General features: G+C 49.0%; 58 protein-coding genes and 2 tRNA genes (1 of these 60 running past the window's edge). 22 read left to right on the forward strand and 38 right to left on the reverse strand.

The features are described from left to right. The first annotated feature begins 137 nt into the window (after positions 1-137). A complete protein-coding gene (locus FYJ45_RS17310; RefSeq protein WP_154466123.1) occupies positions 138-656 on the forward strand; it encodes an HD domain-containing protein in 519 nt (172 codons plus the stop codon). Here FYJ45_RS17310 and FYJ45_RS17315 read toward each other — a convergent pair. Continuing rightward, the gene (locus FYJ45_RS17315) at positions 643-1,011 is read right to left on the reverse strand and encodes a VOC family protein (protein WP_154466125.1); all 369 of its coding nucleotides are present in this window, start codon (positions 1,009-1,011) and stop codon (positions 643-645) included. The genes FYJ45_RS17310 and FYJ45_RS17315 overlap by 14 nt on opposite strands. Before the next feature lie 181 nt (positions 1,012-1,192). Here FYJ45_RS17315 and FYJ45_RS17320 point away from each other — a divergent pair, with 181 nt between their 5' ends. Both FYJ45_RS17320 and FYJ45_RS17325 read left to right on the forward strand, forming a co-directional pair. Further along, positions 1,193-2,020 (forward strand): glycerophosphodiester phosphodiesterase family protein, encoded by an 828-nt coding sequence (locus tag FYJ45_RS17320; RefSeq protein WP_154466127.1) that lies wholly within the window; start codon positions 1,193-1,195, stop codon positions 2,018-2,020. Further along, entirely contained in the window at positions 2,020-2,643 is a 624-nt protein-coding gene (locus FYJ45_RS17325; protein WP_154466129.1) for an HAD family hydrolase, read from the forward strand. The genes FYJ45_RS17320 and FYJ45_RS17325 overlap by 1 nt, the downstream gene beginning before the upstream one ends. 274 nt (positions 2,644-2,917) lie before the next feature. Here FYJ45_RS17325 and FYJ45_RS17330 read toward each other — a convergent pair whose 3' ends face one another. After that, the gene (locus FYJ45_RS17330; protein ID WP_025487853.1) at positions 2,918-3,346 is read right to left on the reverse strand and encodes an Hsp20/alpha crystallin family protein; all 429 of its coding nucleotides are present in this window, start codon (positions 3,344-3,346) and stop codon (positions 2,918-2,920) included. A gap of 333 nt (positions 3,347-3,679) precedes the next feature. On the opposite strand from FYJ45_RS17330, the gene trpS reads away from it, so the two are divergent. Next, positions 3,680-4,771, forward strand: coding sequence for a tryptophan--tRNA ligase (gene trpS / locus FYJ45_RS17335; protein WP_021636230.1), 1,092 nt, complete (start codon positions 3,680-3,682; stop codon positions 4,769-4,771). Between the two features lie 114 nt (positions 4,772-4,885). Here the strand turns inward: trpS and FYJ45_RS17340 are convergent, their stop codons facing one another. The 7 genes from FYJ45_RS17340 to FYJ45_RS17370 all read right to left on the reverse strand — a co-directional run bounded on the left by FYJ45_RS17340 (position 4,886) and on the right by FYJ45_RS17370 (position 10,463). Then, on the reverse strand, positions 4,886-5,992 hold the full coding sequence (locus FYJ45_RS17340; protein WP_021636229.1) for a DUF362 domain-containing protein: 1,107 nt from the start codon (positions 5,990-5,992) through the stop codon (positions 4,886-4,888). 138 nt (positions 5,993-6,130) lie between these two features. Next, positions 6,131-6,925: a ZIP family metal transporter gene (locus FYJ45_RS17345; protein ID WP_025487854.1), complete on the reverse strand. Its 795-nt coding sequence runs from the start codon at positions 6,923-6,925 to the stop codon at positions 6,131-6,133. 100 nt (positions 6,926-7,025) lie between these two features. Then, positions 7,026-7,541 (reverse strand): hypothetical protein, encoded by a 516-nt coding sequence (locus FYJ45_RS17350; RefSeq protein WP_147331934.1) that lies wholly within the window; start codon positions 7,539-7,541, stop codon positions 7,026-7,028. Further along, complete coding sequence (locus FYJ45_RS17355; RefSeq protein ID WP_154466131.1) at positions 7,538-8,191, reverse strand: HAD family hydrolase; 654 nt, start codon at positions 8,189-8,191, stop codon at positions 7,538-7,540. Before FYJ45_RS17355 ends, FYJ45_RS17350 begins: the two co-directional genes overlap by 4 nt. 53 nt (positions 8,192-8,244) lie before the next feature. Continuing rightward, entirely contained in the window at positions 8,245-8,727 is a 483-nt protein-coding gene (locus FYJ45_RS17360) for a GNAT family N-acetyltransferase (RefSeq protein ID WP_021636224.1), read from the reverse strand. Positions 8,728-8,747: 20 nt separating this feature from the next. Next, positions 8,748-9,614, reverse strand: coding sequence for a 16S rRNA (adenine(1518)-N(6)/adenine(1519)-N(6))-dimethyltransferase RsmA (gene rsmA / locus FYJ45_RS17365; RefSeq protein WP_154466133.1), 867 nt, complete (start codon positions 9,612-9,614; stop codon positions 8,748-8,750). A gap of 81 nt (positions 9,615-9,695) precedes the next feature. After that, positions 9,696-10,463 (reverse strand): TatD family hydrolase, encoded by a 768-nt coding sequence (locus FYJ45_RS17370; RefSeq protein WP_154466135.1) that lies wholly within the window; start codon positions 10,461-10,463, stop codon positions 9,696-9,698. A 325-nt stretch (positions 10,464-10,788) separates the two neighbouring features. Between FYJ45_RS17370 and FYJ45_RS17375 the strand changes: the two genes are divergently transcribed. Then, a tRNA-Lys gene (locus FYJ45_RS17375) sits at positions 10,789-10,861 on the forward strand. A 175-nt stretch (positions 10,862-11,036) separates the two neighbouring features. Here the strand turns inward: FYJ45_RS17375 and FYJ45_RS17380 are convergent. Together FYJ45_RS17380 and FYJ45_RS17385 are read right to left on the reverse strand one after the other, a co-directional pair. Further along, entirely contained in the window at positions 11,037-11,693 is a 657-nt protein-coding gene (locus FYJ45_RS17380; RefSeq protein ID WP_154466137.1) for a GyrI-like domain-containing protein, read from the reverse strand. After that, positions 11,683-12,507, reverse strand: a complete 825-nt coding sequence (locus FYJ45_RS17385) for a MerR family transcriptional regulator (protein WP_117546063.1) — start codon at positions 12,505-12,507, stop codon at positions 11,683-11,685. The genes FYJ45_RS17380 and FYJ45_RS17385 overlap by 11 nt, the downstream gene beginning before the upstream one ends. 523 nt (positions 12,508-13,030) lie before the next feature. On the opposite strand from FYJ45_RS17385, the gene FYJ45_RS17390 reads away from it, so the two are divergent. The 5 genes from FYJ45_RS17390 (at position 13,031) to FYJ45_RS17410 (ending at position 17,864) form a co-directional block, all read left to right on the forward strand. Beyond that, positions 13,031-13,597, forward strand: a complete 567-nt coding sequence (locus FYJ45_RS17390) for a glycerol-3-phosphate responsive antiterminator (RefSeq protein WP_035321864.1) — start codon at positions 13,031-13,033, stop codon at positions 13,595-13,597. A gap of 178 nt (positions 13,598-13,775) precedes the next feature. Next, positions 13,776-15,212, forward strand: coding sequence for an NAD(P)/FAD-dependent oxidoreductase (locus FYJ45_RS17395; protein ID WP_154466209.1), 1,437 nt, complete (start codon positions 13,776-13,778; stop codon positions 15,210-15,212). An 86-nt stretch (positions 15,213-15,298) separates the two neighbouring features. Then, positions 15,299-16,600 (forward strand): NAD(P)/FAD-dependent oxidoreductase, encoded by a 1,302-nt coding sequence (locus FYJ45_RS17400; RefSeq protein WP_235930869.1) that lies wholly within the window; start codon positions 15,299-15,301, stop codon positions 16,598-16,600. Continuing rightward, a complete protein-coding gene (locus FYJ45_RS17405; RefSeq protein WP_154466141.1) occupies positions 16,587-16,946 on the forward strand; it encodes a DUF1667 domain-containing protein in 360 nt (119 codons plus the stop codon). Before FYJ45_RS17400 ends, FYJ45_RS17405 begins: the two co-directional genes overlap by 14 nt. Before the next feature lie 99 nt (positions 16,947-17,045). Continuing rightward, entirely contained in the window at positions 17,046-17,864 is an 819-nt protein-coding gene (locus FYJ45_RS17410; protein ID WP_154466143.1) for an HAD-IIA family hydrolase, read from the forward strand. A gap of 78 nt (positions 17,865-17,942) precedes the next feature. On the opposite strand, the gene FYJ45_RS17415 is transcribed toward FYJ45_RS17410, so the two are convergent. From FYJ45_RS17415 to FYJ45_RS31465, 7 genes are all read right to left on the reverse strand, one after another. Further along, the gene (locus FYJ45_RS17415) at positions 17,943-18,683 is read right to left on the reverse strand and encodes a LytR/AlgR family response regulator transcription factor (RefSeq protein ID WP_154466145.1); all 741 of its coding nucleotides are present in this window, start codon (positions 18,681-18,683) and stop codon (positions 17,943-17,945) included. Continuing rightward, complete coding sequence (locus FYJ45_RS17420) at positions 18,652-19,041, reverse strand: hypothetical protein (protein ID WP_154466147.1); 390 nt, start codon at positions 19,039-19,041, stop codon at positions 18,652-18,654. The genes FYJ45_RS17415 and FYJ45_RS17420 overlap by 32 nt, the downstream gene beginning before the upstream one ends. Position 19,042: 1 nt before the next feature. Next, entirely contained in the window at positions 19,043-20,020 is a 978-nt protein-coding gene (gene floA, locus FYJ45_RS17425; RefSeq protein WP_154466149.1) for a flotillin-like protein FloA, read from the reverse strand. Between the two features lie 234 nt (positions 20,021-20,254). Further along, positions 20,255-20,734, reverse strand: a complete 480-nt coding sequence (locus FYJ45_RS17430) for an NfeD family protein (protein WP_025487865.1) — start codon at positions 20,732-20,734, stop codon at positions 20,255-20,257. Positions 20,735-20,932: 198 nt separating this feature from the next. Further along, positions 20,933-21,751 carry a sensor histidine kinase gene (locus FYJ45_RS17435; protein ID WP_021636208.1) on the reverse strand — a complete coding sequence of 273 codons (819 nt, stop codon included), beginning with the start codon at positions 21,749-21,751 and terminating at the stop codon, positions 20,933-20,935. Between the two features lie 37 nt (positions 21,752-21,788). After that, positions 21,789-22,904, reverse strand: a complete 1,116-nt coding sequence (locus FYJ45_RS17440; RefSeq protein ID WP_268890948.1) for an MATE family efflux transporter — start codon at positions 22,902-22,904, stop codon at positions 21,789-21,791. Then, complete coding sequence (locus FYJ45_RS31465) at positions 22,823-23,161, reverse strand: MATE family efflux transporter (protein ID WP_268890949.1); 339 nt, start codon at positions 23,159-23,161, stop codon at positions 22,823-22,825. The genes FYJ45_RS17440 and FYJ45_RS31465 overlap by 82 nt, the downstream gene beginning before the upstream one ends. A gap of 213 nt (positions 23,162-23,374) precedes the next feature. Here FYJ45_RS31465 and FYJ45_RS17445 point away from each other — a divergent pair, with 213 nt between their 5' ends. Together FYJ45_RS17445 and FYJ45_RS17450 are read left to right on the forward strand one after the other, a co-directional pair. Continuing rightward, positions 23,375-24,451, forward strand: a complete 1,077-nt coding sequence (locus FYJ45_RS17445) for a M42 family metallopeptidase (RefSeq protein ID WP_154466151.1) — start codon at positions 23,375-23,377, stop codon at positions 24,449-24,451. 27 nt (positions 24,452-24,478) lie between these two features. Next, a complete protein-coding gene (locus FYJ45_RS17450; protein WP_154466153.1) occupies positions 24,479-24,835 on the forward strand; it encodes a hypothetical protein in 357 nt (118 codons plus the stop codon). A 243-nt stretch (positions 24,836-25,078) separates the two neighbouring features. Here the strand turns inward: FYJ45_RS17450 and FYJ45_RS17455 are convergent, their stop codons facing one another. Continuing rightward, complete coding sequence (locus tag FYJ45_RS17455; protein WP_154466155.1) at positions 25,079-28,039, reverse strand: glycoside hydrolase family 2 TIM barrel-domain containing protein; 2,961 nt, start codon at positions 28,037-28,039, stop codon at positions 25,079-25,081. A gap of 229 nt (positions 28,040-28,268) precedes the next feature. Between FYJ45_RS17455 and FYJ45_RS17460 the strand changes: the two genes are divergently transcribed. From FYJ45_RS17460 to FYJ45_RS17470, 3 genes are all read left to right on the forward strand, one after another. Next, positions 28,269-29,471, forward strand: a complete 1,203-nt coding sequence (locus FYJ45_RS17460) for a class I SAM-dependent rRNA methyltransferase (protein ID WP_154466157.1) — start codon at positions 28,269-28,271, stop codon at positions 29,469-29,471. Positions 29,472-29,547: 76 nt separating this feature from the next. Beyond that, positions 29,548-30,486 (forward strand): DNA glycosylase, encoded by a 939-nt coding sequence (locus FYJ45_RS17465; protein ID WP_154466159.1) that lies wholly within the window; start codon positions 29,548-29,550, stop codon positions 30,484-30,486. A gap of 126 nt (positions 30,487-30,612) precedes the next feature. Next, a complete protein-coding gene (locus FYJ45_RS17470) occupies positions 30,613-31,053 on the forward strand; it encodes an Lrp/AsnC family transcriptional regulator (RefSeq protein ID WP_154466161.1) in 441 nt (146 codons plus the stop codon). Positions 31,054-31,181: 128 nt separating this feature from the next. On the opposite strand, the gene FYJ45_RS17475 is transcribed toward FYJ45_RS17470, so the two are convergent. The 3 genes from FYJ45_RS17475 to FYJ45_RS30800 form a co-directional block, all read right to left on the reverse strand. Then, complete coding sequence (locus FYJ45_RS17475; RefSeq protein ID WP_154466163.1) at positions 31,182-31,910, reverse strand: DNA alkylation repair protein; 729 nt, start codon at positions 31,908-31,910, stop codon at positions 31,182-31,184. After that, on the reverse strand, positions 31,882-32,385 hold the full coding sequence (locus FYJ45_RS17480) for a gamma carbonic anhydrase family protein (protein ID WP_154466165.1): 504 nt from the start codon (positions 32,383-32,385) through the stop codon (positions 31,882-31,884). Before FYJ45_RS17480 ends, FYJ45_RS17475 begins: the two co-directional genes overlap by 29 nt. Positions 32,386-32,549: 164 nt before the next feature. Next, entirely contained in the window at positions 32,550-32,963 is a 414-nt protein-coding gene (locus FYJ45_RS30800) for a hypothetical protein (protein WP_235930870.1), read from the reverse strand. 104 nt (positions 32,964-33,067) lie between these two features. Here FYJ45_RS30800 and FYJ45_RS29680 point away from each other — a divergent pair, with 104 nt between their 5' ends. From FYJ45_RS29680 to FYJ45_RS17495, 3 genes are all read left to right on the forward strand, one after another. Beyond that, positions 33,068-33,316 carry a hypothetical protein gene (locus FYJ45_RS29680; protein ID WP_195841869.1) on the forward strand — a complete coding sequence of 83 codons (249 nt, stop codon included), beginning with the start codon at positions 33,068-33,070 and terminating at the stop codon, positions 33,314-33,316. 2 nt (positions 33,317-33,318) lie between these two features. Next, positions 33,319-33,392, forward strand: a tRNA-Pro gene (locus FYJ45_RS17490). Between the two features lie 264 nt (positions 33,393-33,656). After that, complete coding sequence (locus FYJ45_RS17495) at positions 33,657-35,855, forward strand: glycogen debranching protein (protein WP_235930871.1); 2,199 nt, start codon at positions 33,657-33,659, stop codon at positions 35,853-35,855. A 116-nt stretch (positions 35,856-35,971) separates the two neighbouring features. Here the strand turns inward: FYJ45_RS17495 and FYJ45_RS17500 are convergent, their stop codons facing one another. The 4 genes from FYJ45_RS17500 to FYJ45_RS17515 form a co-directional block, all read right to left on the reverse strand. Continuing rightward, complete coding sequence (locus FYJ45_RS17500) at positions 35,972-36,970, reverse strand: type 2 periplasmic-binding domain-containing protein (RefSeq protein WP_154466167.1); 999 nt, start codon at positions 36,968-36,970, stop codon at positions 35,972-35,974. Next, positions 36,967-37,578, reverse strand: coding sequence for a type 2 periplasmic-binding domain-containing protein (locus FYJ45_RS17505; RefSeq protein ID WP_154466169.1), 612 nt, complete (start codon positions 37,576-37,578; stop codon positions 36,967-36,969). The genes FYJ45_RS17500 and FYJ45_RS17505 overlap by 4 nt, the downstream gene beginning before the upstream one ends. A gap of 117 nt (positions 37,579-37,695) precedes the next feature. Then, entirely contained in the window at positions 37,696-38,580 is an 885-nt protein-coding gene (locus FYJ45_RS17510; protein WP_154466171.1) for a carbohydrate ABC transporter permease, read from the reverse strand. A gap of 9 nt (positions 38,581-38,589) precedes the next feature. Beyond that, positions 38,590-39,531: an ABC transporter permease gene (locus FYJ45_RS17515; RefSeq protein ID WP_154466173.1), complete on the reverse strand. Its 942-nt coding sequence runs from the start codon at positions 39,529-39,531 to the stop codon at positions 38,590-38,592. A 228-nt stretch (positions 39,532-39,759) separates the two neighbouring features. On the opposite strand from FYJ45_RS17515, the gene FYJ45_RS17520 reads away from it, so the two are divergent. The 3 genes from FYJ45_RS17520 to FYJ45_RS17530 are packed head-to-tail and all read left to right on the forward strand — an operon-like array spanning position 39,760 to position 43,063. Beyond that, positions 39,760-39,942, forward strand: coding sequence for a response regulator (locus tag FYJ45_RS17520; RefSeq protein ID WP_154466175.1), 183 nt, complete (start codon positions 39,760-39,762; stop codon positions 39,940-39,942). Next, entirely contained in the window at positions 39,930-41,270 is a 1,341-nt protein-coding gene (locus FYJ45_RS17525) for a response regulator transcription factor (RefSeq protein ID WP_154466177.1), read from the forward strand. Before FYJ45_RS17520 ends, FYJ45_RS17525 begins: the two co-directional genes overlap by 13 nt. Continuing rightward, entirely contained in the window at positions 41,267-43,063 is a 1,797-nt protein-coding gene (locus tag FYJ45_RS17530; RefSeq protein WP_154466179.1) for a sensor histidine kinase, read from the forward strand. Before FYJ45_RS17525 ends, FYJ45_RS17530 begins: the two co-directional genes overlap by 4 nt. A gap of 68 nt (positions 43,064-43,131) precedes the next feature. Here FYJ45_RS17530 and FYJ45_RS17535 read toward each other — a convergent pair whose 3' ends face one another. From FYJ45_RS17535 to trmB, 12 genes are all read right to left on the reverse strand, one after another. Then, positions 43,132-45,408 (reverse strand): complex I subunit 5 family protein, encoded by a 2,277-nt coding sequence (locus FYJ45_RS17535; RefSeq protein ID WP_154466181.1) that lies wholly within the window; start codon positions 45,406-45,408, stop codon positions 43,132-43,134. 18 nt (positions 45,409-45,426) lie between these two features. Beyond that, entirely contained in the window at positions 45,427-46,905 is a 1,479-nt protein-coding gene (locus tag FYJ45_RS17540) for a complex I subunit 5 family protein (protein WP_154466183.1), read from the reverse strand. Positions 46,906-47,011: 106 nt separating this feature from the next. After that, the gene (locus FYJ45_RS17545) at positions 47,012-48,496 is read right to left on the reverse strand and encodes a complex I subunit 5 family protein (RefSeq protein ID WP_154466185.1); all 1,485 of its coding nucleotides are present in this window, start codon (positions 48,494-48,496) and stop codon (positions 47,012-47,014) included. Positions 48,497-48,533: 37 nt separating this feature from the next. Then, positions 48,534-50,027, reverse strand: coding sequence for a complex I subunit 5 family protein (locus FYJ45_RS17550; RefSeq protein ID WP_021633587.1), 1,494 nt, complete (start codon positions 50,025-50,027; stop codon positions 48,534-48,536). Then, positions 50,028-50,402: a sodium:proton antiporter gene (locus FYJ45_RS17555; protein ID WP_021633586.1), complete on the reverse strand. Its 375-nt coding sequence runs from the start codon at positions 50,400-50,402 to the stop codon at positions 50,028-50,030. Between the two features lies 1 nt (position 50,403). Then, positions 50,404-51,372, reverse strand: a complete 969-nt coding sequence (mbhE, locus tag FYJ45_RS17560) for a hydrogen gas-evolving membrane-bound hydrogenase subunit E (RefSeq protein ID WP_154466187.1) — start codon at positions 51,370-51,372, stop codon at positions 50,404-50,406. Then, complete coding sequence (locus FYJ45_RS17565; protein WP_021633584.1) at positions 51,356-51,622, reverse strand: Na(+)/H(+) antiporter subunit B; 267 nt, start codon at positions 51,620-51,622, stop codon at positions 51,356-51,358. The genes mbhE and FYJ45_RS17565 overlap by 17 nt, the downstream gene beginning before the upstream one ends. Before the next feature lie 21 nt (positions 51,623-51,643). After that, positions 51,644-51,994 carry a cation:proton antiporter gene (locus FYJ45_RS17570; protein WP_021633583.1) on the reverse strand — a complete coding sequence of 117 codons (351 nt, stop codon included), beginning with the start codon at positions 51,992-51,994 and terminating at the stop codon, positions 51,644-51,646. Then, entirely contained in the window at positions 51,984-52,319 is a 336-nt protein-coding gene (locus FYJ45_RS17575; protein ID WP_021633582.1) for a monovalent cation/H+ antiporter complex subunit F, read from the reverse strand. Before FYJ45_RS17575 ends, FYJ45_RS17570 begins: the two co-directional genes overlap by 11 nt. Then, positions 52,316-52,816, reverse strand: a complete 501-nt coding sequence (locus FYJ45_RS17580; protein WP_021633581.1) for a Na+/H+ antiporter subunit E — start codon at positions 52,814-52,816, stop codon at positions 52,316-52,318. The genes FYJ45_RS17575 and FYJ45_RS17580 overlap by 4 nt, the downstream gene beginning before the upstream one ends. A gap of 76 nt (positions 52,817-52,892) precedes the next feature. Further along, positions 52,893-53,213, reverse strand: coding sequence for a thioredoxin (gene trxA / locus FYJ45_RS17585; RefSeq protein ID WP_154466189.1), 321 nt, complete (start codon positions 53,211-53,213; stop codon positions 52,893-52,895). Positions 53,214-53,463: 250 nt separating this feature from the next. Then, positions 53,464-54,102 (reverse strand): tRNA (guanosine(46)-N7)-methyltransferase TrmB, encoded by a 639-nt coding sequence (gene trmB / locus FYJ45_RS17590; protein ID WP_154466191.1) that lies wholly within the window; start codon positions 54,100-54,102, stop codon positions 53,464-53,466. A gap of 471 nt (positions 54,103-54,573) precedes the next feature. Between trmB and FYJ45_RS17595 the strand changes: the two genes are divergently transcribed. Next, positions 54,574-56,030 carry the 5' portion of a D-alanyl-D-alanine carboxypeptidase family protein gene (locus FYJ45_RS17595; protein ID WP_154466193.1) on the forward strand. 34 nt of this gene lie beyond the right edge of the window, so only the first 1,457 of its 1,491 coding nucleotides appear in the window; the start codon lies at positions 54,574-54,576; the stop codon falls past the right edge of the window.

Consider the following 56,030-nt stretch of genomic DNA (forward strand, 5'->3'; position numbering starts at 1 on the left):
AAAGTTGTCCTATAACTTCTGATGGAGGGGGAACTCCTCCTTCCGTTATATCTATATAGATTTATTAGATTGGACTTTGTAACTGTTAACCAGTAGTCGTTCTTGACTACACCATTATTATACTAGGTGGAATTACGATGGATAAGAAGGCGCTTCTAATTAAGACAATGATCAGTTATTATGCAAATGATCCCTGCCGGATACAGCATTTCATAAAGGTGCATGATTTTGCGGGCGTCATAGGAAAATTGGAGAAGCTTGGGGATGAGGAACAGAATATTCTTGAGATTGCCTCGATTGTACATGATATCGGAATTAAGGTAAGCGAAGAAAAGTACGGGGACGCGGATGGAAAGCATCAGGAGCTGGAGGGGCCTGTCATTGCCAGGGCAATGCTGGAAACGCTGGATTTTGAGGATTCGGTGATTGACAGGGTGTGTTATCTGATCGCACATCATCATACTTACACGGACATCAACGGTTTGGATTATCAGATTCTGGTGGAGGCCGATTTTCTGGTAAACCTATACGAAGGAAATAAGTCAAGGGAAACGGCCGGACAGGTCCTGCGGCGCATCTTTCGTACTGAAAGCGGCAGACAGATATGCGCCGACATGTTCGGCCTTTCCCTGGATCCGGAGGCTACGCGGGAATAATTTCTATCCAATAGCCGTCAGGATCGGCTATAAAATAGATTCCCATAGCCTCATTTTCAAAGCAGATGCAGCCCATTTCCCTGTGCTTCGCATGGGCAGCCTCCATGTCATCAACAGCAAAGGCCAGGTGGAATTCGTTGTCTCCCAGGTCATAGGAATCCTTTTCCCAGTCCCTCAGCCAGGTCAGCTCCAGCTGATGAGGAGTAACACCGTCGGTCAGGAATGCAAGGATGAAGCTCCCGTCGGAGGATTCTTTGGTGCGGGCGGCCTTCAGGCCAAGAGCCTCTTCATAAAAACGGAGTGATTTATCCAGATCCGTTACGTTTAAATTGTTATGGGCAAAACTGAATTTCATATTGGCTCCTCTCTGCGCAATGCTGCGCGTACAGTTTCTGATATGTGCATTTTATACGGAGCAGGTGTGTATTGCAACCTGTTTTTTTGGAATGACATTTCAGGAAAAGAGCTTTATACTATTGTAGTGATGGGGTTATGCAGACTTATTTTCAGACTTAAGATAAAGGAGAGTTTTTTTCATGCACACGTTAGTAGTTCTTATTGTTGTTATTTTGCTTTTGTTTCTGCTTTATATGATCTTGATTATGCCAAGGCTGCATAAGCCGGACTGCGGTGCACTGCTTCATCAATATTATGCGCACCGCGGGCTTCACGATTTGGAAGCCGGAGTTCCGGAGAATTCCATGAAAGCATTCAGGCTGGCCATTGAGAAGGGGTTTGGCATGGAAATGGATGTGCAGCTTTCAAAGGACGGCATTCCGGTGGTTTTTCATGATGCTACCCTGACACGTATGTGCGGTGTGGAGAAACGGGTGAATGAATTGACCCTGGCGGAGCTTAAGCAGCTTTCCCTGGCAGGGACGCAGGAGCGGATTCCTACTTTTCAGGAATTCCTTACTCTGGTAAACGGGCAGGTTCCTCTTATCATTGAAATCAAAATGGATAAGAAGGATGACAGGATTCCTGAGGCAGTCAATGAACAGCTGAGGGGATACCAGGGTGTTTACTGTATTGAATCTTTTCATCCTTCCGCGCTTATCTGGTACAGGAAGCACCGGCCTGATGTGTTCCGGGGGCAGCTTTGCACGAATTTCAATAAGGAGAACAAAAATTGCAGCCTTCCTTTTTTCCTGTTGAGCAAAATGCTTTCCAACATTGCGGCCAGGCCGGATTTTATTGCTTACAACTGGCTTTACCGGGATGATTTGTCAAGAAGGATTTGCTGCGGCTTCTATCATGCGCTTTCGGTGGGATGGACAATCCGTTCCCAGAAAGAAATGGATGAATGCCGGAAGGACTTTACATTGTTCATTTTTGAAGGTTTTATACCGGAAGGGGATGCCTGATGCAGGAGCGTCATTTTATTTTTGATATCGACGGAACGTTGATTAATACGGAAAGGGCTATTATAAAAGGGCTTCAGGAGCTGCTGTTGGAAGAAAAGGGGATCCAATATGCGCCGGAGCAGTTATATTTCTGTCTGGGGATCCCGGGAAGCCAGGCTCTGGCACAGCTGGGGATTGAGGATGGAATTCCTGAGAAGCTGAAAAAATGGGATGCCTTCTATAATTCGCATGCCAATGATGTTTCCATTTATCCTGATATTCCGGAGATTCTGGAGCATTTGAGGGATAAGGGAATTATTCTGGGGACAATAACATCGAAAAATCAGGAAGAGTATGATCATGATATGATACCGTTGGGATTGGAGAAATATTTTACCATCTCTGTTACTTCCTCGGATACCCCGGAGCATAAACCCAGTCCAGGACCTATGCTTTATTATCTGAAGAAAGCGGGAATTTCTCCGGAACAGGCTGTTTATATCGGCGACAGCATTTATGATATGCAGTGTGCCGGGAGCGCAGGGGTAAAACGCGCGCTGGCTCTGTGGGGGTGTAAAAATCCGGAGGCCATAGCCGCAGATGTACGGCTGGCGGAGCCCTGGGATATTTTGAAGCTTGTGTAGGCCGCGGGCGGACTTCATCGGTTTTACAGTGATATGCTGCTGTTTTATTGATGAAAATTAAGATGATTTTGTGGGATTACAGGATTATCTGCAAAAAGGAACCTGCTTCCGTGGGCTGTCTGCCATCGGAAGCAGGTTCCTTTTAACATGATAACAAAGGATTAAAAGGGGAGGGTATTTTAACAGTCTGGGACTGGTATTGTCCTTTATCTATATAAAACCGGTTACCGCCGGCAGTATCGGAGGGCAATCACTGAACCCTGAAGGAAGTCCGTCAGCCCTCAATAGGGATGATTGTCTTCTCTTCTTCAATCTTCTTGGGCTGAGGCTTATCAATCATAATCTTCAGAATTCCGTCCTTGAAGGCTGCATGGATTTCGTTCTCCGTAATCTCCTCGCCGATATAGAAGGTTCTCTTCATGGTTCCGTAATATCTTTCTTTCCTTACATACTTGGTTCTCTCATCCGCTCTTTCCACAGGCTCTTTCCTGTCTGCGGTAATGGTGAGGTAGCCTTCCTTTAATTCGGCCTTTACATCATCTTTGGTAAAGCCGGGAACTTCAATTTCCAGAAGGTACTGTCCGTCCTTCTCGCGGATATCTGTTTTCATCAGCTGGGTCTGAGGAGCGTATCCTCTGTTAAAAAACGGGTCATCAAACATATCACCGAAAAAGTCATTGAAAAAGTTGTTTCTGATTAACATAGTTCATTCCTCCTGATTTCTTATTATTTATAAAGAGGTCTCCGGCTTGTCTGCCGTTCCCCTTTGTTGTTCTATAACATTTATAACATGCATTGTTAGCACTGTCAAGAGGTGAGTGCTAATTTAATTATAAAAAAAATATAAAGCTTATGTTATGCATTTATTCTGTATCTTATGCTGAAGGCAGGCGCAATTTTGAAAAGGCAGCGGAAAGGATTTGTCCGTTATGGCTGTTTTTATAAAAAATAAGCGGATTCACTGGACATATCCCCCGGAGAACGAGTAAAATAGAACGCAGTAAAATATATTTTCTTATGTGACAGGAGAATTATCATGAGCAAAGTTATCTTAACGGGCGACCGCCCTACCGGTCCGCTTCATGTTGGGCACTATGTAGGCTCCCTGAAGCGGAGAGTGGAGCTTCAGAATTCCGGAGAATATGATAAGATTTTTATTATGATCGCAGATGCGCAGGCGCTGACCGATAATGCAGACAATCCGGAGAAGGTGCGTCAGAATATTATTGAAGTGGCGCTGGATTATCTGTCCTGCGGGCTTGATCCGGCAAAGTCCACTCTTTTTATTCAGTCCCAGATTCCTGAACTGTGCGAGCTTTCTTTTTATTATATGAATCTGGTTACTGTTTCCAGGCTGCAGAGGAATCCTACCGTGAAGTCTGAAATTCAGATGCGTAATTTTGAGACAAGCATTCCTGTGGGCTTTTTTACCTACCCTATCAGCCAGGCGGCGGATATTACCGCGTTCCATGCCACTACGGTTCCAGTAGGCGAGGATCAGGCGCCCATGATTGAGCAGACGAAGGAAATCGTCCACAAGTTCAATTCCGTATATGGGGAGACACTTACAGACCCTAATATCCTGCTGCCTGACAACAAGGTATGTCTGCGCCTGCCGGGTATTGACGGGAAGGCAAAGATGAGCAAATCTCTGAATAACTGTATTTATCTGTCCGACAGCGAAGCGGATGTAAAGCAGAAAATCATGTCCATGTTCACCGATCCCGGTCACCTGCGTGTACAGGATCCCGGAAAGGTGGAAGGAAATCCGGTATTTATTTATCTGGAAGCATTCTGCCGGGATGAACATTTTGAACGCTACTGCCCTGATTATCAGAATCTTCAGGAAATGGAGGATCATTACGCGCGCGGCGGCCTGGGAGATGTTAAGGTAAAGAAGTTCCTGAATAATGTAATGCAGGAGGAGCTGGAACCCATTCGGAAACGGAGAAAGGAATTTGAAAAGGATATTCCTGAAATTTACCGGATCCTGAAGGAGGGCAGCGAGGCTGCCGAGGCAGAGGCCGCCAGGACGTTGTCCGAGGTGAAGAATGCGATGAAGATCAACTATTTTGAGGATCAGGCGCTGATTCAGGAGCAGGCGGAAAGATTTGCTTCGGATAAATAAAAGCCGATTTGTGCTTTTGGAGAGCATATAAAAGCCCGGACAGGCGGTTTAATAAACTGCCAGTCCGGGCTTTTCTGATTCTTTTTTATGTATTTTGTCAGATTATGTACTATATCAGATTTCAATCAACTCATACTGGTCGCTGCCAAGGCCGATTTTCACCGCATGTTCAATGCAGGAGTGCCAGTTGGTCTCCGGAGCGGAATCAATGAAGTGGTCATGGTGTACATGGGGCATCCGGTCAAGCTGGCTGCCGCTGATAACGGGCTGTTTATTTACCGCATCTGCACAGGCTACGTCCAGTGCTACCGGATCGAAAGAGGCAAACATTCCCACATCAGGAACGATGGGAATATCGTTTTCGGAATGGCAGTCGCAGTTGGGGGAAACATCCACTACAAGGCTGATATGGAAGTGGGGGCGTCCGGTTACCACAGCTTTGCTGTATTCCGCTATTTTACGGTTGAGGATATCATTGCTTTCATCTCCGGGAGTGCAGACGGCATCCATGGGGCAGACTCCGATGCAGCGGCCGCAGCCAACACATTTGTCGTGGTCAATGGAGGCCTTGCCGTCTGTAATGGAGGGAGCATCATGGGCGCAGATTTTGATACAGCGGCCGCAGCCGATGCAGTTTTCCTGCTCCACATAGGGCTTGCCTGCGTTGTGCATTTCCATCTTGCCGGCGCGGGATCCGCAGCCCATGCCGATATTCTTCAGCGCGCCGCCGAAACCGGTGGCTTCGTGTCCCTTGAAATGGCTGAGAGTGATAAAAACATCCGCATCCATAATGGCGCGGCCGATTTTGGCTTCCTTTACATATTCCCCGCCTTCTACGGGAACCAATTCTTCATCGGTTCCCTTCAGTCCATCGGCAATGATGACATGGCAGCCGGTGGAAAATGGGGAAAAACCATTCTGGTAGGCTGCATCTATGTGATCCAGGGCATTCTTTCTACCGCCCACATACAGTGTGTTGCAGTCCGTGAGGAAGGCCTTGCCGCCGAGTTCTTTGATTACCTTTACCACCACTGCGGCGTAGTTGGGACGCAGATATGCCAGGTTGCCTGGCTCGCCGAAGTGCATTTTTATAGCGGCGTACTTGTTGCTGAAATCAATGTTTCCGATTCCTGCCGTTTTAATCAGACGTTCCAGCTTCTGAGGCAGATTCTCAGAAAAAGAAGTTTTCATTGTTGTAAAATAAACCTTTGATTTTTCCATTTGTAATTCCTCCCAATTTATTTTTTATGTACAGCGGGCCTGACAGATACGCGTGCATTAACACCGGCATGCCAGCTTAATGGCTGGCGGGAGACCGGATGTGTCCCGCAGCCCGCGGCAGGACATCCGGCCATTAATTCATCCCAGTGCCACATCCAGTATCATCATAATGAGGAAACCGACCATAACCCCCAGGGTTCCCACATTGGAATGCTCTCCCAGATGTGCTTCCGGAATCAGCTCTTCCACCACCACATACATCATGGCACCGGCTGCAAAGCTGAGAAGCCAGGGCATCAGCGGCTGGATTCCGCCGGCCACAAGCACAACAAGAATTCCGAAAACCGGCTCCACAATACCTGAAAGGCTGCCATACAGAAAGGCTTTCCATGTAGGGATTCCTTCCTGGCGCAGAGGCAGTGATATTGCCGCGCCTTCGGGGAAGTTCTGGATACCGATACCCAGGGCAAGCGCAAATGCGGCGGCGGCTCCCGCCTCCATCCCCATGTTCTGCGCCGCCATGGCGAATGCAAGGCCTACCGCCATTCCCTCAGGGATATTGTGCAGGGTGACGGCCATGACAAGAAGCGTGGTACGCTTCCAGGAAGAAGTCATTCCCTCCGGTTCCGAAGAACCGGCATGCAGATGGGGAAGCAGCTGATCCATCAGGAGCAGAAAGAGAATGCCCAGCACAAAACCGCCCGCTGCCGGAATCCATCCGATGCCTCCTGCCTTTTCCGCCTCATTAATCGCAGGGATCAGCAGGGACCATACGGACGCAGCAATCATGACTCCCGCCGCAAATCCCAGAAAGACCCTCTGTATTTTCATATTGATCTCGCCGCGGAACAGAAATACCATAGCGGCGCCCAGCGTTGTCATCAGGAACGTAAAGCCGGTTCCGCCGGCCGCCCAAATCAATGCCTGACTCATAAATTACCTCCTTTTTCAGTAGCTGTGTCAGAGTAACCGTGTCAGCTTAAAGCGCAGGCCCCGGCAGCAAGGGCACTGACCTGACTGAATAGCTGCCCTTTTATTCATTATTCTGCAGAAGGCTGCTTCCTTGCTTTATCCCTTCCGGAGTTATCAATATCAGCTTTCTGTACAGGAAGGGATTCAGGTTCTCCCGCAGCAGGGCCTGATCCTCTATAATCAAGTCCCCGTCTGTGATAAGAAGCAGCAGCCGGGAACGGGCCTGAAACATTTTCAGCTGTCCGCAGAGCAGCTCCAGCCTTTTCCGGGAAGCAAAAGGTTCATAATCCTGAAAGGCGCTTCCTGTCTGCAAATAGGCAAGGGCGGATATTTCATGATTAATGTCGTCATCCGCTTTCCATCTGACCAGGTTCAGACGCACATTACGGAAGGTATCTCCCATGGACTTGAGTACGGCCACAATTTCCTTGCCGCATTCGGCCAAAGCTTCCCCGTCTGCGGAGTAATCGGCCACAACCGCCATTTCTATCGGGCCGCCGCGATAATTTCCGGGCACATGAAGCACCCGCTGCACCGCATTTTTCAACTGCAGCTTTTGCACCTGAGTCAGCATCACAGCATATCCTCCAGAAAATCCCTGACAGCAAAAAGACTGTCGCATTTGTGATAGAGCAATTCTTCTATTTCGGGCGTAGGTTCCACCATATCAGGCACCATAACAGGAAGCATGCCTGCTGCCGCTGCGGAACGAATGCCGTTGGGCGAGTCCTCTATGGCAATGGCGTTCTCCGGCTTCACCCCCAGCAGCTCGCATGCCTTCAAATAAATATCAGGAAGAGGCTTGCTGTGCTCCACCATATCCCCGCCGATTACCACCTGGAAAAAGTCCGTAAAATCCGCTCTGCGCAGATGGCTGAGCACCTTTTCCTGTCCGGTGGAGGAGGCCAGGGCGATCTTTACGCCTTTTTCCTGCAGCCAGGTCAGGAGCTCCCCGGCTCCCTTCATCACAGGAAGTCCTTCTTTTTCCACTCTTTCCTGGAAAAGGGCGGAGGTCTGTTCCCTGAAATAATCATAGGGGAAGTCCTCTCCGTAAACCTCCTTCAGGAAAATGCGGCAGTCCGTACGGTTCAGTCCGATGCAGCCGTATACTCCTTTTTCAATGTTTCCCAGTCCTAATTTTTCGGCAACGGCAATCCAGCTTTCCACGCTCAGTCTTTCCGTGTCGAATAGTATGCCGTCCATATCAAAACAGATTGCTTCAATCATATTTTCTCCATACTGTTGGTTTATTAAGCTTTCCTCTGCGGATCCTTCTGTCGTTAAAATATCGTCAGCGTACGGTAAATGGTATTTTCCGCCTGGGAATCAGGTATTTCAAACACTTTTTTCAGGCTTTTGCGGTAAAAGCCTTCCGCGTGCTCCGCCCAGCCGATGACCGCATAGCCATAGCCCGCCTCCCGCATGCCAAGCAGCGCTGCGCGCAGGAGAGCCTGGCCGGTGCCGTGCCCTTTTTCATCCGGTCTGATACCGATTGGGCCGAAATAGCCTTTTGCCGTGGCATCAAAGCAGGAAAAGCCGATGATTTCCCCTTTCTGCACCGCGATATAGCAGGTGATGGGATCGTGGGAAAAGGCGTGTTCACATTCGCTTTCCCAGCCGCCCTCGTAATATTTACGGACGAACTCCATTACCTTTCCTTTATCCGGGCTGAGGACGCGGCGGATGGTGATTCCTGCCTCCTCCAGCTTTTCCGGAGACCAGGACGGATCCATATCATACAAATTCACCAGATAATCAGCCATATTCCCTCTCCTTTTTTCTTCTATTTTTTCCGGTACAAAAGCTCAGACAGGCGGGCGAACTGCTCCAGTGTGAAGGTTTCGCCACGTACATTGGCGGGCAATCCCATCTGCTCCAGCGCCTCCGTAATCTGTGCTTTGGGAAGATTCAGGCCGGATGCATTGCTCAGGCCGTTTACCAGCGTCTTTCTGCGTTGGTTAAAGGACGCCCGGATCAGGCTGAATAAAAAGCTTTCGTCCGCAGCCTCAACCGGCGGCTTTTCATACCTGGTCAGCCGGATTACGGTGCTTCCCACGTTAGGTCTGGGAATAAAGCAGGTGGGAGGCACATGGGTGATAATTTCCGGGCGGGAATAATACTGGACCGCCAGGGAAAGCGCTCCGTAGTCTTTTGTTCCCGGCCCCACCTTCATCCGCTGGGCCACCTCGGTCTGCACCATGATGGTTATGCTGTGAAGCGGCACATGGCTTTCAAACAGCTGCATGATGATGGGGGTGGTTATATAATAGGGAAGGTTTGCCACTACCTTTACAGGGCGGCCGTCATTTTTCTCTTTTACCAGTTTTTCCAGATCTACCTTGAGAATATCCTCATTGATTATGGTAACATTGGGATACTCGGAAAGGGTATCCTGCAGGATGGGGATCAGGGCCTTATCTATCTCCACCGCCACGACTTCCCTGGCCTGTTCCGCCAGATACTGGGTCATGGTTCCAATACCGGGCCCTATTTCCAGCACACAGTCATCCGTTTGTATGTGTGCCGCGTCCACGATTGTTTCCAGCACCTGGGGTTCTATCAGGAAGTTCTGGCCGTATTTTTTCTGAAAGTTAAACTGATATTTCTGAAGTACCTCAACTGTTCTGCCGGGCGTACCTATTTTGGGCATAAAATCTCCTCCGTACCATATGCTGATGAAGCCTGTATCACTGCCGCAGATAATGGGCCGGTATAAGGCCTGCTGCGTTTTTTAATTGATTCCATAAAATTTTCTGGCGTTTAAATCCGTGATTTCCACCACCTCTTCCGCCGTCATGCCCTTCAGCTTCGCTATCTGCTTCGCAACATAAGGAAGGTTCAGGGAAGAATTTCTTTTTCCCCGGTTCGGCTCCGGCGTTAAATACGGGCAGTCCGTTTCCAGAAGGATCCTGTCTATGGGGATGTACTCCACCGCTTCTTTAGCCTTCCTGGCATTTTTAAAGGTTACCACGCCGCCGATTCCGATCATGCATCCCAGATTCAGGAAGTCTCTGGCCGCCTCCCTGGAATAAGAAAAACAGTGAATAACCGCAGGTTCTCCTTTTCCGTATTCTTCCCTCATAATATCCAGGGTATCCAGACAGGCGTCCCTGGAATGAATTACCACGGGACGCTTTACCTCCCGGGCAAGAGCCAGCTGGCTGATAAAGGCTTTCTTCTGAATTTCACGGGCCGGCTCATCCCAGTAGTAGTCAAGGCCGATCTCTCCCACCGCCACCACCTTGGGATTGGAAAACTGTTCCCGGAGCCATTCCAGGCCTTTATCATCCAGGGCATCCGCATGTTCGGGATGGATTCCCACCGCTGCATACAGAAACGGATACCGGGAAATCAGCTCCATTGTTTTTTTATTTGAAGCAAAGCTTGCGCCGGCATTTACCACACAGCCGATGCCATTTGCGGGAAAGCTGTCAAGGAGCGCCTCCCTGTCCGCATCAAAGGCTTCATCATCATAGTGTGCATGACTGTCAAAAATCATTATAGCACCTCTTATCGTTTCTATCATTATTTCTTTCAATTCTCCAGAATAATAAGTAACAGTTCAGCTTTCGGCCGAACTGTTACTGCATCCGCCCATTATAAGTCGCCTTCGGCGAGGGGCGGATACTTGCTGCCACCACGTTTTCTCACGGTTTGCGCAGTGAATGCGCAAACCTGCCTGAATGGTTACAATAATAACATACTTTATAGTATTCTTAAAGCAGGTGAAAAAATTTCTTAATTTTTTTAAAAAAGGTATTGCAAAAATGAAATTTATATAATATAATAAATCCTGCACTGCGGAAGATAAAACAAAGAAATAAGCGCCTTTAGCTCAGTTGGTAGAGCACCTGACTCTTAATCAGGGTGTCCAGGGTTCGAGCCCCTGAAGGCGCACTTTGAAAGTACCGATTTTGAAGACTTAAGAGCTTCGGGGTTGGTGCTTTTTTTTGTGTTTAAAAGCAATGCAGGCAATTCGCATCAGGGCGGAAACAATGCCGGCCCGGGAAGCCGTGACAGAGTGTCAGGCCTTCCGGGCCGTTTTTTTGATGTTTTGGCGGCAATTGTTCAGTTATTCCACAGGTACTGCTTTGCGTTTTATGGGGTGGCGGATTATGGTTTTTCTTTTTTCCGGCGCCTGTTTCCTCGGATCCCCCAGGTAGATCTCGTGGTGCCTCCTCTGTGGAGTGATGTCCGTTTCATAGCCTTCCTGCTCCAGGAACTCATTCATCCGCCGGATGGTTTCCGGTTCACTGTCATAGGTTCCCACATGCATGCACTGCACGCACAGTCCTTCCTCAAAAATCTCAAGGCGCACTGCCGACGGATTTAACCCCGGCTTTTTGGTACGCAGCTTTTTTGCAGCCCATTTCAGCACCTGAGGGGTGACATAATCGGGCACCGCCATAAAGGATGTCCAGGCAAAGCGTTCCTTATCCGTAATCCGGTGTCCGTCAAAGCCTTTCCCATCAATATCCCAGAAGCCCTCCAGCGGAGGCGCCACATAGTCAAAATAGCCCTGCGCAGGCGCTTCTGTCCTGCTCATTTTTATTGTATAAGTGATACCATACAGGAGCGCAACCGCATCCTGATATTCCCGGCTGGTATTCGGATCCCCGAAGCCGTCCACACACAGATATTTTCTGGGGGGAACCTGTATCACCACCGGATCCGTCTTCGTCTGGTACAGCTGTCTGTATTCTTTTTTGAAATCATATTTATCCGACATAATTATCCTTTCCCGGTTCTTCCGCCACCGGCAGCATCAGTTCTGTCCTGTAGTGCGCCGGGTTTCCCCGGAAAATGGCGCCAGGACCTTTCAGGTATATCTCGCGTGAGGGGCCTTGCGGTATCAGCTTTCTCTCCGCCGCGCCATCCAGCAGTGCCTTATAGGCCGCGCCAAGCTCCTCATAGCTGCCCTCATGCATCGTACACAGCGCCGTGATTCCAGGCAGTCTCCTGCAGGTAATCTCCGGGACCGCTATCCGGCTGCTTACAGGAAGGCAAAGCTCAATATCCGCTTCCTCCCTGTATTCTTCATCATAATACAGACTGAAGGGCGCTCCGCAGGCCTTGCTTCCTGCCGCCTTAAACAGTCTGCCGGCGTATTTGCCCACCTCCGGATATTTTCCCCTGAAACGGATGGAAATAACAAGAAGCTCTTCCGCCGTTTTACGCTCCAGCGTATAGCTGCGGTTCACAGCGGAGGCTTCCGTTCCGGAGGGAAGGGCTTCCTCCAGCTTTTTTAACAATGCCTTTTCCTTAGAGATACGCTGCCGGACCTGCGCCTGCTTTTCTTTGAGAAAGAAAGCCAGATCCTCTTCTCCCACACAGGCGGAAAGCACATCCTTAATCTCCATAATGGAAAAATCCAGCTCCCGAAGCAAAACGATCTGTCTTGCCTTCTCGTAATCCGTTTCATTATACAGACGATATCCGTTCTTATCCCGCTCCGAGGGGCTGAGGATTCCTTCTTCATCATAATAGCGCAGCGCTTTTACCGTCAGACTTGTAATCCTGGAAAATTCACCGATACGATACATATTTTTCCTCCTCTCCGCTTTTCCCCAGAAGGCCCCCGCCTTCCGAACAGCTTCCGATATACATAATATACACCCTCCCCCGCAGGGAAAAGTCAAGTCTTTCTTAATTGCGGGATGTAAGCAGAAATTAATTGGTTACTGTTCACTCAGTACTGTGCATTTACTGCACAGTACATAAGAAAGTGATTCAAGAGTGCATAAATCCCATCGCCGCAGGCGATTTTTAATGGATTTATGCAGTTACTGGTCACGGAGTGAACAGTAACACTAATTGCGTCTGATAGTGTCAATAATTCAGACTATTTTCTTGCGTTTGCCACTCTGCTGTGCTAAAATGGATTCAGAGACAGGAGACAAAACAATGGGCTTTTACAAAGAGCCTGTTTTCGTTTGTCTTTTTTTATTCCCACAGGCAGCGGGGCAGGCGCTTTTTCATGCTGTACTGCAGTAAAGGCTGTCAGCCAGCAGCCTTCAGGACTGAGGCGGCCGAGGGATATTTTACATGGACTTCAGAGGTATATGCATGAATAAGCTATTGATGGAACAGTTTGAGGATTGTCCCGTAATCGCCGCCGTAAAAGACGAAGAGGGGCTGCGGGCCTGCCTTGACTCCGAAATCCGGATTGTATTTGTCCTGTATGGGGATATCTGCAGTATTTCCGGAATCGTGGGGCGGCTGAAGGATGCCGGTAAAACAGTGATTGTCCACCTGGATCTGATTTCAGGGCTTTCCGGAAAGGAAATTGCGGTGAGCTTTATCCACAGCACCACCGCCGCTGACGGTATCATATCCACAAAACCGGCGCTGATACGGCAGGCAAAGGAGCTGGGGATGTTCACCGTCATGCGTTTCTTCGCCATTGATTCCATGGCCTTCGAAAATATCCGGAGGCAATCCGAATCGGTACATCCTGATTTTATTGAAGTTCTTCCCGGCCTGATGCCCAAGGTGATACGGCGCATCTGTGCGGAAGGAAGAATCCCGGTCATTGCCGGCGGCCTGATCACGGATCGGGAGGACATTATGGCGGCGCTGAATGCGGGGGCGATTTCCATATCCACCACCAACCGGAAGGTCTGGTTTATGTAAAAAGCAACTGTGAGGGTACTGAACACTTACAAAAAAGATTTGCGGAACTGAATATTGTATTTGCAGGAGAAAAAGAGACAGCAAAAAAGGCATACCCTGTGGGTATGTGTTTTTGGGCTGTTTTTTTCTTATGGTTTTGCAGCCGAGGGGCCGCGCAGGCGGCAGAATGGAGGAAAATATGTATGATGTAATCGTAATAGGCGCGGGTGTTACAGGCTGCGCCATTGCCAGGGAGCTGTCACGTTACCAGCTGAAGCTGGCTGTCCTGGAGCGGGAGGAGGATGTGTGCTGCGGTACCTCCAAGGCCAACAGCGCCATTATCCATGCGGGGTATGATGCGGTTCCCGGCACGCTGAAGGCCAGAATGAACGTGGCGGGAAACCGCATGATGGATGCGCTTTCCAAAGAACTGGATTTTCCATTTAAAAGAAATGGATCCCTGGTTCTCTGTTTTGATGAAAAGGATCTGCCCGGGCTTGAAGTACTCAGGGAGCGCGCCGAAGCCAACGGCGTTGCCGATGTGCGTATCGTTTCCGGAGAGGAAATACATGAGCTGGAGCCGAATCTGTCGCCTGAGGTGACAGCCGTGCTGGATGCCCCCACAGGCGGGATTGTCTGTCCCTTTAAGATGACAATCGCTTTTGCGGAAAATGCCTTTGAGAACGGCGTGGAGTTCCATTTTAATACGGAAGCAGAGAACATTGAAAAAACGGCGGACGGTTATCGCATTACCACCCCCGCAGGAATTTATGAAACACGCTGCATTGTGAATGCCGCAGGCGTTTATGCGGATCGGTTCAACAATATGGTGAGCGGAAGGAAGCTTCATATCACTCCCAGGAAAGGGGAGTATATCCTTCTGGATAAAAAGGCGGGAAATTTTGTTTCCCATACGATTTTCCAGCAGCCCACAAAGCTGGGCAAGGGAATCCTCATCACGCCTACCGTGCATGGCAATCTGCTTACCGGGCCTACCGCAGAAGACATTACCGACAAGGAAGCGGTGAACACCACCGCGGAGGGCCTTGCCCAGGTAATGGAAAAAGCGCGGCTGAGCGCGGAAAAGATACCGCTTAACATGGCTATTACTTCCTTTGCCGGACTGCGCGCCACCGAGGATGACGGGGATTTTGTTCTCGGGGAAGCGGAGGACGCGGAAGGCTTTTTCAACGCGGCAGGCATTGATTCCCCCGGCCTTTCCAGCGCGCCGGCCATCGGCTGCTTCCTGGCGGAGCAGATTGCGGAAAAGCTGGAAGCCAAAAAGAAGGTGAATTTCCATTCCAGCCGGAAGGATATCCCCTGCGTGGCGGAAAGCACGCCCGAGGAAATCGCCCGGCTTGTGGCCAAGGATCCTGCCTACGGGAATGTCATCTGCCGCTGTGAAATGGTCACGGAGGGAGAAATTATCAACGCTATCAAAAGGCCTTTGGGAGCGCGTTCCCTGGATGGCGTCAAACGCCGTACCCGCGCGGGCATGGGACGCTGTCAGTCGGGCTTCTGCTCTCCCAGGGTAATGGAGATACTTACCAGGGAACTGCAGATTTCCTCCCTGGAGCTGACAAAATCCGGCAAAGATTCCTATCTGCTCACCGGCTCCACCAAGGAAAATCTGTAACCCCTGTATAAAGAACGTGACAGTTCTGTTGTCCGGACTGCTGTCAAAAAGCGACAATGCATGTATCCATGCAGAAAGGTATTAATATGGCTGAATATGATTTGATTATAATCGGAGGCGGCCCGGCCGGCCTGGCTGCGGCGGTTTCCGCCCGGAAAAACGGGATTGATAAAATACTTATCCTGGAACGGGATAATGAGCTGGGGGGTATCCTGAACCAGTGCATTCACAATGGTTTTGGTCTGCATACCTTCCATGAGGAGCTGACAGGCCCTGAGTATTCCGCCCGCTTCATTTCCCAGGTGAAGGAGCTGGAAATTCCTTATAAGCTGCATACCATGGTGCTTGATATCTCTACTTCGGGGAAGGGCTCCGAAAAAACGGTGACGGCAATGAACCGTGAGGACGGCCTGATGAGGCTTACCGCCGCCGCAGTCATCCTGGCCATGGGCTGCAGGGAACGGCCCAGAGGCGCGCTGAATATTCCCGGCTACCGCCCCGCCGGCATTTATTCCGCAGGAACCGCACAGCGGCTGGTGAATATGGAAGGCTTTATGCCCGGAAAGGAAATCGTCATCCTCGGTTCCGGAGATATCGGCCTGATCATGGCGCGGCGCATGACGCTGGAGGGCGCTAAAGTTAAGGTAGTCGCGGAGCTTATGCCCTATTCCGGCGGCTTGCAGAGAAATATCGTGCAGTGTCTGGACGACTTCGGCATTCCTTTAAAACTCAGTACCACTGTCGTTGATATCGACGGCAGGGAACGGGTGCGCGGCGTAACGCTGGCGAAGGTGGATGAGAACAGAAAGCCTGTCCCCGGCACGGAGGAATACATTCCCTGCGACACCCTCCTGCTCTCCGTGGGACTGATCCCCGAAAATGAGCTGTCCGGGAAGCTGGGCGTGGCTATGGCTCCCGTCACCTCCGGCCCCAGCGTCAATGAGAGCCTGGAAACAAGCACTCCCGGCGTCTTTGCCTGCGGCAATGTGCTCCATGTACATGATCTGGTTGACTATGTTTCGGAGGAAGCGGAAAAAGCCGGAAAATATGCGGCGCAGTACATACGCGGCGGACAAACGACTGCCAATGACGGCAGACCGGTATCCCTGCTGGCCAGAAACGGCGTCCGCTATACGGTTCCGCAGGAAATCCGCCCTTCCCATATGGAGGATACCCTCACCGTCCGCTTCCGCGTGGGCGATGTTTATAAAAACTGTTATATCGGCGTATATGTAAATGACAGGCAGATCGCCAGACTGAAGAAAAACAAGCTGGCTCCTGGTGAAATGGAGCAGGTAATTATAAAAAAATCCGATCTCCTGTCCGTCCAGGCACCGGAAACCATCACCATCCAGGTAGAAAGGGGTGAAGCGAATGGAAACGCGTGAACTCATCTGTATTAACTGCCCTTTAGGCTGCGCACTTACCGTAACCCTTGAAAACGGGGAGGTTACCCGGGTAACAGGCAATACCTGCCCCAGAGGCGAGGCCTATGCAAGAAAGGAATGCACCAATCCCACCCGTATCGTCACCACCACCGTTCGCGTGGAGGGCGGACGGCTGCCTGTTGTTTCCGTGAAAACAGCTTCCGACATCCCCAAAGGAAAAATTGCCGATTGTGTCAGGGCGCTTAAGAATGTAAAGGTGAAGGCCCCTGTCCATATCGGGGATGTGATTTTGGAAAATGCCGCCGGGACCGGCGTAAATATCATTGCCACCAAGGACGTGCTTTGATATATTAGGTATGACTGTATTGTTTCCCCGCAGTTAATGCCAATTATACAAACAGGCAGCCGAAATGCTGCCATACTCTGATTAAAGGAAGGTTCACACATGATAACAGATTTCTACGGCCGCTGTGCAGATATATTAAAGCGGAAAAAACTATGGCTGCTGGACATGGACGGCACAATTTACAACGAAAATGAGATCTTCGACGGCACGCTCGATTTTCTGCAGCAGATTAAGGATCACGGAGGCCGTTATATTTTCATTACCAACAATTCCTCCAAGTCCGTAAACGATTATGTGGAAAAAGTGACCCGCATGGGCATACAGGCGGGCTTTGAGGACTTCTATACCTCCAGCCAGGCTACCGCCATGTACATCCGTGAAAATTATCCCGGGCAGACCGTATACTGCATGGGGACCCGTTCCCTGGTAACGGAACTGCGGGAAAGCGGCCTTACGGTGGTAACGGAGCCGGATGAGAACGCCTCCATTGTCCTCATCGGTTTTGATACGGAAAACACCTCCGAAAAAATCCGTAATACCTGCATCATGCTGGGCCGTGATGTGGTGTATCTGGCTACCAATCCGGATCTGGTGTGCCCGGTAAGCTTCGGCTTTATCCCGGACTGCGGCTCCATGAGTATTATGCTGAAAAACGCCACAGGGAAGGAACCGTTCTTTATCGGCAAGCCAGAGCCCATCATGGTGGACTGTGTGCTGAAAAATACCGGCTGCCTGCCGGAGGATGCCGTCATCGTGGGCGACCGTCTGTATACGGACATTGCCACCGGTAAAAATGCTGTTGTGGACGCTGTCTGTGTGCTCTCCGGCGAAGCCACCCTGTCGGATATAGAGGAAGGGGATATCAAGCCGGATTTCCTGTTCCGTGATGTAAAGGAAATCTGGGAGAAGCTCCGGTAAGTTTCCTTCTGTAACAGATCAAACAGGTCTGCGCAGTAAATGCGCAGACCTGTTTGATCTGTTGCGTTCTTCTTGCTATCAGGAAAAACGCTTCTTGATTTCCTCATATTTATCCGCCGTAATCAGCGCATCCTTATCAATATCCTTGAAGGCCACAATATAGGTCCAGCGGCCGTAGGGTTCTATTTTTTTGATTTTGGAAACGTTAATAATGTAGGATTTGTGGCTTCTTAAGAACACATCCGGATCCAGCTTCGCTTCGATATCTCCCAGACCGGCCGACGTGGTGAAGGAATCCTGCTTTGTGTAGATGACGGTGCTGTTATTTTCCCGCTGCACCAGGATGATATCCTGGATATCCACAAAGCTCATGCTTTCCCTGCCCTTTACCAACAGGCGGTCCAGGCCTCTTTCGTAGCGTACTATTTTATCCAGATGATCCAGAGGCTCCGGCTCCTGCAGGGAAAGAATCCGATCCAGCGTGCGTTCCACTCTCTCAATGTCGAAGGGCTTTATGAGGTAATCAAAAGCATATACCTCAAAGGCCTCGGACATATACTCTGAATGAGCCGTGGCGAATACGATTTTCGTTTTAGGCTCCATGTCGGCAATAATCTTGGCACAGTCTATACCGCTTGCCCCGTTGATTTCAATATCAAGGAAAACAACCTCCGGCTTCAGCCTGGCAAAGAGGCTCACCGCATCCGCCAGATTATCGCATTCGCCCGCCACCTGGAATTCTTCCTTCTTTTCTATGATTTTTTTCAGCAGCATCCGTATGCCGCTTTCATCTTCGACCAATATTACTTTGATTGCCATAAGCTTTCCTTTTTCTTTTCCTGCACACCGGTTCCCCGATAATTTCACTAAAAACGACCGCCTGCCTCAGCGCCGCCCGGCCTTCCGGCATACGGGAAGTTTCTTGCTGCCGCGGCCTTTGCGCCGCCCGGCCGGCTGACGGGGACACCTGCTGCATCAACGCTTCCGGCGCCTCGTCCATGTCTGCCTCTTCCTCCCATTTTGGAAAGGACTCCGGGGCGGCAGCCTTTGCCGTTTTCTTCTTTTTTTTGAACGTACTGCCTGCAAAAGGGAGCTGTGCACCCAAATAGCCCTGCAGCTGCATTTTTTCCGATATTAATGTCCTTGAAAGCTCTTCCGTCAGTCCTTTAAAGGTCATATTAATCATTCCTTCCGTCACTGGTCAGATCCACGTCAATGCTGCCCGCTCCTGAAATGGAGGAACGCATATCGGTATCCGCCTTCAGATTCTGAAGCTCATAATAGTCCATAACTCCCATTTTGCCTTCACGCAGGGCATAAGCAAGCGCCTTGGGCACCTCGGCTTCCGCTTCCACCACGTAAGCGCGCATTTCCTGTTCCTTCGCAACAGCCATGGCACGTCTTTCCTCCGCCTTGGCCTGGGCGATATTCTTGTCTGCCTCCGCCTGCAGGGACTGCAGCTGGGCGCCGATGTTTCTTCCCACGTCGATATCCGCAATATCTATGGAAAGGATTTCAAAAGCCGTTCCGGAATCCAGCCCCTTGCTCAGGACACGTTTTGAAATGTCATCCGGGTTCTCCAGCACTTCCTTATGGGACTGTGCGGAACCAACGGTAGTTACGATGCCTTCACCGATTCTTGCCAGAATTGTCGCTTCGCCGGCGCCGCCCACCAGGCGTTCCAAATCCGCTCTTACGGTTACTCTTGCTTTTACAAGAAGTTCAATACCATCCTTTGCCACAGCCGATACATTGGTGGTTTCGATGACCTTGGGATTTACGCTCATTTTTACAGCTTCCAGGACGTCACGGCCTGCCAGGTCGATAGCCGCCGCCTTTTCAAAAGGAAGCTCTATGCCCGCCCTTTCCGATGCAATCAATGCATTAACCACATTGTCCACGTTGCCGCCTGCCAGATAATGGGCTTCCAGCTGGTTTACTCCCAGATTCATACCTGCCTTTCTGGCCTTAATCAGAGGAAGCACGATACGGGACGGAACCACACGCCGCAGCTTCATACCGATGAGGTTGAAAATGCTGATTTTTACGTTAGCAGCCAGTGAAGAAATCCACAGGCCTATGGGAACAAAGATGAAAAATAAAACGATAAGTAGTCCAAGTATGCCAATTAATGTGATAACTACTATATTACTCATTATGATACCCCCTGACTATGGTTGTTTTTAGTTTTTTAGTTCCTTCAGTTACAGTTGTTCTGCGATTCCTCCGAAACCGTTGCTTCTAAGAGTTCAGATCCATGGAACAGGCATGGTCTTCATAAAAAACAGAACCAGAAGAAGGCCAAGTACGCCGACTAATGTTATAACTATTGTATTGCTCATTATAATATCTCCTGCCTATTTTTATGCAGCCGTTCACTGCCTTCACAGTTACTGTTGTTTTACGATCAGTTTGGAGCCGTTTACTTTTATGATTTCCAGGGAAGCGCCCTTTGATATATATTTTCCTTCGGAAATTACATCAAAATTGACACCTTCAAAGTTACCCACGCCGGTAGGCCTCAGATCCGTTTCCGCAATCCCTTTTTTACCCAGCAGGTAATCCAGGTCCACGGAGCTGATATAGCCTTCATCCTTCTTCTGCTCTTCCTCCAGGATGATGGGCGAGTGTATCTTCCCCTTTGACAGCATCCACAGGATAATGGCCATCATGATGGCCAGCAGCGCCAGCACTATGACTGTGATGAACGCGCCCTCCTCAATGGTATCCGCCGTCAGGAAAAGTCCGATTACCAGACAGGCTATGCCGCTGATTCCCGGCGCCCCGAAACCCGGAACCACCATTTCAACAGCGATGAGGATAAATCCCGCAATAAACAGGATAATTCCCACTATCATCAATGTATCCATTCCTGTATCCTCCTTTCCCGGTACACGTCTTTTTCGTCTGCCTTAACTGTAAGCTCATGCACCAGCTTTATGAATCTGATTATAAACTGCATTTAGTTTAAAAAAAGCCATAATCCGCAACTTATACATAATCAAAGCTGTAATGTCATAAAAATCAATCCAATTGCGTTTATCCTGCTGTCCCGGACGACCCGGCGGCTACCGGGGGAGCCGCACCTCAAAGCAGGTCTCCTTTTCATCGGAGGTCAGGCTGATGGTGCCCCTGATATCCTTTACGATTTCCGAAACAATGGTGAGGCCGGTGCCATGCCCTTCCTCTCTTTTCGTGGAAAAGCCCTGATGGAAAATGAGCGGCTGCCTGTCCGCAGGGATGGCCGGCCCATTGTTGCATATGCGGAAAATATACATCTCCTTTTCCTGACGGATTTCCACGGTCAGCTTTCTGTCCTTCTCCCTTTCTCCCAGCGCAGTAATCGCATTATCGATGAGGTTTGCAAGGATTTTACACAGCTCCCACGGCTCCAGGGGGATTTCCTTAAGAGGAGTGCCCACCTCCACCACCATATCGATCCCGTTCTTTTCCGCGGACTCCATTTTCGCCTGAAGAAGGGCATTGACAGCGGGCTGGGAGGTTTTCATGGCCTTAGTCACCCTGCTGATATCCCTGAATACCGGCTCCATATACTCCCTGGCATCCTCATACTCTCCCAGCTGGAGCAGGCCGTAAATCACCTGCAGATGGTTCAGATAATCGTGCCGCTGGGCGCGCAGCTTCAGATTGAGATTCTCTAGATTTTTCATGCTTTCCCGATAGCTGTCGTCCTGGTAACGGCTGGCCGCATACAGACCGAGCAGGGTAAGCAGGCTGCTTAACAGCAGGATTCCTATGGTCAGGTAAACTGCCGGGTTCACCCTGCCCAGCACATGGGTGCCTATGACAAGCCAGAGCAAAATGGCGGCGATAAACTGCAGGCCGTTGATGATTAAAAGCGCTTTTACCGTTTTCTTAATATTCATAGCCTTCCGGCTCCTGTCTGTTTGGATTTTACAAAAATCAGTGGATTCTGGCCAGATATTCCTTTGACAGAATCTTCTTAATATTCAGTGCAAAAAGAATGCAAGCGGTGGCTGCGGAAATAATGTCGGATATAGGCTCCGCATAATAAATTCCCATAACGCCGAAAAACCGGGGCAAAACCAGGGCCAGCGGCACCAGCAGGATCACCTTCCGGAACATGGCGATAAACAGGGATATTTTGGCCTGTCCAAGTGCCAGGAAGGTGGGCTGGATCCCGTTCTGCAGCCCGAAAAACAGCATTCCGAAAAGAAATACGGGCATCACCCGGCTTACCAGGACGATCAGCTCCTCATCATTGGTAAAAAGAGAGGCATAAAGAGCCGGAAAGCACATGGCCGTCATATTAGCCACAAAGGATATGGTGAAGCTGACCGCAATCATGCTGCGGTACAGTTTTTTTACCCGATCGAACTTACCCGCGCCGTAATTGTAGCTGATAATGGGCTGCACACCCTGGGTGAAGCCGGTAAGAGGCGCCGAGAACAGCTGAAGGACACTCTGCATGATGGTGAGGGAACCCACATACAAATCCCCTCCATACATCTGCAGCCCCCTGTTAAGCACGATACTGATCAGGCTCTCCGTGGCACGCATGATAAAAGGTGAAATCCCCAGAGAGCAAATCTGTCCCATAATTCGGAAATCCGGCCTGATATTACAAAAAGACAGACGCAGGGAGGATTTTTTCCCCATAAGAAAGTTCACATTCCAGGCGGCGCTGACCGCCTGGGAAAGCACCGTAGCAATCGCCGCGCCCTTTACGCCCCAGCCGAAAACAAAAATAAACAGCGGATCCAGGGCAATATTGACCACCGCCCCGATAACAATAGAAATCATGGCAATCCGGGAACGCCCCTGGGATATGATAAAAGGATTCAGCCCCAACGCCAGCTCTACAAACAGTGTGCCCAGAAGATAAATGGACATATAATCCAGAGAATACCCGATAGTGGCGTCAGACGCGCCGAACATATAAAGGAACGGCTTCTGGAACAGATAGAAAACAGCCATCAAAACAATTGTAAAAATAACCAGAAGACAGGTGCCGCTCCCCAGTATTTTTTCCGCATGCTTCCTGTCCCCCTTTCCCATCCAGATAGCCGCCAGCGGCGCTCCCCCATACCAACAAAGGCGGAAAAAGCCGAAATCAGCGTAATAATAGGAAAGGTGATACCCACCCCTGTAAGCGCCGCAGCACCCACGCCGGGAATATGCCCTATGTAAATCCGATCCACGATATTATAAAGAATATTGATTATCTGCGCAATAATAGACGGAACCGCCATACTCACCATAAGCCTGCCAATCCGTTCCGTTCCCATCCGCGACTCATTTACACCTGCACTCATACATATCCTCCTGAAGCAAAAATTCTTTTCTGGATATTAGTATAACACGAAGTGGAGGGGGTGGAGAGAAAAAAGTGATGCGGGGGGCGGGGGGTGTTTTGGGGCGGGGGCTTTTATCCCGCTATCCCAAAGATTTTTACCTCCCAGGGCTGGTTTTGGAGGAGTAAACGTGGTAATCTGGTAACAGAAATTATAGATGGAGGTCATTTTAATATGAGAGATTATTCGGAATATACGGAGTATATTGTGGAGAGGACGAAGGAGCTGCTGGGGATTGATAGTCCTTCGGGGTATACACGGGAGGTTTCTGGATATTTGATGCATTTGTACCGGGGGCTGGGGTATGAGCCGGAGCTGACGGTAAAGGGCGGCGTGGTTGTTAAGATCGCGGACGGTGAACGTAGCGGAGCGGATGGCTGCGGGAAAGCCGATCCGGCGGCGGGAGCCATTATGCTGGAGGCGCATGTGGATACGCTGGGGGCTATGGTGGCTGAGGTATCTTCAACGGGAAGGCTGCATCTTACTCCTGTCGGGGGAATGAATGCGAATAATGCGGAGGCTGAAAACTGCCGGGTGATTACGCGCGGCGGAAAGGTTTATACAGGGACGTTTCAGCTGAAGAATGCTTCAATTCATGTGAATGATAATTATAATGAGGTTAAGAGAAGCTATGGGGAGATGGAGGTGCTTCTGGATGAAATCGTCCGCAGCAAGGAGGATGTGCTGGCTTTGGGGATTATGCCGGGGGATTTCGTTTGTTTTGAGCCGAGGACAGTGGTGACGGAATCCGGGTTCATTAAGAGCCGTTTTCTGGATGACAAGCTGAGTACGGGAATTCTTCTTGGGTTTGCAAAATATCTGAAGGATGAGGGTATCAGGCCTGCACGGACGATTTATCAGCATATTACAGTGTTTGAAGAGGTGGGTCACGGCGGCTGCGCTTCTATCCCGGCGGATGTGACTGAGGTTCTTTCTGTGGATATGGGCTGCGTGGGCGATGGCCTTGGGTGTGATGAATGCCAGGTTTCTATCTGTGCGAAGGACAGCAGGGGGCCTTATCATTATGATGTGGTAAGCGGTTTAATCGATGCTGCAAAAAGGGCGGAGGCTGATTTCGCGGTGGATGTGTATCCTCATTATGGGTCGGATGCGGATGCGGCGCTGACTGCGGGTTATGATGTGCGTCATGGGCTGATCGGGCCTGGTGTCTATGCTTCTCATGGCTATGAGCGCAGCCATAAGAAGGGCGTGGAGAATACATTTAAGCTGCTGAAGGCTTATCTGGCCTGATAGTCCGGGCTGTGAGGGAGGATTTTTATGGATTACCTGCAAAAGATAATACCTGTTACCGCTTTGTTTCTGATTATTTTGTTTATTCTGATCCTGATTGTGCGCAGGCTGTCCTACAGGCGTACTTCCCATTGTAAGTGCCCGGCCTGCGGGCAGGAATTTAAGCCTTCACTGATGCAGCTGATTTTTTCAGTAGGCGGAAAGGGCGGGCAGATATTGTATTGTCCTAACTGCGGGGAGAAGAATTATCTGGAGAGGATTCCGGATGAGGAGGATTCCAGCGGGGATAATAAGGATTCCCCAAAAAATAATAGCGATTCCAGTGGAGATGATAAGGATTCTGGAAAAACTGAAAGCGATTCTGGCAGGGATGCGGAGACGTAAGAAAAAGAGCTTTGGATAGAAATAAAAACCATATTATACATTGCATCCGGTTTCCTGTCAGAAGTACAGAAATCGGATGTTTGCATATTCTTTTGAATTAGTTTTAGTATGAGGTTTGCATTGGCATTATAAGGATTTCTACGGAACATGCGCCTGTTTATTTTCGTATTAAAAAGAACACCCGTCAGCCGGTATAAGCCGGCTGACGGGTGTTCTAATTCCAAAATTACAAGCATTTCTTCCTTATTCAAAGCAGTACAGCATCTCCCAGACAAACTCTTCCTCGTCAAAACGGTACTGGGGAAGGAGCTGGGGGCCACAGGAGTTGGATCCTACGCCGCTCTGCTTATAGTCTGTACATACCACAACGCAGCCTGCTTTTTCCAGCTCATAGTTGTGCTTCTTCGTGGCAAGCTCTTCTATAGTGTACTCGGACGCGTTGAAGGAAAAGGGCTTTCTGCCCCTGGCGGTGAGATTTCCCACCTTCACGGTAAAGCAGTTGTAGTGGCTGCCGTTTTCCTGGGGACGCACATAGTCACGGTGAAGCTCAGGCACGGTGATATGGAAAACGTCTATATAGCTTGCCTGATGCTTGTCGCAGTAGCTTTCATGAGGGCCGTATCCGAAGTAGGCCACCTCCTGCTGCTTTTCGGGAATACAAAATTTCAGGCCGAATCTGGGAAGGAACGGGAAGGCGGTATCCCTCTTTCCATCCACCGTAACCCTGATTTCCCCGTCGCCGTTTACGGTCCATACGGCATGCAGTCTCAGGAAGGGCTGGATGAACACCGCTGCTATGGAGAAATCACAGGTAATGGTAACAATACCCTGTCTCAGCTTCGCTTCACAGCCATATACCTTGACCACGCTTCTGTCATAGCCGGCTTCCTTCCATACATTTACAATATTTCTGTCATTGTCCGTGGGAGCCCGGTAAACATTCCATTCCACAGGCGCTGTGACAAGGGCTTCCCCGTGGCGCTCCAGTTTAATGAAATTCCCTTCTTTTTTCCCGAATTCGTAGTGAAGGAATTCGTTGCCAAGGCAGAAAGCTTCCGGCGTTTCCGTCAGGGTAAGCGGTTCTCCCTTATTTTCAAAAGCCGGCTCTTTTTCCTTCTCCTCGGAAAGTGCGAACTGGTCAAAGCCCATTTCATGGCCCACCTGGGTCAGCTTATCCTTGGCCTTCTGGTAGTAAGTGAGCTTCAGATAGCAGCGCTCCTCTGTCTTTGCAGGAAGCTTCAGGGTAATGTCCATAAAGCCGTGAGGCTCCGCTTCCAGTTCATCCAGAATGCCTTCTTCCATCAGGACGCCGTTTTTCTTGATTTCATAGCGCAGATAGATATAATCCTTCAGGTTCCTGAAATCCAGCATGTTGTGCAAGCGGATAATGCCTTTCTTCCTGTCTGTAAGCTCGGCGCGGATGGGGCGGATGGCATTTTTCCACTCGTAAAGCCCTTCATGAGGCCGTCTGTCCGGATATACCAGGCCGTCCATGCAGAAGTTGCCGTCATGGGGGAATTCTCCCGCATCTCCGCCGTAGTGGAACATTTCCTTTCCGTTCTCCGCCCTGCCCTCATAGGTGGCGTGGTCGCACCACTCCCAGACAAAGCCGCCGCAGAAGCCATCATATTTATAAATCTGCTGCATATAGTCTTCGATATCTCCGGGGCCGTTGCCCATGGCGTGAATGAACTCGCACTGAACAAAGGGCTTCTTTTCTCCCGGCTGTGCAAAATATTCGTCAATCATCTGGGTGAAGGCGTACATATGGCTCTCCACATCCAGCATGGATTCATCCTTTTTGTGTCCTGCAGGTTCAAAATGGACGCTTTCATAGTGAAGCAGCCTGGTGGGATCATAATTTTTCACCCAGCGTCCTGCTTCTTCAAAATTGGTTCCGTAGCCCGACTCATTGCCAAGCGACCAGAAAATCACGCTGCTGCAGTTCTTGTCCCGGATCACATTGCGCTGCACCCTGTCCATAACGGAAGCCTTAAACCGAGGATCTTCAGCAAAATAGCTGAACGTACCCTCCGTGCTTCCGCCGTACACCGTTGCGCCGCCATGGGATTCCATATCCGCTTCCGCTATCAGATAAAAACCGTATTCGCTGCACAGCTGGGGAAACCAGGGAGCGTTGGGATAATGGCTGGTACGGATGGCGTTGATATTGGCCTCCTTCATGATACGCAGGTCAAACATGGCGTCCACGCGGGATACCACTGCGCCGGTATAAGGGCTGCTGTCATGGCGGTTGACGCCTTTGAACTTCACCGGGCGTTCATTAATGAGCACCACGCCGTCTTTTATGGAAATGGTACGGATGCCTACCTTCTGAACCAGGATTTCTTCCGGGGTCCTGAGCTTGAGCGTATATTGATAAGGCTCCTCCGCATTCCACAGAACCGGATCCTTCACGGAAAAAGCGGCGCTGCCGTCCTTTGCTTCGCATTCTCCAAGAAGCGTATCCTTATCCCACAGCTCGCAGATTACCTGAGGCTCTCCCACGACACTGTCCAGCTTCACTTCCACCCGGGCCGTATTCTCCGCAAAGTCCACAGGCGTTGTCACCGTGAAGTCCCTTACGTATTCCTTCGGGCGGAAAATCAGGTGCACATCCCGGAATATTCCGGACATACGGAACTTATCCTGATCCTCAAGATAGCTGCCGTCACACCATTTCAGCACAAGGACCGCCAGCTTGTTCATGCCGGTTTTGGTTTTACCGGTGATGTTGAATTCGCTGGGGCTGTGGGAAACCTGGCTGTAGCCCACAAATTTCCCGTTAATCCATACGTAAAAGCAGGAATCCACGCCTTCAAAATAAAGGAACTGTTCCTCCTTCGCCTCACTGCGGCTGATGTCAAAATATTTGATATAAGCGCCGCAGGGATTATTGTCGGGAACATAGGGCGGATCAAAAGGGAAGGGATACCGGACGTTGGTATACTGCTTCTGATCGAAGCCCAGCATCTGCCAGCAGGAAGGCACTTCTATCCTGTCGAACTGTTCTTCGTCGAAATCCTTCCTTTGGAACTCTGGTACGGCCTCCACACAGGGAAAGTAACCGAATTTCCAGTCAATGCCGCTTAAATTGCGGGCATTTTCCTTTTCCTGCAGGTCCAGGGGTATGTAGAAGCATCTGTTCTCCTCCGTCCCCACATGCAGTGTTTCAGGGTTCTCATAGAATTTTTCCAGAATCATAAGCTCTCCTCCGAAACCAGGCTTCTGCCGGTCATTGAATGCTTGGCTTTCCTGCGTTCCGTTTCCTCTATTTGGACTTTTCATTGCTACTGTAAATTATAAAGAAAATATGTTACACTTACAATACAAAACGGAAGAAATAGTGAAATAATTGTTACAGTTGGGCAGGTCTGCGCATTTACTGCGCAAACCATGAGAAAACGCGGCGGCAACAGGAATGTGAGGTAATATGTACGATACTCTGGTTACATTGAAAAAAGGGGCCGGCAGGACTTTAAAGGCCGGCAGCATGTGGGTTTATAACAATGAAATAGAAAGTATTGCAGGGGATTTTGAAAACGGCGATATCGTAACCGTACACGATTCCGACGGTTTTTTTCTGGGGATTGGCTTTATTAATACCAGGTCAAAGCTTACGGTAAGGCTTCTTTCCCGGAAAAAGGGAACGGTCATTGATGATGCGTTTCTGGAAAAAAGAGTGCAGAATGCCTGGGATTACCGGAAACAGACGGTGGATACCGGCTGCTGCAGACTGATTTTCGGGGAGGCGGACTGGCTTCCGGGCCTGGTGGTGGACAAGTTTTCGGACTGCCTGGTGGTGGAATCCCTGGCTCTTGGCATCGACCGGCTCAAGCCCGCAATCCTGGACGCGCTCTGCCGGGTGCTGAAAAAGGACGGCATCGTAATACGCGGCATTTTTGAGCGCAGCGACGCCAAGGTACGGCTTCAGGAGGGAATGGAGCGTTATAAGGGCTTTATCAGCGAACCCTTTGATACGAAGGTGGAAATTGAGGAAAACGGCGTTAAATATATTGTGGATATGGAGGATGGCCAGAAGACCGGCTTTTTCCTGGATCAGAAATACAACCGGGCCGCTGTCCAGCGTCTCTGTAAAGGGAAAAAGGTTCTGGACTGCTTTACGCACACCGGTTCCTTTGCATTGAACGCAGGAATCGCCGGCGCGGACAGCGTGCTTGGCGTGGACGCCTCTCAGACCGGAGTGCTGCAGGCGGAGGAAAATGCCCGCCTGAACCATCTGGAGGATCGGGTGAAATTCCAGTGTGCGGACGTGTTTGAGCTGCTGCCACAGCTGGAGGAAAAGGGCGAGAAGTTCGATGTGGTGATTCTGGATCCTCCCGCTTTTACCAAATCCAGAAATTCGATCAAGAATGCGGTAAAAGGATACCGCGAAATTAACCTGCGGGGAATGAAGCTGGTGGAGGACGGTGGCTTTCTTGTAACCTGTTCCTGTTCTCATTTCATGGAACCGGAGCTTTTTGCCAAGACCATCCGGGAGGCGGCTCATGGGGCGCACAAGAGGCTGCGGCAGGTAGAGTTTCGTACCCAGTGCTGTGATCATCCAATTTTGTGGGCGGCGGACGAATCCTATTATCTGAAATTTTATATTTTCCAGGTGTGTGAGGAGCAGTAAAGGCGCTGCCGGGGCGGTAAATTATGCCAGCTCAATATGCAGGCGGCAGGCCTGCTGACGGAGGAATTTACTTAAGATGTATCAGACGATTCTGAAGGACTTTGATATACGGATGCTGATGGGTTCCGGGCAGGTATTCCGGATCGCCCCGTGCGGGGAGGACTGTTATACGGTGACTGCTGGAGATCATTTCGTATGCCTGCGCTGTGCCGGGCATCAGGATGCGGGCTGTGGGAAAGATGAGGCTTTTGTGGAATTTTCCTGCACTGAGGAGGAATTTCTGTCCTTCTGGCATAATTATTTTGATTTGTCCCTGGATTACGGCGCCATAAAGGAAACGGTTGATCCGGAGGATGCATTTTTACAGGCGGCTGTTGCTTATGGAAGCGGTATCCGTATTCTGCGGCAGGATCTCTGGGAAACGATAATCAGCTTTCTGATATCACAGAATAATAATATAACACGGATACGAAGGAGCATTGAAGCGCTCTGCGCCAAATTCGGGGAGAAGCTGGATACGGACGGGCATTCCATGTCATTTCCGGAGGACAGGCCTTTTACCGGGGCTTCCTTTTATTCCTTTCCCACGCCTGAGGCCATTATCGCCGGCGGATTGGATGGGCTGCAGGATCTGGGGCTGGGTTACCGGGATAAATATATCCTGGCCATGGCAAAACGCTGCAGCGGCGCGCCCGGACAGGAATTCCTGGCTTCCCTGGAGCAGGCGGATTATGATGGGGCGCAGGCAATCCTGATGGGAGAATTCGGCATCGGACGTAAGGTGGCTGACTGTATCTGTCTGTACGGCCTCCACCATATCGGCGCTTTTCCTGTGGATACCCATGTGAAACAGATTCTGGCTTCTTTTTATCCGGACGGATTTCCCTTCCGCCGTTACGAGGGATTTGCCGGGATAATACAGCAGTATATGTTCTATTACAAGCTCTCCCTTTCTGCTTCCGGCACCGTTAAGAAAACGGGAAAACAAAGAACTGCAAAGAAAAAAGCCGGATGAAAAGCGGCCTGGAAATACAGAGTCCGGTCATTCCGGACAATCCCTGACATCATAACAGTCCTGACGGGGCTGAACCGTTACCTGACATCAGTCATATGCCCGGCGTGGCGGGCAGATAGGAGCCTAATGGATAACACCGATAACATCATACTTTCCATATTAAAGGAGAACAGCCGGGCAAGCGCCTCCGAAATCAGCAAGCAGGTAAATCTTTCCGTTCCCGCTGTTACGGAACGTATCCGTAAGCTGGAGCTGTCCGGCGTCATCGAAAAATATACTGTCCGCGCCAATCCCTATGCACTGGGGTATAATCTGCTGGCCTTTGTTATTGTTAAGGTGGACTGCTCGGTGAATCTGGAAGCCTTTCAGGATGCCATTGCCGGCCTTCCTCAGGTACTGGAATGCCACCATACCGCAGGGCCGGGTGACTATCTTCTGAAGGTGCTTTTCCGGGATATGCAGGATATGGAGAATTTTCTTTCACGCACGCTGAAGGATATCAGGGGCGTAGCTGATACCAACACAATCATCTGTCTTTCCACCTTGAAGGAGGAAATCACAGTATAGCAGAATATGGCTGAGAAAGGTACGCTGCGGAGTACGCTTTCAGGCTCCAGGCAGGCTTTTCTTTCATGCTTTCGGGCTTTTCTGTGGACTTTTCTGCAGCCTTTTCTATCGGCTTTTCTATGGTATTTTTACAGCCTTTTCATGGCGCGGATTCTTTTTTTCGTCTCTTTGTCCACGCTGAGGGATTCTGTGATTTTCTGAAGGGACTTATTATAAGTGAAATCATCCAGCCGACAGCGGCCCAGATAGCTTTCCGTTTTTTCGGGGAACTTAACATAGCACATGGAAACGGCCCAGGCAACCGCCATTTTTACGTAATAGCCCTCATGGCTGATACCGTCGAAAATGGGGAACAGCCTGTCGATATAATCCGGCGTAATATAGTAGTCCAGGAGCATCACTATGGCAAAGCGCACGGTGAACTCTTCACCGGATAGGATGCAGGGCTGCAGGAAGTCCCAGAACTCTGCGGGGTTCTCCCCGGCCGCCTTGAGGGTGATGCAGAAGCTGTCGCATACAGACCAGTTGTTTATTTTGGGAAGAAAGGCGGCGATCTGTTCCAGAATATCGGGAAGCGGCGCTTTGGCATAGCCGATGATGAAGCCCTGAAGCATGATTTCCTCAAAGCTGTCCTGGGTGCACCGGGCGAGATTTTCCAGCCAGTTTTCTTTTGCCAGCTTCCGGGCTATCTTACGCAGGGCAGGAAAGCGGACGCCGAGTATATGCTCCGTTCCCGGAAGGAGGGAGGATGAAAAGTCCCTGTAGGCAGGTTCTGCCAGCAGGGACAACTGTTCCTTTATATCTGTGGTATCGTTGCTGTGGGCGGTATTATTCTTTTTCCCTGAAGATGGCGGCATATTCTTTTCCCTCGCTGCTGTAGATTTCCGCATTGCGGCGGTTGTTTTCCACTTCCCGGTCCATGACCTGCCTTTTTACGGCGGCCGGGCTTCCCATTGCCATTGAGTTATCCGGAATTATGGTGTTCTGGGTTACCAGCGCTCCTGCGCCGATGATACAGTTCTTTCCGATGGATGCGCCGTTTAAGATAATGGCTCCCATGCCGATCAGGGTATTATCTCCGATACTGCAGCCATGAATTATAGCTCCGTGGCCTATTGTGACACCGGTCCCGATCCGTACCGGATGTCCGGCATCCACATGTATGACGGCATTATCCTGTATGTTACTGCCGCGGCCGATACGGATGCTCTCCGCCTCCGCACGCACAACGGCGTGAAACCATATGCTGCATTCCTCTTCTATATGTACGTCGCCCAATATTACGGCATCCGGCGCTGTAAATACATTTTCTGCTATTTCCGGGGTTTTCATGGCATAATTTCCTTTGTGGTGGGTGGGTTATTGTTATTATGTAACATAATGTTTTGTTGCCTTTACAGCTACATTATGCCATTCCACGTCAGGAGCGTCAATTGGTATTTCGTGTCTGTTTGTGTTCATCTTATGACGGGGTTACTATATGCCATGTAACCGTCTTACCGGATATCATATACGCTGCGTACCTGCAGATTTTCCGGTTTTCCTTCCAATATTCTGATGGAACGGCATCCGGGATTCATATCAAAATATTTATCCCCCAGAAGCAGCGTATCATCCCCATTCTTTATTTCCACGCTTTTGGCAAAGGATGAGGCATAAATCTTTAAAACCCCTTCCTCTGCCTTCTCCACACACAAATGAGGATCCGCAAAGTGGAAATGCTTGGGCGCACAGAACAAAACACTTCCGGCTGAAACGATCAGGATCGGAGCTGTAAAACCAAATAACAGGTTCAGGCCGCTCAGGACCAGGGTATTTCTTATCAGGCGTGAAAAATAGTGGCCGGATATAAATTTCTGAAACCATTTCAGCCCTACCCATTTCACCTCCGGGAATGCGGAACCCGGCACATAATCCTGAAATGCAATTATCAGGCCGTACGTCTGATTGTTGGGCTCAATATATATGAAGTACGCATTTTTTTCAACTGCCAGAAATTTCTGGAGGGAACAGAATGTGCGGGAAGGGAAATTTTCCAGGAATTTATGCGGCTTCAAAGAATTTATGGAGAGGAAAAATTTGTTCACCGCGGAAAATTTTGTTCTTTGAGGGTAAGAAAACTTTATTTTACTGTTTACTCCCATACCCAACAGCAACCCATGGCTTGTCTATTATCCATATCAGCCATTTAAAAGATATTTCAAAAAAACCATTGACATTTTCCTCTATATTTTGTATTATTGAAGGGCTTGATAAAGTCTAGTTCGAAGCGTGGCTCAGTTTGGTAGAGCGCTGCGTTCGGGACGCAGAGGTCGCGTGTTCGAATCACGTCGCTTCGACTACAGTAAACCCTTGGAAACTTATTGTTTTCAAGGGTTTTTGTTATTCATTACCTTTTTAATCATTTTATAAAAATTTCGTTTTATATTTATCGTTGTAGAACATCCCTGTAAAGGATATAATACTAATATCCCAATAGTTACCGCATTTCGGCCGGCGCGTCATCCTTATTGCCGCCGGTAGCTTTTTAACCCTGAAACAGCGGCATATATTTACACCCGATAATAAATTCCCCAACACCCCACCACCGGGAGGTACCGTCTATGAAAAACATGTCCCAATCCACAGATCCGCAGTTCCCGCCGCATGAAAATACACCGCTTATCACTACCGCCCAGCCCGGTTCCGCTTATTTGCTGGAAAGCATCACTGGCGAAGAAATATCGTCCAATCTGAAGCCTTTGGATAAAATCAACGGCTATGATGTGCGGCCCGGCTTTTATGAGGTGAATGGAGCTTCAGCGCTGCCCGGAGGGGTAAACTTTACGCTGGCTTCCCACGGCGCCACCTCCTGTGAGCTTCTTTTATTCCACCGGAAATCCTCAGAGCCATTCGCAAGTATTCCTTTTCCGGAACACTACCGGATCGGCAATGTTTTTTCCATGATCGTCTTTGGACTGAGAATTGATGAGTTTGAGTATGCTTACCGTCTGGACGGCCCCTATCAGCCGGAGAAAGGCCTGATTTACGATAAGACAAAATATATTCTTGACCCTTATGCAAAGGCTGTTACCGGGCAGAGCGAATGGGGCATCCACCTTCCCTGTACGCAGAACTGCCAGTATAAATCCCGTGTCGTGAGAAATAACTTTGACTGGGGAAACAGCAAACAGCCTCTGATTCCCATGAAGGATAATATTATTTATGAACTGCATGTGAGGGGCTTTACCAGGCATTCCTCCTCCGGAGTGCACAATCCCGGAACCTTTGCAGGTCTTATGGAAAAAATTCCCTATATGAAAGAATTGGGAATCAATGCGGTTGAGCTGATGCCGATTTTTGAATTTGATGAAATGAATGGCTGCAGAGAGGTAAACGGCCGGAAGCTGCTGGATTACTGGGGCTATAACCCGGTATGCTTTTTTGCGCCGAATACCAGCTATACTGCCCAAATCGAATACAATCAGGAAGGACTGGAACTGAAAAAGCTCATAAAGGCCCTGAATGAAAATGGAATTGAAGTCATTCTTGATGTAGTATTCAACCATACGGCGGAAGGAAATGAATTGGGTCCCTACTTTTCATTTAAAGGCCTGGATAATAATATTTATTACATGCTCACACCGGATGGCCATTATTATAACTTCAGCGGCTGCGGCAATACGCTTAACTGCAATCATCCCATTGTCCGGCAGATGATTCTGGACTGCCTGCGGTACTGGGTCATTAATTACCGGGTGGATGGTTTCCGTTTTGATCTGGCGTCTATTCTGGGAAGGAGCGAGGACGCGGCACCAATGAGCAGGCCGCCGCTTCTGGAAAGCCTGGCCTATGATCCCATCCTGGGAAATGTGGATCTGATTGCGGAGGCCTGGGATGCGGGCGGGCTTTATCAGGTTGGCTCCTTCCCATCCTGGAACCGCTGGGCGGAATGGAATGGAAAATACAGGGATGATATCAGAAGCTTTCTGAAAGGGGACGACGGCTACGCTGCTGCCGCCGCACAGCGCATTATGGGTTCCCCGGACCTATATCCCCCGGATAAGCGGAGCTATAATGCTTCCGTCAATTTCCTGACCTGCCACGATGGATTTACATTGTATGATCTCTATTCCTATAGTACCAAGCATAATGAGGCAAACGGCTGGAACAATACGGACGGCGCCGATGATAACCGGAGCTGGAACTGCGGTTATGAAGGCCCGACAAACAATGGAGAAATCATGGATCTGCGTTTCCGTATGATAAAAAATGCCTGCGCCGTTCTTATGTGCAGCCGGGGGACCCCCATGTTCCTTGCCGGTGATGAATTCGGAAACACGCAGTTTGGAAACAATAATTCCTACTGCCAGGATAATGAAATATCCTGGCTGGACTGGTCTTTGCTGGAAAAAAACAAAGAAATTTTTGAATTTTTCCGGTATATGATAGCCTTCCGCCAGCAGCACTCCGTCATCCGGGGAAATACCGCGCCCTGCAGCTGCGGTTTTCCTCCCATGAGCCTGCACTGCATAAAGGCCTGGGACAGCAGCTATGTACGGGATACCAGATTTTTGGGTGTCATGTTTTCAGGAATCGATTCCACGGGACGGGATGATATTGTTTACCTGGGGATCAATACCTTCTGGAAGCCTCTGCAGATAGAACTGCCTGCGCTGCCTTCTTCAAAATACTGGATTCCCGCTGTCGATACCGGACGTGGGGATATGTCGGTGATTACCGAGGAAGAGATTCTGGATAAAAGTGTGTATGTTATGAATCCCAGATCGGTACTTGTGTGTGTAGTGAGGGACAGTGGCTGAAAAAAAGTATCCATTACTAAATTCACAATAAGAAAAACCGCACCGAAAAGCTGTCAGACTTTTCAGTGCGGTTTTTTGATACAGGAACTTAATAATATTCTTACTAATTAATCAAATTAGAATCCATATAACTCTTTAATTTCAGGGACTCTTTCTGTCATATAAGAATTCAGCTCATTGACGCCTATTTTTTCCAGAAGATTCATGTAGTCCTGATAAACCTTCTCAAACTCTTCATCGCTGGCTGCAGTATATAGCTTTACGTACTCCGCCTCTCTTGCTTCTTTGATTTTATTATAAATGATACCAGGATCGGAATCCGATGTAGGCACTGCCACTGACAATTCGGGATAGTTTGTGTATTTATCCATGTTTTTCTCAAAGCTGGCCACTACTTCCGGATCAACATCCGCATAGTAAAGATATAATTCATCCAGTTCCGTAGTACACAGGAAATAACCATTGTTATATTTTTCTGTCATAACTTTAGAATCCTTGTATGCTTCCTGCCATTCTTCGGAAAAAGAAGGGGCTCCATTTTCGGTCAGCGTATAATCAATACCTTCTCGTCCCCAAAGTGCAAGGTGCCTTCCCTCTTCACTGTTCAGGTAAGAAATTACCTTAATAGCAGCCTCCGGATTCTTACAGTTCTTTGATATAAATACACCTGACCAGCCTGCATTTGCACGTGTCATGGCAGCTGCGTCGTCAGGTACCTCCAGACATGCCCATTCGGCATCAGGAATATTTTTCTGTGTTTCCGTATTCAGCTGGGTCAGCTGGTTGGGACGTGCATTCCACTCATAGATAAAGCAATTACCGTTAAGCGCCTGTTGTTTGGCATCATCTTCATTAATAATGGCAAGATTTTCTTCTGAGAATAAACCGTTTCTATACATCTCATTGATATATTTAACTCCATCATAAAAAGAGTCTGCGGTATCACAGTAAATTACATTCCCATTCTCATCATACAGAAAATCGTTGGAATTTCCCATCCATTCTTTAAAGGGGCGAAGCCTCCAGGTGGGGTTTCCTGCATTTACCACCTGCATATCCGGATATGCCTCCTTCACCTGAAGCATTACCTTCATAATATCGTCCATTGTTGTCATGGCAGGACTGCCGATGCTTCCCAGATGTCTTTTCTATAGTAAAGAGTTGATACGGACGGAACTACTCCTTCTGCTTTATTCCATTCTTCTGTACTATTGTAATTCTGCATGATTGTATAATAATGCTCATCCGCCGGATCTGTATTATGTGACTTCGCTATGGCAATACGGTCTCTGCTTGGTTCCCAGTCAATTCCATATTGTTCTATCAGTTCATCATAGCTGTAACAAATATCACTGTTGCACAGACGGCTCAGTTCATTTGACGTAAATACGAGATCCGGCAGGTCTCCGGAAGCTATCATCAGGCCAAGCTGGCTGTCGTCCGCCGATCTGTTTATATTAAAACGCACTCCGGTATTCTTCGTAATCTCTTCCGGGATAATCCCTGTCCAGCTGTCCGAACCAAACCAGGTATAGTCAATATAAAGATCTAAAACTGCTTCTTCGTCCCCCGATTGGGCTGCCTGTGTGCCCTCATCTGCCTGCACCGCTCCTGCGGAAGCCGCTGTTTCTCCTGATTTTTGCTCTGTACCTCCGCCGCAGCCGGTCAGCATTCCGGTCAGCATTGCCATACACAAAAAAGCTGAAATCAATTTCTTTTTCATTCCTATACTCCTTCTCTTTCTTGTTTTTTATATCACCTGTTCCCTTTATTGCGCGGAGGGAACAGGAAACTGCCATATTTTTATTTTAAGCAGGCATTTTTACTTTTCCATGCGTGCCTACTCCTTTACTGCACCAACCATCATTCCGGTCACAAAATACCTCTGAAGAAATGGATAAATAAATATGATTGGCACCACGGAAACCACCATAGCTGATAACTGTATGGACAGGCTTGTAGTGCTGCTCTGGTGTACCGCGGCATTCAGGTCGCTTGGGGCCTGTGACTGGTTAATAACCTCCATCAGAAGGTACGGCATTGTCCTAAGCGTTTTCGTTTTTATAAAGAAGGTGGAATCATACCAGTTATTCCAGTGCCCCACCCCGACAAAAAGCGCCAGAGTAGCCATAAAAGGCTTGGAAATCGGCATGATAATACTGCGGAAAATTCTGAATTCCCCGGCGCCGTCAATTTTAGCGGATTCCCTCAGAGATTCCGGTATTCCTTCAAAAAACGTCCTTCCAATCGTAATATAAAACAGATTCAACATTCCGGGTATCACATATACCCAAAAGGTATCTATCAGATGCAGGCTGCGCAGAACTGTATAGTACGGAATAATTCCTCCTGAAAAGTACATGCATATAATTACAAATGTCATATACCATTTTCTTCCCAGCAAATCCTTAAAGGAAAGTCCATAAGCAACCAATGTCGTAAATAATACGCCCAGCAATGTCCCCAGCAGTGTCTTCAACACCGTAAGCAGTAAAGCAGTCAGCCACTTCATATCATTAAAGAACTGCGTATAATTTTCCAGGGTGAACTCTCTCGGGAGCCAGTATATTCCTCCCAGGCTGGCATCCAGCCCATCATTGAAGGAAAGAACAAAAACATAATAGAACGGATAAATTGTTATGAACAAAACTATGATTGAAAAGACATAGATAACGGAATCCATAATCCAGTCTTCCCTGGTGCGTTTCCTTTTCTTAGCTTTCATAATTTCCTCCTAGAACAAGCTCGTATCGCTGATTTTTTTTGCTGCAAAATTACTGCAGAAAATCAATACAAGAGAGATTACCGACTGTATCATTCCCACCGCTGTAGCATAGGCGTACCGGCCCTGCGCCAGACCTACGTCAAATACATAAGTCTGTATGATTTCAGAAGTGTCCGCATTGACACTGTTTCCCAGAAGATAGCACTGCTCAAAGTTGGAACCGCTCAGTCCTCCTCCGAAAAGATTTCCCATGGTCATAATCAGCACCACCACTATGGTTCCTTTGATGCATGGCAGCGTTATATAGCGAATCCGCTGCATCCGGCTGGCCCCGTCAATCTGTGCGGCTTCATAATAATCCTGGTTGATCCCTACTATAGCTGCCAAAAAAATAATGGTCCACCACCCCATTTCTTTCCAGATATCCAGTACTACCGCCAATCCCCAAAACAGGTTACTGTCGGTCATAAAACCTATTGGGCCGGAAGTCAGGTGGAACTTCAGAAGCAATGTATTAATTACCCCCGTTTTGGATAAAAACTGAAAAGCCAGGCTTGAAATGATAACCCAGGAAATAAAATGCGGAAGATAGCTGCAGGTCTGAAGTACCTTCTTGAACTTCAGGTTCTTAATCTCGTTTACCATGACTGCGAAAACAATTGGTATCGGGAAAGTAAACACCAGCTTCAGTACACTCAAGACAACCGTGTTACGCACCAGCCTGCCAAACTTATAGTCCGTGACAAATTCCTTAAAATACTTCAGGCCAACCCAGTCACTTGTAAAAATTCCTTTAACTCCGCTGGTAATATTATAATTTTTAAATCCCATAATCAATCCGAACATGGGAATCAAATTAAAAACTACCAGATATAACATTCCTGAAAGGACAAAGAGCTGAAGCATTCCCTGCTTTCTGAATGTTTTAAGCCATGTGCTTTTCTGTTTCATAGCCGCCTCCTGTTTTCAATTTTCGTGGAGTTTTTTTATCTGAAATTATTTTATCAATGTATTCTTTCTTATTCACCTATCCATTTTTCAGAATAATTAACATTAATTCACATCTTTTACAATTTCTCAGATCCGAGGGCGGAGAGCGGACGTTTTCTTGACAAAAAAGCCTGATAAGAATACGATTTAGACACAGTAAAACAGTTTTATCTGAAAGAAGGGGAAGCCATGTTTAAAATCATGATTGTAGATGATGAGCTCATCATTCTGAATGGTATAAAAATGATGATCGAAAACTGCCGGGAAATCTCGTTTCCCATTGATATTGTTACCGCATCCAATGTGCCGGCGGCTATAGAAATCCTTTCCAGCCTGATCTTCTGCTGGTGGATATTACCATGCCTGTTATGAATGGATTTGATCTGATTCGGCATATTCGTGCGAATTCCTATTCTATGGATATCGTCATCCTTACCAGTCATGCTAATTTTGATTATGCAAAGGAGGCTATTACCCTTCAGATTAATGATTATCTGCTCAAGCCGGTGAATATCCAGTCCCTGATTAAGGCGATCCAAACCTCCAGGGATAAAAAAATGGCGGAATCGGACAGTGCAAGAAAGCAGACCCTGGTTTCTCTGCGGGCCATGATGCTGTACGACATTCCCTTCTCCGATCTTCTTCTTGACACTGCACTTCTCCGGGATCTCTTTCCGTATGCCTACATTTCTGTAGTTGTGCTGGAACCTGGAGCGGGTCTGAAGCTTCCCGATCCGGAGGTGTATAAGGATATTTTCCTTGATTTCTATGACGTTTGTTACCCTATGATTTTTGTGGATCGCAGAGAAGTTGTTTTTATCTGCAACCATGCAATTTTTTCTGTTAAGACAAAGGCGCTGAAGGAACGTCTTATTGAAAGGCTTCATTCCTCGGATTTTGCTCTGGGCACCAGTATCAGCAGTAGTTCCTGTGAAACGCTGCACCAGTTGTATATGAACAGCGTACAGAGAATTTTTTATCAGAAAGCATTCCCTGATACCCCCGCGCTGGCGGGCGCCGCTCTGTTCACCTATAACGATTGCGTGGATATTTTCCTGAACACAGCTCCGGATCAAATAAAAAATGCCCTGAATACCTATGTACTTAAATTAAACAGTCTTACTGCAGCGTTTTCAGACAGAATCTTTCTGGAGCAGATCTGTCACAGCTTCTTTTATAATATTTATTTTTATCTGGACAGCCTTTCCATCAGTCTGCCACAGTTTAGGCCCGATGAACGCCTGCCCGAAGCAGTTACCGATTTACCTTCCGCAATTGATGCGATTGCAGACAGAATACTGTGGATTAAGCAGGAGCTGAAAAAACAGGATGATAACACAGACAACCATGAGGTTATCCCGCATTTAGTCCAGTACATTAAAGCCAATTACCAGAAGGACCTGTCTTTGAATGATTTGGCGCAGGAGGTAAATATGAATCCCAATTACCTGTCCGGCCTGTTCAAGAAAACCATTTCCTGTTCCTATCTGGAATGTCTCCATCACGAACGGCTGGCTATTGCAAAACAGCTTCTTCTCCAGACCGATTTGAGCATGGAGCAGATTGCAGGCAAGGTAGGCTATAACAGTTCCATACAGCTGCTGCGCATTTTTAAAAAATATGAACATATGCTGCCCTCCGAGTTCCGCGCAAGAAAGCGTCAGGTTAATACCGGAATCATGTCACAGGAGAACCAATGATGAATAAACAGAAAAATCCTGAAGCCGCAGTTTCCGCCGAATCGGTCACCGGACGAAAAAAACAGTCTTTTTTCCAGCAGTCCTCCCGGCTTTTTATAGGACTTATTGTATTTCCCACACTGCTCTGCTGGATTTGCTATATTCTTTTTCTGAATGTACACTTTACCCTGCGGAGCCTGGAAACCCAGCAGCTGGGCCTTCAGAATCAGCTGGAACAGACCGAAAACACAATGAAGGGAATTAATGACGGAATTGTCCATATGCTGGAAAGCAATTCGGAAATGACTTACTACCTTAACGGCCTCTATGACGGGCCGGATATGGTATATACTATTATGAAAAATATCCGCCCTCTTTGGGACAGTATCGGTTCCTGCTACCCGGCTGTTTCCGAATTTCATATTTATACGGATGCGGACGTTATGCTTTTTGAAACCTTCCGGGATGTGGATTCCCTCCCTCTTTCAGATACAGAGCGTGAAAATCTTTATGGTTCGCTGTTTCGTGAAATCCTGTGGAAAGTAGACACCTCGGCCGACGGTTATCCCATATTTTCTTCATACCAGAAGGTATATAACCAATCCTATTCCCAATGCATCGGTTATCTGGAAATCTGTTATAACAGCGGATTCTTTCAGAATATGTCGGAAGTGCTGAGGGATATGCTGTACGATTCTCATGCAGGATATTTTTGTGTTTATGACGGAAAAGAAATTTACCGCTCTTCAGATACTGCGCAGGAGGCTGTAAAGATACCGGAGGAAGACGGTGTCAGGCTTTTCTGGCAGTCGGATACCTACTGTAATGCGCTCACGCTTAATGGCTGCAATCTGCGCATAATTTTTACCGGCAAACTGTTCCCCACTATTTTTCATTCTTCGGACACCTTTCCTATTTTAATGATATCCCTGCTCATTCTCCTGCTGCTGTTTTGTTTTTTCTGTTTTTTCAAGGTAATCCGCAGGCTTTCCGAAAAAATCTATGCATTTTCATCCTTTCTGGATAAGTCGGCAGAAGGGAATCTGAAGGAATACCAGCTGTCTTCCGAAGAAAAATTTGCGGAAATCGATACACTTGTCAGAAGCTACAATGATCTGGTACATAAAAACCGTATTCTGAACGAAAGGATGATGCATATGGAGGCTCTGACCCAGGAAGCGCGCTACCAGGCCCTTCAAAGCCAAATTCATCCCCATTTTATTTATGGGACACTGGAAACAATACGTATGCTTGCCATGGCCAACCAGGATATGGACACAGCTTCCATGATTTATTCCCTCTCCTCCTTAATGCGTCAGTCCGTGGAGATTACCTCTCATGCATCCACGCTGGAAAAAGAGCTTTCCATTGTCCAGGATTACATGGATATTCAGCAAATCCGCTTTTCCGGCGCCCTTCGGTATGATGTAAACGCTGACTCTTCGTTACTTGATTTAAAGCTTCCGCCATTTACTTTGCAGCCTATTGTGGAAAATGCAATTGTTTACGGAATTTCACAGACGCTTGATCCGGGTGAAATACTTATCCGGATCAGCAGACAGGTCAAAGGAAATACTGTCTGTATTTCTATCAGTAATACCGGAAATCCAATGGAGCCAGAACGCCTCCGGGAAGTAAATTCTCTTCTTGCAGGTCTTACCGTCCCGGAAGCGATTCGCACACAGGGTAATGGGATCGCTCTGAACAATATTTTGAAGCGTCTGCAGTTTTTATATCCGGATCGCATAGATATGAAAATAGAAGCAGAGGATATATGGACAAGGGTAATTATCATGATTCAGGAAACGGCCTGAATGCAGAAATGACAAAAAGCGAAACGGTTTTCCCATTTCGCTTTTTTGTTACAATAAATCCTATACCTTCAGTCAATCAACATATACAACAACGTCAGCAGCAACCCAAAGCACGCCAGAAACAGCCCAAAGGAAAGACTCCTCCTGATAATCGTCCCGTTCTCCTGCAGATCATCATGTACCATAGCCAGCTTATGCTCATACTTACCATCCATATGCTGCCGGATATACTCCTCCTCCGCCAGCTCCTCTTCCGTGGCATCCGGGTGGTTGAAGTAATCCGTCACACCGTCAAGCACACTTCCCACAATATGGGTAAGCGCTGTTCCCTCCTTTAATTCATGGGGTATTTTACTGTCTCTGTATATAGTCTTTCTCAACAGTACCACTAAAGAGTCCACCAGCCTGTCTGCGATGCGGCAAATACTTCCGAACAACAGGGGAAGGAGCCTTCGCAGCACCGGACGGTAAATCCTGTCCTCCAGATCCAGCCAGGAAGGCCAGCGTTCAACGTAAACCGACTGTCCTTCTCTCACACACAGCATCCACATACGCACCACTGTCAGGTACAGCAGGATCCCGATGATAAGGGAGATGCCCGCGCCCTTCAGGTTTACGAGAGAGAAATAGGCCACCACAGCCTCCGGCTGCTGCGCATTCAGAAATGCGGAGGACATATCCGCCAGTCGGTCGGTAATCAGATGAGGCAGAAGTCCCAGCAGGGGAAGCAGCACGGCGCTGCCTGCCAGGGCGAAGCTGCTGATTCCATTCATATAGCGCCCCATACCCTCGAATTCCTTCTGCCTGTCTTTATCAGCATTCTTCTCCAGAAACAGGCAAATATACAGCTTCAGCATATAAGCCACAGTCAGCCCGCCGCTAATTAAAAAGACCCATTCCACAACCCCCATCCATAAAGGGCCTGTAAAGAAGGAAAGCACACTGCCCGCCGCCGGACTGCCTGCAATTCCTGCACAGGAAAGCTCTGCCACAGCCTGGGCCGCATGGGCGCCGCCCGCCGGCACGCCCGCATTTGCCGATGCCAGCAGGAGCCGGTATTCCACGATGGATTCATGAAGCAGCGTTTTGCTGGTGTAGCCGTTCCACAACGGCACGCCGCCGATTCCCAGCGCCCCCATGAGAAAGCAGACATTTAAAAGAGGTTTTTTCCTGCCAAACCCTCTGATTTCATTCAGATTCAGTTTATGAAGGTTCATGAACACTACGCCGGCCGCCATAAACAAAACCAGCTTAATCAGCGAGTGGTTTACCATATGGAGCAGGCTGCCCCGGATTGCCAGGCTTCCTTCTTCCCCCAGCAGTCCCTGCATGCCGATGCCAATCAGGATAAAACCGATTTGGGATACGGAGGAGCAGGCCAGCGTCCGTTTCAGGTTCACGGAAAACAAAGCCAGCAGCGCCCCTGTAAACATGGTCAGGACGCCCAGGAACAGAATGAGCGCACCCCATCTCACATCAAACTGCAGAAGGCTGCAGCTGACCACCAGGACACCGAAAATCCCTGCCTTGGTAAGAATCCCCGAAAGCAGTGCGGAAGCCGGCGCAGGAGCTACCGGATGGGCCTTGGGAAGCCAGATGTGAAGCGGGAATACACCGGCCTTGGCGCCGAAGCCAAACAGCAGACAGGATGCCCCGATAAAAAGGTTCCGATAACGGACCGCCCCGCTCTCCCCCGCCAGCGTATGGCTGCGCACCGCCTCCGCCAGCGCCGTGATTTCCAGTGTTCCCAACTCACGATAAAGGATAAACAGCCCCATCAGCATTACCAGCCCGCCGATTACCGCCACAGCCAGATAGGTTTCCGCCGCCCGCAGCGCTTCCTTCGTCTCCTCATGCGCCACCCAGGTATAAGAGGTAAAGGACATAATTTCAAAGAATATAAAAGCCGTATATAAATCCGCGGAAAGGAACACGCCCACCGTCGCCCCCAGGGTCAGCAGGGTAAAAAAACGATACCGGTTCCTGGACGTATAGCTTCCCATATACTCCATGGAAAAAAAGGAAGTCATCATCCACATCAGAGAGGCCACCAGGCAGTACAGCGCCCGGAAACCGTCCATGCACAGATGCAGCCCCAGGCCGCAGAAGCCTTCCCATTGGAAGTCGAAGGCGATACCCGTCCTGCCGCCTGCAAGAAATATTACGAACAGGGAGGCAAAAATCAGCATTTCCGCAGCGGTTATCAGACCGGTCCATATATCCCTTTTCTTTTTTCCGTCGCTGCTCTCTCCCGCACCCTTTTCCCCGCCGCGAAGCAGCAAAGTCACCAGCGCCCCCGCGAAGGGAATGCACAGGATCAGCAGAAGCATATAATCACCAGTCATTGACAGTTCCTCCAATTCTTATATATTGCCGCCTGCAATCTGTGTAAAAAAGTCTACAATCGGCGCGGAATGCAGCCCGAAGTAGATAATGGCTCCTGCGAAAATACACAAAGGCACCAGCATCATCCATCCCGGATCCGCCGTTTCCTCCGGTATACTGCACTCTTTTTCCTTATAGGGGAAGAAAGCCCGGATCACAATGGAAAGCATATAGATGGCCGTCAGAAGCGCGGAAACCAAAAGCGCGCCTATTCCCACATATGCCAATACGTTATCGCTCATCACCGCAGCGGAAGCCAGGTTCCACTTGCTTATAAAGCCGGCCAGCCCGGGCACGCCCATAAGACCCAGGGAAGCTATGGTAAAAATTCCGAATACCACCGGCATCCTCCTGCCGAAGCCGTCAATTTCATGCACATATTGTTTTCCCGTTTTATACATTACCGCCCCCACGCAGAAGAAGGAGCAGATTTTCATTACCGCATGGAATACCATATGGCTTAAAGCCCCCACCAGTCCCATGGGCGTCATAATACAGACCCCGAAAAGGATATAAGAAAGGTTGCTGATGGTGGAATAGGCCAGCCTCCGCTTCAGGTGCGTTTCCTTCAGCGCCCGGCTGCAGCCGTATACGATTGTAAATATAACGATTCCCATCACCACGTTCTGCGCCCAGCTGCCTCTGATAAAGTCAGGGCCGAAGCTGTAAAAGGTCAGTCTGATAATGGCAAACGCCCCCGCCTTCACCACCGCCACCGCATGCAGCAGCGCTGTTACCGGCGTGGGAGCCACGCCTGCCTGGGGGAGCCAGGAATTAAACGGGCTTACCGCCGCCTTCACCCCAAAGCCGCAGAAGGCAATCACATATATCAGCAGAAGAAGTGTCCTCTTATCACCGCTGATTACCGCCGGATCAAGCACACCTCCGAAGGTAAAATTGATCGTGGTCCCATAGGTCAGCAGGAAAATCAGCCCGATAAAAGCAAAAGCCGCTCCGCCCAGGGAATAATACAGGTATTTCCGGCTGGCAAGAATTGCCTCCCTTGTCAGCGTATGGAGCACCAGGGGCACCGTCACCATGGTCAGAAGCTCATAGAAGAAATACATGGTGAGCATATCCTCTGCAAATGCAATACCCAGCGTAATTCCATAGGTGATTGTATAAAACATGAAAAAGAACCGTTCCCTCTTTTCATGCTTCATATATTCAAAAGAATACAGTGTGGCAAGAGGCCATAAAGCCGCCACCAGTCCTGCAAATACCATGGACAGTCCGTCGATTTCCAGGGAAAGGGAAAGATTGTTCACAAACCGGACGATGGGAAACGGCTCCGACGGCCTGTTAACCAGCAGGCCCGCCACAATCAGAGTGGTCAGCACCACCACCGACTCAATGTATATTTCCATATGGATTCTTTTTTTAAAGGGTATCAGCGGCGCCACCGCCCCGCCCAGCACAGGCAGGAGTATGGCCACAAGCATCATTTCTGGTTTCATAGATGAACACCTTTCATAACTGTGAAGGTATTAAACAGCTGATAACAGTCCGGATACCCGGGCTGCGGCAGCAATTTCCACTTTTTTATCTGTTTTGGATACCACATCAGGCCGTAAACAGCTGGCCGGTAATCCCTGCAATACAGGAAAGCAGGCCTCCTGGGAACATTCCCAGCACTACGGCCAGTATTGCCAGTATCAGCAGGGGCACAAGCATAACGGAATCCACTTCCTTTTTCTCAAAGCCTGTCTTCTCCTCTTCCTCTCCCGGAAAAAATCCCTTCATGGGAATGGGAAGCAGATAGCCCGCTGTAAGCAGGGCGGACAGCAGAAGCACCACAGGGCCCAGCCAGCTGAATATTCCGGTATCCGAGGCAAGCGCTCCCTCAGCGAGGTACCATTTGCTCACAAACCCGCTGGCCGGCGGAATACCAATCAGCGCCAGGGACAGAAGCGTCATACAGCCAATGGTTACCGGCATCTCTTTTCCGATTCCCTTAAGCTGGGATACCTGACGCTTTCCCGTACGGAAGATAATGGCCCCGGCACAAAGGAACAGGCCGGATTTAATCATTGCATGGAATATGACGTGCAGCAGCGCCCCGGTCATTCCCGCAGGATTGAGAAGCGCCAGGCCGAACAGGATATAGGAAACCTGGCTTACCGTGGAATACGCCAGCCTTTTTTTCAGGCCTTTTTCCATATAAGCCAGCATGGATCCTAAGAAAACCGTAACCAGCGTCAGTATGAGAAACACCTTCTGCACCCATGTTCCATGCAGGAACTGTGCGCCGAAGATAAAATAAATGACACGGATAATTCCAAGAACGCCGGACTTCACGATAATGCCGGAAAGAACCGCCGACGCCGGGGCGGGCGCCACGGGATGGGCCGCCGGAAGCCAGCCCTGCATGGGAAACAGGCCCGCCTTTACGCCGAAGCCCAGCAGCATGAGGAAGGCCACCACAAGAAGCAGCGCCTCATGTCCCGTAACCAGGGAAGGATCCAGCACGCCGCCCGGCGTAAAGGTCAGCGTGTTGCCGTAACGGTTGATAAAGTACAGGCCGAACAGTGCCAGATACGCGCCGCACAACGAATAAAACAGATATTTCAATCCCGCCATAACCGCTTCCCGTGTCCGGGAATGGAATACCAGCGGCAGGGAAAGCAGCGTCATACACTCATAAAACAGATAAAAGGTAATCAAGTTTCCGGAAAAATCCAGCCCCACCAGAATTCCATACACAATAAGGTAAAAGCCGAAATACCTTTTATTACAGTCCTCATGCTCCATATACCGGAATCCATAGATCCCGGCCAGCACCCATACAATGGTTACCACCGATACAAACAGCCTGCCCACTGCATCCGCCTTAAAATAGATGGGAAGCAGGGTCGTCAGCTGAAACAACGTAAAGGATACCTCACCCTGCGCAAGCACGCAGATAACAGCAAGCGCCGTTACAAGCAGGCCCGCGGCCGTAATAAGCACCATTGTTTTTCTCTTTGTAGTTTTCTTCATAAACAGCAGCAAAGTCCCCAGGATAATCGGGAAAAAAATGGGGAAAAGAAGCATGCCTGATTCCTTCATATGAAGCTCCTGTCTGAACAGTCACCTGTTCCTATATCTATGCAAACATATCCAGCCCCATTTTTATCCACTCCACAATGGGCTGGGACAGCATGCCCAGCGCAATGTTCAAAGCGATAAAAAGTACGATGGTCAGCGCATAGGTTTTTTCACTTTTTATGGTAATCACTTCACAGTCGGACCGTCTTTCCGGAACGAAAATACGGATCACGGTCTTCATGAAATAGATTGCATTCAAAATAGTACTGATGCCAAGCACGATCAATGCGGGAAGCATTTTATAAGCATGGCCGATGGAAGCCTGGGCAAACAGCAGCTTGCTCACAAACCCGGAAAACAGCGGCATGCCAACCATGGACAGGGAGCCCACGGTAAAGCCGATGCCCGCAATTTTATGGCGGTAGGCGGCTCCCGTCAGATCCTGGAACTTCCTGCTGCCCTTTGATACGTCCGTCAGGCCGATGGCCGAAATAAACAGCAGGGATTTGGTTGCCGCATGGGAAAGGATGTGGAAAATGCTCGCTACCATCCCCAGCTCGGTTCCCAGCCCGAAGCCCATATAAATATAACCTATCTGCGCCACACTGGAAAAAGAAATCATCCGCCGGATGTCATTTTCCTTGATAGCGCTTAAGGAACCGAATATCATTCCCATCAGGCCGAAAACAAACAGCACGTTTATGATTTTATTTCCCGCAATAATATCAAATCCGATTACCCGGTAGAAGATTTTGATCAGCAGGAAAATATACCCCTTGGATACCAGGCTGGACAGCATGGCCGCAGAGGATACCGTGGAATAGCCGTAGGCATCCGGAAGCCAGGAATGGAAGGGAAACAGCGCGCTTTTTATGGCAAGGCCAACACAGATAAGGCCGATGGTTACCACCAGCGGAACCTGATATTCCCCATGGGCCACGATTTCACCCACGCTTTCCTTGATATTGCTCATGAGCAGATGCCCTGTCATATCATAGAGCATGGAAATGCCCACCAGGAGGAGGCCGCTTCCCAAAAGGCTCATGATCATATACCTTACCGCCGCCTCTATCGTCCGTCCGTTCTGCCGGATCATAATCAGCCCGCAGGCGGAAATGGTGTTGATTTCCACGAATACATAGGCGGTGAACAGGTCGTTTGTATATACCAACGCCAGCAGGGAGCTTAAAAGCAGGTCGGTAAGAATGTAATACAGATTATGCTTGCTGTATTCCACCTCGCCTAACAGCTTCTTCCGGCCGCCCATCATGGAAAGCAGCATGATAACACAGAAAAACAGCGCCATGCCCGCTTCCAGGACGCCCGCCCGGATTTCGTTTCCCCAGGGAGCCGGGAAATGTCCCATCATATAAGTATAGCTGGCGCCTTTTCCCATGAGATACACCAGCAGAACAGCCGACATACAGCCCACGGCGCCGATAACGAAGGTATTCACCCATTTGGCGGCCTTCGCCGGGAGCACCGAGCTCACCGTGCCTGAGAACATGGATAAAAAAATGGAGAAGAAGGGAAAATTCTGTACAAAATCCATTTACAGCCCCTCCTTTTTCAGCCTGGCCGAAATTTCATCCAAATCCAGCGTATGGTACCTGCGGTACAGCCGGATGGTGAGGGAGAGCATCAGCGCCGTAACGGATACGGAAACCACGATTCCCGTGAGCACCAGCCCGCTGGGCACCGGATTGATATAGTTCTCCACCGCCTGGATTCCGTCCACTACGATGGGCGCCTTCCGCCCCATGATAAAGCCTTTTTCCGCAAGGAACAGATAAACGGCGGTATCCATGATGTTAAGGCCGATTATTTTTTTAATCAGGTTCTTCTGAAGAAGAAGATTGGAGAATCCGATGCCGAACAGGATCATGGCAATGGCTTCGCCATAGTTGGATAACAGGTTCCCGCCCATCCTAGAATCCCCCCTTCCGGAATAAGGCATAAAACGCGTACATGGTGCAGGTCACCACCAGGCCGACGCAGATATTCAGGACCAGTATCAGCCCGCTGCTTAAAATAGCCCCCGGCGTCCCCAGCGGAATTCCGCTTTCCAGATGATTGGCTCCCATGTAAAAGGAATAGCTTTTGGCCAGACAGTAACAGGTCAGCGCACCGAAGCAGATCCACTTATAGGTTTTTTCTGTAAAAAACCGCTCCGTTTTGGCAAAGCCGAAAGCATTCAGGTATAAAATCAGTCCCGCACCGATAATCGCGCCGCCGGAAAAACCGCCGCCGGGGGACAGATGTCCGTTCAGTATGACATAAATACCGAAAATCATGATGAGCGGAACAAGAAAGCCCGCCACCTTCTGCAGAATCAGATCATTTTTCGGCTCATAGATCCTGTCGTTGGCTTCGGCCTCCGACTGGGTCATGGAAGTATCGGGACCGTCGCCCTCTTTCTTCTCCTTTTTATCAATACGCAGCAGAATCAGCACCGTAATCGTTGCAATAAAAAGCACATTGGATTCGCCGAAGGTATCAAAGGCACGGTAATCCAGGATCATTCCCGTAACGATATTCACCGCCCCTGTTTCCTGAAGACCCTTTGTGATATACCGCTCCGAAACCTCGTTGTTGTCAGGATTGGCCGCATTTCCCGTCCTGGGAAGATAGGAAACCGCCACAAGCATAATGGCAATGAGGCAGATACAGAAAACCACCGCCATCACACGGTAGGCCTTATTAAAAAGAAGGAGCTTCTTGTTATGCTCCATATCATATACTTTTTCCTGCAGCTGCTGATGCTCCCGCATCCTTTCCTGGACGCTGGCTTCCTCTTCCACATATTCCTTCTGCGGCTGCATTTCCACCCGTCCCAGCAACGGATCCTCTTCCCCATAAAACCACCGGGAAAAACGGCTGCTATTCTTTTCCGTCATTTTCGTCGTCCTCCCTCCGGATTGCATGGATTTTTTTCAGCGTTACAAAGAAAAGCACGCTGGTGACGCCGGCCCCTACGGCGGCCTCCGTAATTGCCAGATCCGGCGATTCCAGGAGAATCCATATAATCGACATGACCAGGCTGTAGGACATGAATATCAAGATGGAATTAAGCAGGTTCTTGGAAAAGCTCACAGAAACCGCGCAAATCACCAGAAAGCCCATCAACAGATATGTAAATGTCTGCATAGCAATCTCCTTCCTATTTCCTTAAGCTTCTTCCCGCTCTTCCTCTTTCAGGTAATCAAGCTCGCAGTGTTCCGGCAGCGTTTCATCCGTCATGACCTCCAGACGGGAGATCAGATGAGAAGAAACCGGAGACGCAAACCATAAAAAAACGATGACAAGCAGCATTTTCAGGCTGGTAAAATTCAGTCCCGAAAAAATAATCAGCCCCGTGAGCGATATCCCGATTCCCAGGGTATCCCCCAGCGCCGCCGCATGCATCCTGTTGAGTACAAATTCATAACGATAGGAACCGAAAACCTCAAGGGCAAAGGTAAGCAGGCCGATTATCAGGACAATGGTTCCTATAATAAAACGAAGTATTTCAAGATTCATGAGCCGCTTCCTCCTTACCTTCCTCTTTTTCCCGATCCTTCCTTTCGCGGTAAACACCCATATAAACCTTGGTCAGTACGATTACCGCCAAAAAGCTTATCATGGCATAAATGATACAGATATCCACCAGATATCCTTCCTTCATCAGGAGGGCAAGGATAGCTATCATAACCATAACCATGGTTCCCATCATATTCACGGCCACCAGCCGGTCCGCCACACGCGGCCCGCGCACCGCCCTTATCAGGCACAGCAGCAGCATGACTCCCAGAAAGACAAGCGCCGCCGTAAATACTGTTTCATATGCCTGCTCCAAACCGGTCATTGTGCCACCTGCCCTTCTATTTTGTGCAGCAAACGCACAAAGGAACTGTCCGCAAGGCCTTCGCCAAAGCGCCTGTCCAGACAGTGTACCGTATATTCATTATCCTCCAGGGCTACTGTGATCGTCCCCGGCGTAAGCGTGATGGAATTGGCCAGCAGCACCCGGGCCGTCCTTGTCCTTAAATCCGCGCGGAAGCGGACGATTACAGGATGGACCCTGGTATGTGGAGAAACAATAAGCTTGAGAGTTGCCGCATTGGCTTTGATGATTTCCCAGATAAGAACCCCAAGATAAGCGAGGATGTATCCTGATTTCTTCAGTATCATCCAGTCCTTCCCGGGGCTGTAGTCCAGAAATTTGCAGCAGAAGGCATAGACCGCCCCCGCAATGACGATTCCAAACAGGACGATTTCCAATGTGACCTGTCCGTTAAAAAGCACCCACAGCAAAAAAAAGAGTATGTACATAAACCCATTTCCCCTCAACTTTAAACTCATAACCGCCCGGCTCCTCACCGCCGCGGCTTACCTTCCAAAACACGGCATAACGCCATGAGAAAACGGACGCTGGCTGTTAAGCCAACGTCTGCTCCAGTTTGTTTTTCAATTCATTCTTGGATACTGCGCCAACAATTCTTTCCTTCTCCTGCCCGTCCTTGAAAATAAGGAAGGTGGGGATATTCATAACACGGTATTTCTCAGCGATGTCCATATTCTCATCAATATTCAGCTTGCCGACCTTGGCTTTCCCTTCCAGTTCCTTCGCCAGCTGCTCCACCACCGGCGCCATCATCTTACAGGGGCCGCACCAGTCTGCAAAAAAATCCACAAGCACCGGCTTGTCCGATTGCAGCACTTCCTTCTCAAAATCTGCTGATGTAAATTTATATTCCATTTGTCTGCCTCCTTGTCCTATGACTCTTTTGTTATTATAGTTTTGACCGTTTTTATTGTTTCCATACCAGGACGGTCTTACTGGCGGAAAATCCAATGGATTTTCCCATGCCTTTAGCATATTACATATAATTCCGCTTTGCAAGGAGAAAAATTGTTAAAATACACAAAAAGCACTCCTCCTGTGGGGGAATGCTCTTGGGGAAAATACATAAAATGCCTGTGAATCACCAGAAAAAATATGACGGGCATTACCTTCTGATAATATATTTACAAATCGGATTTCCCATGGAAGAAAAGCGTTCTTCATATTCCGTCATCACATTCCCCTGCACAAGCTTCTCATCCCCATGCAGATCGAATGTCACAACATCCGCCCTCCAGCCTGCCGGCTCCAGCTCCTCCAGCGCAAAATCAAAGAGCAGCCTGTTGTCCGTCTTGAACTCAATTGTCCCATCCTTTTTCAGGATTTCATCATACCGCGCCAGAAACTGCCTGGAAGGCAGACGCCGCTTCGCATGCCTGTCCTTCGGCCAAGGATCGGAAAAATTCAAATAAATCCGCTCCACCTCTCCCCTGCCGAATACATTGGTGATTTCTTCCGCGTCCATGCGGATAAATCTGACATTGGGAAGCTCTTCCTCCTCCATCTTCTGTATGGCTCGCAACAGCACGCTGGAATATTTCTCAATTCCCACATAATTCACCTCCGGGTGCAGCTTTGCCATATCCATGAGGAACCTGCCCTTGCCCATTCCTATTTCAATATGAAGCGGCGCATCATTTCCGAACACCCCGGCCCATTTTCCCTTGTTCTCCTCCGGGTTATGTATCACAAAATGACTCTCTGCGATTACCTCCCTGGAACCTGGTACATTTTTCAGTCTCATTACTTTCCTCCTTATTTATGAACCCGCGTAACCGTTCAGTACCTCCCCAGCTACAAAACCACAATATGCGGGATTTTACCCTGTCTTTTTGCTTACAATTTTCTCTTTTCTATTTTACACTAACTTACCCTGATTGAAAAGAAGCTGTATCATAATCATGAATTCGGGAGGCGCTGCAGTTCCCACCCCATATGTGCTTCAGCCGGGAGGCAGGACCGCGGCGGCTGAAGCACATATGGGGTGGGAACTGCAGCGCCGACGGGATAAACTTTATGAATTTTTCCTTAAAGCCCTTAAAATTTATTGCCGGATAGTGTATGATGAAAGCGGTAAAAATGTATACTAGCAGATAAAAAATGCGGTAAGTCTGTCTTTTGGGCCGCATTTCTTTTATCCGGCACGGAAAAAACTGTATACGGCCCGGAATTTAGCCCTTTGCTCCATCGGTCCGTTTATGCAGGAATAAAGGTGATGTTAATGAAGTTATCTTCTCTTATCCATATCAGGACAGGCCGCAGCGTTGTGTGTTTTCTGTCCTCTCTGCTCTTATTACCGGTACTTTTTCTTTCCGCTCCCCTGACTGCGGCAGCAACGCCTGCTGCCGGCGGCAACAGCTTTCAGGAGGAGGCAGAAGCCCGCAAAGAGCTTCCCGTCCAGTCCAATGAGTGGGAAAACTGGCCCGCAGGGCCCTTGATCGGGGCACAGGCCGCCATAATTATGGAATCTAATACCGGAGCCATTCTTTATGAAAAAAATATCCATGATCAGCTCTATCCCGCCAGCGTTACGAAAATCCTGACTGCCCTGATCGCAATCGAGAACTGTCCTCTTGACGATATTGTAACCTACTCCAATGAAGCGGTCGCAAGCATTGACTGGCAGACGGATTCCAACATCGGCATTAAGCCGGGAGAGCAGATCACCATGGAGCAGTCGCTATACGGCCTGCTCGTAGGCTCCGCCAATGAGGTGGGCAACGCCATCGGCGAACACATCAGCGGAAGCATGGGCGCCTTTGTGGATCTGATGAATCAGAGGGCCAGGGAGCTTGGCTGCAGGGATTCCCATTTTGTGACCACAAATGGAACCTTTGATGAGAATCACTACACCTCGGCCTATGATCTGGCGCTCATCGCACGCGCTTTTTTTTCCAATGACCTGCTGTGCAAAATGTCGGATACGGCCAATTACACCATCCCCGCTTCTGCAACCGTCAGCCAGGAAATGAATATCCATAGCAAGAACCAGCTGTATCCCGGTAAAACCTATGCCTACGAATACCTTGTGGGCAGCAAGACCGGTTATACCTCCGAAGCCAGGCAGACCCTTGTATCCTGCGCGCAGAAGGATGGGCTCAAGCTCATATGCGTGATTCTGAAGGAAGAATCACCCGCGCAGTACACGGATACCATAGAATTGTTTAATTACGGTTTCAGCAATTTCCGCGCGGTTAATGTCTCAGAAGCGGACACCAGATACGCCGTGGGGAATAACAGCTTTTTTGAATCGGACAGCGATGTGTTTGGAAATTCTTCTCCGCTGCTCACCATCAATCCCTCGGATATCATTGTCCTCCCCAACACCGCGGATTATAAGGATTTGGAATCCAGCCTGAACTATGACGACAGCGCAAAGGGTACTGCGGTAAAAATTGATTTTACCTATAACGGCACCTTTGTCGGAAGCGCCTCCATTGAAATGGTCCCTCAGAAGGTAACCTCTTCCGATAAGACGACGAAACCAAGTGTTGCTCCGAGAAAGGTTTACTATATTAATATCAAGCTAATCCTGATTGGCGTCGCTATCGCTGTTCTGGTATTGTTCCTGATAATATATGTCATTTCCCTCATAGGGAACTACAGCTTTGGAAAAAGGCGGAAAATCAGCCTGAAACGCAGCAAACGGCGGAAAACCAGTACCATTGATTT

The sequence above is a fragment of the Eisenbergiella porci genome, assembly GCF_009696275.1.
Taxonomy (GTDB): domain Bacteria; phylum Bacillota; class Clostridia; order Lachnospirales; family Lachnospiraceae; genus Eisenbergiella; species Eisenbergiella porci.

Bases quoted from the DNA above. Each gene is read 5' to 3' on its own strand.
- FYJ45_RS17460 (WP_154466157.1), top strand. From the start codon at position 28,269: ATGTACGATACTCTGGTTACATTGAAAAAAGGGGCCGGCAGGACTTTA.
- FYJ45_RS17535 (WP_154466181.1), bottom strand. From the start codon at position 45,408: ATGACTGGTGATTATATGCTTCTGCTGATCCTGTGCATTCCCTTCGCG.
- FYJ45_RS17315 (WP_154466125.1), bottom strand. From the start codon at position 1,011: ATGAAATTCAGTTTTGCCCATAACAATTTAAACGTAACGGATCTGGAT.
- FYJ45_RS17320 (WP_154466127.1), top strand. From the start codon at position 1,193: ATGCACACGTTAGTAGTTCTTATTGTTGTTATTTTGCTTTTGTTTCTG.
- trxA (WP_154466189.1), bottom strand. From the start codon at position 53,213: ATGGAATATAAATTTACATCAGCAGATTTTGAGAAGGAAGTGCTGCAA.
- FYJ45_RS17480 (WP_154466165.1), bottom strand. From the start codon at position 32,385: ATGAAAACCCCGGAAATAGCAGAAAATGTATTTACAGCGCCGGATGCC.
- FYJ45_RS17530 (WP_154466179.1), top strand. From the start codon at position 41,267: ATGATGAATAAACAGAAAAATCCTGAAGCCGCAGTTTCCGCCGAATCG.
- FYJ45_RS17395 (WP_154466209.1), top strand. From the start codon at position 13,776: ATGTATGATGTAATCGTAATAGGCGCGGGTGTTACAGGCTGCGCCATT.
- FYJ45_RS17550 (WP_021633587.1), bottom strand. From the start codon at position 50,027: ATGGATTTTGTACAGAATTTTCCCTTCTTCTCCATTTTTTTATCCATG.
- FYJ45_RS17340 (WP_021636229.1), bottom strand. From the start codon at position 5,992: ATGGAAAAATCAAAGGTTTATTTTACAACAATGAAAACTTCTTTTTCT.
- FYJ45_RS17310 (WP_154466123.1), top strand. From the start codon at position 138: ATGGATAAGAAGGCGCTTCTAATTAAGACAATGATCAGTTATTATGCA.
- FYJ45_RS17505 (WP_154466169.1), bottom strand. From the start codon at position 37,578: ATGAAAAAGAAATTGATTTCAGCTTTTTTGTGTATGGCAATGCTGACC.
- mbhE (WP_154466187.1), bottom strand. From the start codon at position 51,372: ATGACGGAAAAGAATAGCAGCCGTTTTTCCCGGTGGTTTTATGGGGAA.
- FYJ45_RS17325 (WP_154466129.1), top strand. From the start codon at position 2,020: ATGCAGGAGCGTCATTTTATTTTTGATATCGACGGAACGTTGATTAAT.
- FYJ45_RS17575 (WP_021633582.1), bottom strand. From the start codon at position 52,319: ATGACCGGTTTGGAGCAGGCATATGAAACAGTATTTACGGCGGCGCTT.
- FYJ45_RS17565 (WP_021633584.1), bottom strand. From the start codon at position 51,622: ATGCAGACATTTACATATCTGTTGATGGGCTTTCTGGTGATTTGCGCG.
- FYJ45_RS17355 (WP_154466131.1), bottom strand. From the start codon at position 8,191: ATGATTGAAGCAATCTGTTTTGATATGGACGGCATACTATTCGACACG.
- FYJ45_RS17545 (WP_154466185.1), bottom strand. From the start codon at position 48,496: ATGAAGGAATCAGGCATGCTTCTTTTCCCCATTTTTTTCCCGATTATC.
- FYJ45_RS17555 (WP_021633586.1), bottom strand. From the start codon at position 50,402: ATGGGCGGGAACCTGTTATCCAACTATGGCGAAGCCATTGCCATGATC.
- FYJ45_RS29680 (WP_195841869.1), top strand. From the start codon at position 33,068: ATGTGCGGGAAGGGAAATTTTCCAGGAATTTATGCGGCTTCAAAGAAT.
- FYJ45_RS17420 (WP_154466147.1), bottom strand. From the start codon at position 19,041: ATGACCTTTAAAGGACTGACGGAAGAGCTTTCAAGGACATTAATATCG.
- FYJ45_RS17345 (WP_025487854.1), bottom strand. From the start codon at position 6,925: ATGAGTCAGGCATTGATTTGGGCGGCCGGCGGAACCGGCTTTACGTTC.
- trpS (WP_021636230.1), top strand. From the start codon at position 3,680: ATGAGCAAAGTTATCTTAACGGGCGACCGCCCTACCGGTCCGCTTCAT.
- FYJ45_RS17430 (WP_025487865.1), bottom strand. From the start codon at position 20,734: ATGGATACATTGATGATAGTGGGAATTATCCTGTTTATTGCGGGATTT.
- FYJ45_RS17455 (WP_154466155.1), bottom strand. From the start codon at position 28,039: ATGATTCTGGAAAAATTCTATGAGAACCCTGAAACACTGCATGTGGGG.
- FYJ45_RS17440 (WP_268890948.1), bottom strand. From the start codon at position 22,904: ATGGGAAAGGGGGACAGGAAGCATGCGGAAAAAATACTGGGGAGCGGC.
- FYJ45_RS17415 (WP_154466145.1), bottom strand. From the start codon at position 18,683: ATGGCAATCAAAGTAATATTGGTCGAAGATGAAAGCGGCATACGGATG.
- FYJ45_RS17400 (WP_235930869.1), top strand. From the start codon at position 15,299: ATGGCTGAATATGATTTGATTATAATCGGAGGCGGCCCGGCCGGCCTG.
- FYJ45_RS17435 (WP_021636208.1), bottom strand. From the start codon at position 21,751: ATGAATATTAAGAAAACGGTAAAAGCGCTTTTAATCATCAACGGCCTG.
- rsmA (WP_154466133.1), bottom strand. From the start codon at position 9,614: ATGCCCAAAATAGGTACGCCCGGCAGAACAGTTGAGGTACTTCAGAAA.
- FYJ45_RS17450 (WP_154466153.1), top strand. From the start codon at position 24,479: ATGGATTACCTGCAAAAGATAATACCTGTTACCGCTTTGTTTCTGATT.
- FYJ45_RS31465 (WP_268890949.1), bottom strand. From the start codon at position 23,161: ATGAGTGCAGGTGTAAATGAGTCGCGGATGGGAACGGAACGGATTGGC.
- FYJ45_RS17495 (WP_235930871.1), top strand. From the start codon at position 33,657: ATGAAAAACATGTCCCAATCCACAGATCCGCAGTTCCCGCCGCATGAA.
- FYJ45_RS17515 (WP_154466173.1), bottom strand. From the start codon at position 39,531: ATGAAACAGAAAAGCACATGGCTTAAAACATTCAGAAAGCAGGGAATG.
- FYJ45_RS17445 (WP_154466151.1), top strand. From the start codon at position 23,375: ATGAGAGATTATTCGGAATATACGGAGTATATTGTGGAGAGGACGAAG.
- FYJ45_RS17390 (WP_035321864.1), top strand. From the start codon at position 13,031: ATGAATAAGCTATTGATGGAACAGTTTGAGGATTGTCCCGTAATCGCC.
- FYJ45_RS17405 (WP_154466141.1), top strand. From the start codon at position 16,587: ATGGAAACGCGTGAACTCATCTGTATTAACTGCCCTTTAGGCTGCGCA.
- FYJ45_RS17525 (WP_154466177.1), top strand. From the start codon at position 39,930: ATGCCTGTTATGAATGGATTTGATCTGATTCGGCATATTCGTGCGAAT.
- floA (WP_154466149.1), bottom strand. From the start codon at position 20,020: ATGAGTAATATAGTAGTTATCACATTAATTGGCATACTTGGACTACTT.
- FYJ45_RS17580 (WP_021633581.1), bottom strand. From the start codon at position 52,816: ATGAGTTTAAAGTTGAGGGGAAATGGGTTTATGTACATACTCTTTTTT.
- trmB (WP_154466191.1), bottom strand. From the start codon at position 54,102: ATGAGACTGAAAAATGTACCAGGTTCCAGGGAGGTAATCGCAGAGAGT.
- FYJ45_RS17570 (WP_021633583.1), bottom strand. From the start codon at position 51,994: ATGAATCTTGAAATACTTCGTTTTATTATAGGAACCATTGTCCTGATA.
- FYJ45_RS17385 (WP_117546063.1), bottom strand. From the start codon at position 12,507: ATGTATCGTATCGGTGAATTTTCCAGGATTACAAGTCTGACGGTAAAA.
- FYJ45_RS17510 (WP_154466171.1), bottom strand. From the start codon at position 38,580: ATGAAAGCTAAGAAAAGGAAACGCACCAGGGAAGACTGGATTATGGAT.
- FYJ45_RS17360 (WP_021636224.1), bottom strand. From the start codon at position 8,727: ATGGCTGATTATCTGGTGAATTTGTATGATATGGATCCGTCCTGGTCT.
- FYJ45_RS17475 (WP_154466163.1), bottom strand. From the start codon at position 31,910: ATGCCGCCATCTTCAGGGAAAAAGAATAATACCGCCCACAGCAACGAT.
- FYJ45_RS17470 (WP_154466161.1), top strand. From the start codon at position 30,613: ATGGATAACACCGATAACATCATACTTTCCATATTAAAGGAGAACAGC.
- FYJ45_RS17370 (WP_154466135.1), bottom strand. From the start codon at position 10,463: ATGATTTTTGACAGTCATGCACACTATGATGATGAAGCCTTTGATGCG.
- FYJ45_RS17410 (WP_154466143.1), top strand. From the start codon at position 17,046: ATGATAACAGATTTCTACGGCCGCTGTGCAGATATATTAAAGCGGAAA.
- FYJ45_RS17500 (WP_154466167.1), bottom strand. From the start codon at position 36,970: ATGACAACAATGGACGATATTATGAAGGTAATGCTTCAGGTGAAGGAG.
- FYJ45_RS17520 (WP_154466175.1), top strand. From the start codon at position 39,760: ATGTTTAAAATCATGATTGTAGATGATGAGCTCATCATTCTGAATGGT.
- FYJ45_RS17380 (WP_154466137.1), bottom strand. From the start codon at position 11,693: ATGTCGGATAAATATGATTTCAAAAAAGAATACAGACAGCTGTACCAG.
- FYJ45_RS17330 (WP_025487853.1), bottom strand. From the start codon at position 3,346: ATGTTAATCAGAAACAACTTTTTCAATGACTTTTTCGGTGATATGTTT.
- FYJ45_RS17540 (WP_154466183.1), bottom strand. From the start codon at position 46,905: ATGAAACCAGAAATGATGCTTGTGGCCATACTCCTGCCTGTGCTGGGC.
- FYJ45_RS17465 (WP_154466159.1), top strand. From the start codon at position 29,548: ATGTATCAGACGATTCTGAAGGACTTTGATATACGGATGCTGATGGGT.